General features: G+C 65.4%; 49 protein-coding genes and 1 riboswitch (2 of these 50 cut by a window edge). Of the genes, 15 read left to right on the plus strand and 34 right to left on the minus strand.

Annotated elements, in window-relative coordinates; translation table 11 throughout:
- The 22 genes from AC5P9C_RS08210 to AC5P9C_RS08315 form a co-directional block, all read right to left on the minus strand.
- Window positions 1–612: the 5' portion of an acyl-CoA reductase gene (locus tag AC5P9C_RS08210; RefSeq protein ID WP_495205135.1), read on the minus strand. It extends 597 nt beyond the left edge of the window; only the first 612 of its 1,209 coding nucleotides appear in the window; the start codon lies at window positions 610–612; the stop codon falls past the left edge of the window.
- A gap of 9 nt (window positions 613–621) precedes the next feature.
- On the minus strand, window positions 622–1,758 hold the full coding sequence (locus AC5P9C_RS08215; RefSeq protein ID WP_495205136.1) for a LuxE/PaaK family acyltransferase: 1,137 nt from the start codon (window positions 1,756–1,758) through the stop codon (window positions 622–624).
- Complete coding sequence (locus AC5P9C_RS08220) at window positions 1,703–3,094, minus strand: AMP-binding protein (protein ID WP_495205137.1); 1,392 nt, start codon at window positions 3,092–3,094, stop codon at window positions 1,703–1,705. Before AC5P9C_RS08220 ends, AC5P9C_RS08215 begins: the two co-directional genes overlap by 56 nt.
- A complete protein-coding gene (locus tag AC5P9C_RS08225; protein ID WP_495205138.1) occupies window positions 3,094–3,846 on the minus strand; it encodes an SDR family NAD(P)-dependent oxidoreductase in 753 nt (250 codons plus the stop codon). Before AC5P9C_RS08225 ends, AC5P9C_RS08220 begins: the two co-directional genes overlap by 1 nt.
- Window position 3,847: 1 nt before the next feature.
- A complete protein-coding gene (locus AC5P9C_RS08230; RefSeq protein WP_043398768.1) occupies window positions 3,848–4,090 on the minus strand; it encodes an acyl carrier protein in 243 nt (80 codons plus the stop codon).
- Complete coding sequence (locus AC5P9C_RS08235) at window positions 4,090–5,052, minus strand: glycosyltransferase family 2 protein (protein ID WP_495205139.1); 963 nt, start codon at window positions 5,050–5,052, stop codon at window positions 4,090–4,092. Before AC5P9C_RS08235 ends, AC5P9C_RS08230 begins: the two co-directional genes overlap by 1 nt.
- Window positions 5,049–6,179 (minus strand): DegT/DnrJ/EryC1/StrS family aminotransferase, encoded by a 1,131-nt coding sequence (locus AC5P9C_RS08240; RefSeq protein ID WP_495205140.1) that lies wholly within the window; start codon window positions 6,177–6,179, stop codon window positions 5,049–5,051. The genes AC5P9C_RS08235 and AC5P9C_RS08240 overlap by 4 nt, the downstream gene beginning before the upstream one ends.
- 4 nt (window positions 6,180–6,183) lie before the next feature.
- Complete coding sequence (locus AC5P9C_RS08245; protein ID WP_495205141.1) at window positions 6,184–6,612, minus strand: GtrA family protein; 429 nt, start codon at window positions 6,610–6,612, stop codon at window positions 6,184–6,186.
- Window positions 6,613–6,691: 79 nt separating this feature from the next.
- Entirely contained in the window at window positions 6,692–8,584 is a 1,893-nt protein-coding gene (locus AC5P9C_RS08250; protein WP_495205142.1) for a hypothetical protein, read from the minus strand.
- A gap of 226 nt (window positions 8,585–8,810) precedes the next feature.
- Window positions 8,811–9,608, minus strand: coding sequence for a methyltransferase domain-containing protein (locus AC5P9C_RS08255; protein WP_495205143.1), 798 nt, complete (start codon window positions 9,606–9,608; stop codon window positions 8,811–8,813).
- Window positions 9,609–9,771: 163 nt separating this feature from the next.
- Complete coding sequence (locus AC5P9C_RS08260) at window positions 9,772–10,365, minus strand: D-glycero-alpha-D-manno-heptose-1,7-bisphosphate 7-phosphatase (RefSeq protein ID WP_495205144.1); 594 nt, start codon at window positions 10,363–10,365, stop codon at window positions 9,772–9,774.
- The gene (locus AC5P9C_RS08265; protein ID WP_495205145.1) at window positions 10,362–11,057 is read right to left on the minus strand and encodes a sugar phosphate nucleotidyltransferase; all 696 of its coding nucleotides are present in this window, start codon (window positions 11,055–11,057) and stop codon (window positions 10,362–10,364) included. Before AC5P9C_RS08265 ends, AC5P9C_RS08260 begins: the two co-directional genes overlap by 4 nt.
- 1 nt (window position 11,058) lies before the next feature.
- Window positions 11,059–11,637, minus strand: a complete 579-nt coding sequence (locus AC5P9C_RS08270) for a D-sedoheptulose-7-phosphate isomerase (RefSeq protein WP_235642260.1) — start codon at window positions 11,635–11,637, stop codon at window positions 11,059–11,061.
- On the minus strand, window positions 11,634–12,662 hold the full coding sequence (locus AC5P9C_RS08275) for a GHMP family kinase ATP-binding protein (RefSeq protein ID WP_414615203.1): 1,029 nt from the start codon (window positions 12,660–12,662) through the stop codon (window positions 11,634–11,636). The genes AC5P9C_RS08270 and AC5P9C_RS08275 overlap by 4 nt, the downstream gene beginning before the upstream one ends.
- Window positions 12,659–16,156: a glycosyltransferase gene (locus AC5P9C_RS08280; RefSeq protein ID WP_495205146.1), complete on the minus strand. Its 3,498-nt coding sequence runs from the start codon at window positions 16,154–16,156 to the stop codon at window positions 12,659–12,661. Before AC5P9C_RS08280 ends, AC5P9C_RS08275 begins: the two co-directional genes overlap by 4 nt.
- Window positions 16,156–17,514, minus strand: coding sequence for an ABC transporter ATP-binding protein (locus tag AC5P9C_RS08285; RefSeq protein ID WP_164688237.1), 1,359 nt, complete (start codon window positions 17,512–17,514; stop codon window positions 16,156–16,158). Before AC5P9C_RS08285 ends, AC5P9C_RS08280 begins: the two co-directional genes overlap by 1 nt.
- Window positions 17,504–18,298 carry an ABC transporter permease gene (locus AC5P9C_RS08290; RefSeq protein WP_053497939.1) on the minus strand — a complete coding sequence of 265 codons (795 nt, stop codon included), beginning with the start codon at window positions 18,296–18,298 and terminating at the stop codon, window positions 17,504–17,506. The genes AC5P9C_RS08285 and AC5P9C_RS08290 overlap by 11 nt, the downstream gene beginning before the upstream one ends.
- A 2-nt stretch (window positions 18,299–18,300) precedes the next feature.
- Window positions 18,301–19,482 (minus strand): cystathionine gamma-synthase, encoded by a 1,182-nt coding sequence (locus AC5P9C_RS08295; RefSeq protein WP_164688236.1) that lies wholly within the window; start codon window positions 19,480–19,482, stop codon window positions 18,301–18,303.
- 123 nt (window positions 19,483–19,605) lie between these two features.
- Window positions 19,606–20,976, minus strand: a complete 1,371-nt coding sequence (locus tag AC5P9C_RS08300; protein ID WP_049416902.1) for a pyridoxal-phosphate dependent enzyme — start codon at window positions 20,974–20,976, stop codon at window positions 19,606–19,608.
- A gap of 300 nt (window positions 20,977–21,276) precedes the next feature.
- A complete protein-coding gene (locus tag AC5P9C_RS08305) occupies window positions 21,277–21,513 on the minus strand; it encodes an HP1242/YdcH family protein (protein WP_005407964.1) in 237 nt (78 codons plus the stop codon).
- 324 nt (window positions 21,514–21,837) lie between these two features.
- The gene (locus AC5P9C_RS08310) at window positions 21,838–22,722 is read right to left on the minus strand and encodes an OmpA family protein (RefSeq protein ID WP_103281987.1); all 885 of its coding nucleotides are present in this window, start codon (window positions 22,720–22,722) and stop codon (window positions 21,838–21,840) included.
- Window positions 22,719–23,084 carry a DUF4398 domain-containing protein gene (locus tag AC5P9C_RS08315; protein WP_019660954.1) on the minus strand — a complete coding sequence of 122 codons (366 nt, stop codon included), beginning with the start codon at window positions 23,082–23,084 and terminating at the stop codon, window positions 22,719–22,721. The genes AC5P9C_RS08310 and AC5P9C_RS08315 overlap by 4 nt, the downstream gene beginning before the upstream one ends.
- A gap of 121 nt (window positions 23,085–23,205) precedes the next feature.
- Here AC5P9C_RS08315 and AC5P9C_RS08320 point away from each other — a divergent pair, with 121 nt between their 5' ends.
- From AC5P9C_RS08320 to AC5P9C_RS08330, 3 genes are all read left to right on the plus strand, one after another.
- On the plus strand, window positions 23,206–24,333 hold the full coding sequence (locus AC5P9C_RS08320) for a PilT/PilU family type 4a pilus ATPase (protein WP_049416904.1): 1,128 nt from the start codon (window positions 23,206–23,208) through the stop codon (window positions 24,331–24,333).
- Between the two features lie 130 nt (window positions 24,334–24,463).
- Complete coding sequence (locus AC5P9C_RS08325; RefSeq protein ID WP_182068320.1) at window positions 24,464–25,747, plus strand: putative DNA modification/repair radical SAM protein; 1,284 nt, start codon at window positions 24,464–24,466, stop codon at window positions 25,745–25,747.
- Window positions 25,728–27,191 (plus strand): UdgX family uracil-DNA binding protein, encoded by a 1,464-nt coding sequence (locus tag AC5P9C_RS08330; RefSeq protein ID WP_414615332.1) that lies wholly within the window; start codon window positions 25,728–25,730, stop codon window positions 27,189–27,191. Before AC5P9C_RS08325 ends, AC5P9C_RS08330 begins: the two co-directional genes overlap by 20 nt.
- A 347-nt stretch (window positions 27,192–27,538) precedes the next feature.
- Here the strand turns inward: AC5P9C_RS08330 and AC5P9C_RS08335 are convergent, their stop codons facing one another.
- The 5 genes from AC5P9C_RS08335 to AC5P9C_RS08355 form a co-directional block, all read right to left on the minus strand.
- A complete protein-coding gene (locus AC5P9C_RS08335) occupies window positions 27,539–28,366 on the minus strand; it encodes a Fic family protein (RefSeq protein ID WP_414615331.1) in 828 nt (275 codons plus the stop codon).
- A gap of 9 nt (window positions 28,367–28,375) precedes the next feature.
- Window positions 28,376–29,206, minus strand: a complete 831-nt coding sequence (locus AC5P9C_RS08340; RefSeq protein WP_414615330.1) for a hypothetical protein — start codon at window positions 29,204–29,206, stop codon at window positions 28,376–28,378.
- Window positions 29,206–29,883 carry a hypothetical protein gene (locus AC5P9C_RS08345; RefSeq protein ID WP_414615329.1) on the minus strand — a complete coding sequence of 226 codons (678 nt, stop codon included), beginning with the start codon at window positions 29,881–29,883 and terminating at the stop codon, window positions 29,206–29,208. Before AC5P9C_RS08345 ends, AC5P9C_RS08340 begins: the two co-directional genes overlap by 1 nt.
- 319 nt (window positions 29,884–30,202) lie before the next feature.
- Entirely contained in the window at window positions 30,203–30,874 is a 672-nt protein-coding gene (maiA, locus tag AC5P9C_RS08350; RefSeq protein ID WP_414615328.1) for a maleylacetoacetate isomerase, read from the minus strand.
- A gap of 14 nt (window positions 30,875–30,888) precedes the next feature.
- Window positions 30,889–31,878, minus strand: coding sequence for a fumarylacetoacetate hydrolase family protein (locus AC5P9C_RS08355; RefSeq protein WP_343542555.1), 990 nt, complete (start codon window positions 31,876–31,878; stop codon window positions 30,889–30,891).
- 859 nt (window positions 31,879–32,737) lie between these two features.
- Between AC5P9C_RS08355 and AC5P9C_RS08360 the strand changes: the two genes are divergently transcribed.
- A complete protein-coding gene (locus tag AC5P9C_RS08360) occupies window positions 32,738–34,156 on the plus strand; it encodes a DEAD/DEAH box helicase (protein ID WP_057494090.1) in 1,419 nt (472 codons plus the stop codon).
- Window positions 34,157–34,356: 200 nt separating this feature from the next.
- On the opposite strand, the gene AC5P9C_RS08365 is transcribed toward AC5P9C_RS08360, so the two are convergent.
- Together AC5P9C_RS08365 and AC5P9C_RS08370 are read right to left on the minus strand one after the other, a co-directional pair.
- On the minus strand, window positions 34,357–36,951 hold the full coding sequence (locus AC5P9C_RS08365) for a M14 family zinc carboxypeptidase (RefSeq protein ID WP_343542558.1): 2,595 nt from the start codon (window positions 36,949–36,951) through the stop codon (window positions 34,357–34,359).
- Window positions 36,952–37,024: 73 nt separating this feature from the next.
- Complete coding sequence (locus tag AC5P9C_RS08370) at window positions 37,025–39,664, minus strand: TonB-dependent receptor plug domain-containing protein (protein ID WP_057494088.1); 2,640 nt, start codon at window positions 39,662–39,664, stop codon at window positions 37,025–37,027.
- Window positions 39,665–39,855: 191 nt separating this feature from the next.
- Here AC5P9C_RS08370 and queD point away from each other — a divergent pair, with 191 nt between their 5' ends.
- Both queD and AC5P9C_RS08380 read left to right on the plus strand, forming a co-directional pair.
- Window positions 39,856–40,218: a 6-carboxytetrahydropterin synthase QueD gene (gene queD / locus AC5P9C_RS08375; RefSeq protein ID WP_053462085.1), complete on the plus strand. Its 363-nt coding sequence runs from the start codon at window positions 39,856–39,858 to the stop codon at window positions 40,216–40,218.
- A 116-nt stretch (window positions 40,219–40,334) separates the two neighbouring features.
- Window positions 40,335–40,682 carry a phasin family protein gene (locus tag AC5P9C_RS08380; protein ID WP_049466358.1) on the plus strand — a complete coding sequence of 116 codons (348 nt, stop codon included), beginning with the start codon at window positions 40,335–40,337 and terminating at the stop codon, window positions 40,680–40,682.
- Window positions 40,683–41,677: 995 nt separating this feature from the next.
- Here the strand turns inward: AC5P9C_RS08380 and asnB are convergent.
- The gene (gene asnB, locus AC5P9C_RS08385; protein WP_103281980.1) at window positions 41,678–43,579 is read right to left on the minus strand and encodes an asparagine synthase (glutamine-hydrolyzing); all 1,902 of its coding nucleotides are present in this window, start codon (window positions 43,577–43,579) and stop codon (window positions 41,678–41,680) included.
- Window positions 43,580–43,928: 349 nt separating this feature from the next.
- Here asnB and AC5P9C_RS08390 point away from each other — a divergent pair, with 349 nt between their 5' ends.
- Together AC5P9C_RS08390 and AC5P9C_RS08395 are read left to right on the plus strand one after the other, a co-directional pair.
- A complete protein-coding gene (locus tag AC5P9C_RS08390) occupies window positions 43,929–44,618 on the plus strand; it encodes a winged helix-turn-helix domain-containing protein (protein WP_010484092.1) in 690 nt (229 codons plus the stop codon).
- Window positions 44,615–45,961, plus strand: a complete 1,347-nt coding sequence (locus AC5P9C_RS08395; RefSeq protein ID WP_074725513.1) for an ATP-binding protein — start codon at window positions 44,615–44,617, stop codon at window positions 45,959–45,961. Before AC5P9C_RS08390 ends, AC5P9C_RS08395 begins: the two co-directional genes overlap by 4 nt.
- On the opposite strand, the gene AC5P9C_RS08400 is transcribed toward AC5P9C_RS08395, so the two are convergent.
- Entirely contained in the window at window positions 45,958–47,427 is a 1,470-nt protein-coding gene (locus tag AC5P9C_RS08400; RefSeq protein WP_053506601.1) for a sensor histidine kinase, read from the minus strand. The genes AC5P9C_RS08395 and AC5P9C_RS08400 overlap by 4 nt on opposite strands.
- Complete coding sequence (locus AC5P9C_RS08405) at window positions 47,424–48,143, minus strand: response regulator transcription factor (protein ID WP_182068314.1); 720 nt, start codon at window positions 48,141–48,143, stop codon at window positions 47,424–47,426. Before AC5P9C_RS08405 ends, AC5P9C_RS08400 begins: the two co-directional genes overlap by 4 nt.
- 144 nt (window positions 48,144–48,287) lie before the next feature.
- Here AC5P9C_RS08405 and msrB point away from each other — a divergent pair, with 144 nt between their 5' ends.
- The 4 genes from msrB (at window position 48,288) to AC5P9C_RS08425 (ending at window position 53,043) form a co-directional block, all read left to right on the plus strand.
- Window positions 48,288–48,860 carry a peptide-methionine (R)-S-oxide reductase MsrB gene (msrB, locus tag AC5P9C_RS08410; protein WP_057494288.1) on the plus strand — a complete coding sequence of 191 codons (573 nt, stop codon included), beginning with the start codon at window positions 48,288–48,290 and terminating at the stop codon, window positions 48,858–48,860.
- 2 nt (window positions 48,861–48,862) lie between these two features.
- On the plus strand, window positions 48,863–50,632 hold the full coding sequence (locus AC5P9C_RS08415) for a cytochrome c biogenesis protein DipZ (protein ID WP_164688878.1): 1,770 nt from the start codon (window positions 48,863–48,865) through the stop codon (window positions 50,630–50,632).
- Between the two features lie 14 nt (window positions 50,633–50,646).
- Entirely contained in the window at window positions 50,647–51,384 is a 738-nt protein-coding gene (msrA, locus tag AC5P9C_RS08420; protein WP_049465073.1) for a peptide-methionine (S)-S-oxide reductase MsrA, read from the plus strand.
- A 210-nt stretch (window positions 51,385–51,594) separates the two neighbouring features.
- Window positions 51,595–53,043: an aminotransferase-like domain-containing protein gene (locus AC5P9C_RS08425; protein WP_495205147.1), complete on the plus strand. Its 1,449-nt coding sequence runs from the start codon at window positions 51,595–51,597 to the stop codon at window positions 53,041–53,043.
- 75 nt (window positions 53,044–53,118) lie between these two features.
- Here AC5P9C_RS08425 and bioD read toward each other — a convergent pair whose 3' ends face one another.
- Window positions 53,119–53,802: a dethiobiotin synthase gene (bioD, locus tag AC5P9C_RS08430; protein WP_414615186.1), complete on the minus strand. Its 684-nt coding sequence runs from the start codon at window positions 53,800–53,802 to the stop codon at window positions 53,119–53,121.
- A 68-nt stretch (window positions 53,803–53,870) separates the two neighbouring features.
- On the opposite strand from bioD, the gene AC5P9C_RS08435 reads away from it, so the two are divergent.
- Together AC5P9C_RS08435 and AC5P9C_RS08440 are read left to right on the plus strand one after the other, a co-directional pair.
- Window positions 53,871–54,353, plus strand: coding sequence for a GAF domain-containing protein (locus AC5P9C_RS08435; RefSeq protein ID WP_032959222.1), 483 nt, complete (start codon window positions 53,871–53,873; stop codon window positions 54,351–54,353).
- Window positions 54,350–54,712, plus strand: coding sequence for a TfoX/Sxy family protein (locus tag AC5P9C_RS08440; RefSeq protein ID WP_049465052.1), 363 nt, complete (start codon window positions 54,350–54,352; stop codon window positions 54,710–54,712). Before AC5P9C_RS08435 ends, AC5P9C_RS08440 begins: the two co-directional genes overlap by 4 nt.
- A gap of 90 nt (window positions 54,713–54,802) precedes the next feature.
- Here the strand turns inward: AC5P9C_RS08440 and AC5P9C_RS08445 are convergent, their stop codons facing one another.
- Window positions 54,803–55,381: a histidine phosphatase family protein gene (locus AC5P9C_RS08445; protein WP_049465051.1), complete on the minus strand. Its 579-nt coding sequence runs from the start codon at window positions 55,379–55,381 to the stop codon at window positions 54,803–54,805.
- A 142-nt stretch (window positions 55,382–55,523) separates the two neighbouring features.
- Window positions 55,524–55,747: riboswitch (cobalamin riboswitch) on the plus strand.
- Between the two features lie 115 nt (window positions 55,748–55,862).
- Here AC5P9C_RS08445 and btuB point away from each other — a divergent pair.
- Window positions 55,863–57,671, plus strand: the 5' portion of a protein-coding gene (btuB, locus tag AC5P9C_RS08450) for a TonB-dependent vitamin B12 receptor (protein WP_343542980.1). It continues 33 nt past the right edge of the window; the window shows 1,809 of its 1,842 coding nt (coding positions 1–1,809); its start codon is at window positions 55,863–55,865; its stop codon lies beyond the right edge, outside the window.

A 57,671-nucleotide genomic window follows, 5' to 3' on the forward strand; every position in this document is an offset into this window, starting at 1 on the left:
GAGACCGAGCGAGAACTTGTTTGCAAATGCAATCTCGGTCGCAGTCGGTGGCAAGGGCACCTGACGGATGGCTGCAACTGTCGCATCGCCGCCCCAGATAACACGGGTATCGCAGTGAGCGGACAACAATGCAGTGGTGCGGGCGTTAGCCGCGTAGCGCACCACCAGGCTGCGCCTGGCAATCTCGGCATGCTCGGGACGCGCGCTTACCCGGCCGATGGCAGCAACCAGCAGGTCGGTCTGCACCGATGCCTTCGTCGACAACCTGACGATGTTGCGATTGCCGCACAGGAGCGAAATGAACCACGAGTAGACAAAGATCGTGTCCACGTTGGAAGGCGCGAAATGCAGAACCGTTCCGCGTGCCACCGACAGGTGACCGTCGTGCCGGCGACCATGGGCCTCCTTCAATCGCACGATGCTCGAGCGCCGCATCCAGAACGCCAGCGCGCTCAGCTCGGGATAACTCCGTGCCTCCGGCATGCGGAACAGCTCTGCAGACAGAGCATCGACGAATGCCACCGAGGGCTCGGCGAACGCGGGAAGCGGCGGGGCCTCGGCCAGGACGTCCAGGTCCGGGGCCGTTGCGATAAGGGACTCGTAATTACTCATGGGCGTGTATCAAATGGGTGCGGTTGCGGCATCGGCAGCGTGGGTGTCGCTGCAACCACGCAGTTCCGCGCGCGCCACCCGGCCATGCACGCGGAACGTGCGGCCCAGGCGGCCACACGGACAGTCGTCCACGCCGGTCCACTCGCCGATGTCCTCGGTCAGCAGGCTATGGCCCGGGTAACTGGTAGGCAACACCGACAGCACCTGGATAAGACCTGGAACGTTCGCAGGAAGTGGTTCCCAGGTGCTCGGCGCACGGATCCTCACATCAGCAAAGGCAGGACAGTGCAGTCGGCCGTGCTCGCACTCGACGAAGATCGAACCAACCTGTTCGACCATACCGTAGAAATTGTGCACAGCGCCGATATTGAATCCCTCGGCCAGCGACCGCTTGAACTCTTCATTGCTTACCGCCTCATCTTGCAGTTTCTTCCAGCCACCACTGTGGATGAGTACGGCATCACTGAACCGCGGAACATCACTGCGCCCGTTCAATGCCTGGACAAAGTACTTCCAGACCATGAAGGTAAAGCCGAACAGGAACACGCGCTGGCCGGCATGCCGCTCCAGAAACGCATTCACTGCCTCGAGATTGATCGACATATCGTCGTTCAACGCATAGGTATGGTCACGCCCAAAGTTGGACAGGCCAAGAATGCCAGCGCCACGCGCGGAAAAATTGGCGCGATCCTTCACCACACCGAGGTGATCGATGATGAGCATCGGCAGGCGCGCCTTGCCGAGGAACTGCTGCATGATCAGCACCAGCGCGCGCGTCTGCGCAGCCGCCGTATCGCGATCAAGGATGATCCTAGAGACCGTCTGCGACGTCGTACCCGACGAGGTGAGGACCTTGAAGCGTTGATCGGCCGGTGTCGAGCTGAGCTCGAATTCCTTGAACAGGCGTACGGGCAGGAAAGGAATCTGGTCGACGCTTTGTTCCGAGCCGGGCGCATGCCCGTGGGCCTGCAGCACGCGCGCATAGGGCGCGCAGTGCTCTGCATGATGCACGGTCAAACTGCTCAGCAGTTGCATGAGCAGGACTTCCTTCTCGGCAGCCCCGATGCCATACACAGGCAGGTCGAAGTAATCACGTTGCACGGGCCGCCCCTTGGCCTGCCTCGGCCTGTTGAAGAAGATCTGCATACAGAATCTTGCCCGACGAGGACAGTGGAAGGGCGTCGACCGGCAGCACCCTCACCGCGATTGGATTCAGCTTGTAGCGCGCCGCGATGTCCTGCCTCAGGCGCTCGCAGGCATCATCCTCGGGCCGGACCAGGACCGCGACAACAAGGTCGTCGCGTCCGGTCATGACCACATCCCAGCCACCGGCTCGCAGCGTGGACTCCATCTCGTCCAGGCCGAAGCGGTTGCCGAATACCTTGATCATCCGCTTCAAGCGGCCAACCACGTAGTAGTACCCGTCGGCATCAAAACGCGCCAGGTCACCCGTCCTTAGCACACCCTGCTGAATGTCGCCCAACGCCAGATCGCCAGCACCCTCGGCGTACCCCAGCATCACATTCGCGCCGCGATAGAGCAGCTCGCCCACCTCACCGGCCCGCTCGATGACCTGCCCCTGCTCGTCCACCAACGACAGCATTCCGCCGGGAATGGCAACACCAACCGACCCGATCTTGCTGGCCAGCACGTCATGGGGGACATATGCAATCCGGGCCGTGGCCTCGGTCTGGCCGTACATCACGAAGAAACGCTGGCCGCGCTGCTCGGCTAAGTTGTGGAACCACTCGATGGTCGACTCGGCCAAGCGGCCTCCGGCCTGCGTCATGGTCTGCAGCGAAGGCAGCGACATGCGCTCGAAGCGGAACTGCTTCAGCATCTCGTAATGAGTCGGAACACCGGAGAGGCTCGTCGCCTCGTGCTGCCGGAAGAAATCCCAGAAAGTCCTGGAAACCACGGACTCGGCAGTCAGCAGCAACGTCGCACCGGCCGACAGGTGGCTGTTGACCACCGACAGACCGTAGGAGTAATGCATGGGCAGCGAGGTGATGGCACGCTGCGCGCCATCGATCGCAAGATACTCCTGGATCGCCCGGGCGTTGGCCTGCAGGTTTCCTGCAGAGAGACGCACCAGCTTCGACGATCCTGTACTGCCCGATGTCGGCAGCAGAACCGCCAGTTCAGCAGAAACAGCTGCCGCGCGCCTGCCGGTTGCATGCCACTGCCCGTCGGGATGGCGCACGTGGCTAATGCTGTAATGATCAATGACCTGCTCGCGCAGTGTGTCGTTCAACGAGGCATCCAGCAGCAATACGGGCTGCCCAGCACGCAGGGCGCCCAGATAGGCCAGCAGGTTGTCCAGCGTATTGGCGCATTCGAGGGCGATGACGCCCCAAGCCGGATCGACAGCAGCCCACGCGGCGTCCGCGCGCGCGGCCAGTTCGCGGTATGCCAGTGACTCTCCGCCGGGAAGGATCACGGCAATCTGGTCGCCGTGCTGCTCCAGTACGCGGGCGAACATCAGATCAGCATCCCACCGTCGACCCCGATCACCTGACCGGTCACGTAGGACGCCAGTTCCGATCCGAGGAAGACTGCCACGTTGGCCACTTCTGCCGGCGCACCCACCCGGTCCATGGCGATGGATGCAACGCGTTCGGCATATTTCTCCGAACCGATGGAGCGCGCCATATCCGTGTCGATGAATCCTGGCGCGATCGCATTGACGCGGATGTTGTTCGGCGCGAGCTCCTTGGAGAGCGACAGGGTGATGCCGACCACGGCCGCTTTGCTGCCACCGTAGACCGCCTGGCCAACGTTGCCGTTCACGCCAATGATGGATGCAAGATTGATGATCGAGCCACCACCGTTGCGTGCCATCAGTCGGCTCGCATACTGGGCACAGTACAGGACGCCATAGGTGTTGACCGAGAATACCTGCTGGATCTGCTCGGGCGTGACCATGCCGATAAGGGCATCCTGCAGGACGCCCGCGTTCGAAACGAGCACGTCCAGCCGGCGGTGCTGCTTGAACACGGACTGGAAGGCATCACGCACGGAAACCGGATCGGTTACGTCAAGCGGAACGGCCTCCAGCCGTGCCTCAGGCATGCTCGTGCGCACGCTGTCGAGTAGTGGCTGCAGAGCGGCGGTGTCCCGGGCAGTCGCCACAACGTGTGCGCCCTGCTGAAGGTAGGCACGAACCGTCGCCTCCCCGATGCCGCGGGATGCCCCCGTGATAAGGGCGACCTTTCCTTCCAGCAAACCGGCCATATCAGAACTCGACGCCGTGCTTCGCCAGGATTTCCTTGGCCTTGGCGACCGAGCTCATATCAATGATGTCATCAGTGTCGAACATGACATCGAACTCATTCTCAAGCTGAGAAACCAGTAGCATGTGGGCAATCGAATCCCATTCCGGAATGCTGTTGTAAAGCAGCCCATCGACCACGCGGGAAGCGTCGATGTTCAGGGCGGCCGAATAGACCGATACCAGTCGCTCGTCGTTGTTACTCATCAGTGTTGCTCCAGCTCATTCTTGGAAATGGCAGCCTTTTCAGCTGTATCTTCTCTGACGATATACATCGGCTTGGCACGGATCTCGTCGAGAATCCGCCACAGGTATTCGCCGATGACACCCAACATCAACATGATCATGCCGCCCACCACCAGGATCGCCACCATGATCGGCGCCCAGCCCGAGAACGGCGTTAGGTCGAACAGGCGCGAAACCGCGATCACGACGGCATAGCAAAGCCCCAACATGGCCGCCACGGTGCCGGACAAGGACATGAGACGGATCGGAAGGTAGGAGCCGTCGATGATGAAATCGAAGGCCAGTTTGAGCTTCTTGCTGAAGTTGTACTGCGACTTGCCGATCTCGCGCTTGCGCCTCACGTACGGAATGTAGGCGGTCGGGAAGCCGGCCCAGAGCACGTCCCCCTGGAAGAATCGATGGCGCCCCTTCATGCTCATGAAGAGCGTCAGTGCACGGCGGCTCATCAGGGTGAAATCGAACCCGCCCGCCGGCATGTTCGGGTTGGACATGCGCAGGATGCCGTAGACAATGCGGGAAAACATCGAGGAAGTGAAGTTGTCCTCGCGGTCCGCACGATGCGCGATGACCACTTCATTGCCCTGTTCCCACTTGCGGATCATCTCGGCTGTCAACTCGACCGGATCCTGCATGTCTGCGGACATATTGATGACCGCGTCGCCGCTGGCGGCGTCGAAGCCGGCCAACGTAGCTGACAGCTGGCCGAAGTTACGGGTGAAGGAGATTGATCGCACGCGCGGATCCTGCGCACTGACACGCAGCATCTCTGCATGGGAGCCATCCTTGGAGCCATCATTCACGAACACGATCTCATAGTCGTGTTCGGGCAGGGTGGTGGTGAACAGGTCGCGGATCGCAGCCCAGGTCAGCTCGATTGAACCTTCATTGTGATAGACCGGAATGACGTAGCTGATCGTGCTCACTGGACGACTCCGGCGGTCTCGGTGGAAATCACCCGTGCGAGCGAATCCACCACGGTGCCGATCTCCTCGTCAGTGATACCGGCGAAGAACGGCAGACCGAGGATGCGGTCGCCGATGGCAGCGGTAACATCCAGCGAGCCCGAGCGGTCGAAATGGGCCAGCACGCCATGCGCGTGCAACGGCGGGCAGTACCACCGCCGGGTATCGATACCCTGCTCCCGCAATGTGCCACCGATGGCCAGCGCGTCAACACCATCAGGCAGGAGTACCGGAAGCAGCGGATAGATACCATCGGGATCCTTTTCCTGCAGCCCCACGCTCGGGCACGCCTGCTGCAGCGTACGCAGGTAGCGGGCATGCAGCTCGCGCCGCTGCTCGACGATGTCGGGCCACTCGTCCAGTGCCGCCAACCCGACTGCAGCATGATACTCGCTGAGCTTGCCGTTGGTCCCCAATCCGATCAGCTCGCCGCGGGCAGCGTCGATGCCGAAGTTAGCCAACTGACGGATGCGCCGGATGCGCTCGGCATTAAACGACACGATCAATCCGCCCTCACCGCTGCCGATGGACTTCGTCGCGTGGAAGCTGAACACAACGTCCGTCGTGCGGCCAATCGGCTGGTTGCCGAAGGCACCTGCCGCGTCGATCAGCACCGGGATACCGGTCTTTGCGCTGAAGTCGTCCCAGGCGGTGACATCGTGCTGCTTGCCAAATGTACTGACCGGCATCACCAGGTCAAAGGTCTCACCCCGCGCCAGCGCCTCTTCGGCAATGGCCGGAGTCAGACACCAGCCGGAAGGGTCGATGTCGCTGAACAGAGGGGTCGCCCCCACCCTGACAATCGCCGTGGCGGTGGCGACGAAGGTGAGCGAAGGCAACAGCACCCGCGCACCCGCACGCAAGGCAAGCGCCTGGATGGCCAGCTCGAGGCCGACGGTGCAGTTGGAGACCGTCGTCAGATGGGCCGGCTCAAGCCCCTGGCCGAGTTCGGTGGCCAGGCGCTGCTCGAACTCGGCGTTCAAAGGGCCGTAATTGGTGTAAATCCGATTCTGGTCAATCTTTTGGAGATACGGATACAACTTGTCCGCAGACGGCATCCTCGGAATCAACAACGGAATACGACGCATCGGGTCACCGGGAAAAAGAGAAATACTTGTGAGCAAAATAGCTTGCGACAGTCGAAACCATCACGAACACTCCCTGGACGACGCGCGGGTCACCTTCAGAGAGCCTTATGCAGATCGGCAGTGCTACCACATTGATTGCGAAGATCGTGGAGTTGGCCAGCAGGAACCGGCCAAACTCGCCTACCCACGGCGCCCGTGAACGGAACACGAACACCCGCTGATTAACGAAAGCAATGGGAAGTGCGACCAGATAGGCGGCGACAAGAATGGCGACCGGGCCTGCCCAGGGATCCATGACTGCGAATGTCAGCAAGAAGCAGGCATAGCCGATCACGGTATTGCCCCCGCCCACGATCAGGAATCGCAGCTTCTCGGATTTGAGGAGGCGAACAACCTTCTCCTGCTCCACTTTCCACACCACTTGTGCTCCCAAGCCTCGGATCGGTTGTCGCGCCCGCCCAAGACGCAGGGCATTGGCTTTGTAATCTTAACATATCCCCCTTGGGAGCCGATCAAGGATTGGCCACGCCGATGTTGCGCAGCAGCACCTTACCCGAGTGGTCGTCAGGGAGCGTTGCATAGACATAGGCATGGGTCGCGCCGCTGGGGGCAATGGCCAACAGGGGATAAGAATGGGGCACGAGACCCACGTCCACCACTTCGATCTGGGTCGAAATGAACCCGCCGTCCGCGCCATGCCAGTTGATCTGCAGGCGCATCCTGCCGGGCTGCCCATCTGCAGACTGGGCGGTGTACAGGACAACGTGGCGGTCAAGTTCCCCAACCGCCTGCCGACGGGTCATTTCCGACAACCCGCGCAGTTCCAGTCCCTCGCTGCTTACCTGTTCATCCGGAATGCCCACCCATTCCGGCCACTCCCTGCCCTCACCCAGCTGATGGGTCGGAGCTGGCAACGCCGTAGGATCTATCAGACGCTTGGCCTGTTCAGCGGATATCACGCTAAATCCAGGACGGCCGCGCAGATTGGGCTCACCCACCACAAGACCATAGCTGAATTCCTTGACATTACCCTTGCTGAACTCGGCACGCGGATAGAGGCAATGCCCCTTCGGCAGGTTCAGGCGGCAATAGACTTTGCCATCTTCACCGAGCACCCAGCTGATGTCCGGCTCGGGCCCGGCTACAACTACACCGTCTCCAGCCTGGCGCAGGGTACTCAGCGAATCACTGATGGACACGGCCAGACGCGCGCCAGTGATGCTGGCAATCGACCACATACTGCCGAAGAACAGGTAGAACAACTGGGTGACGGCCAGTACCGACAGGATGATGATCTGCGCCCGGTGCCGATAGCCGGCAAAGACAAACAACAGCAGGAACGCCATGGCCGGGTACATCCATCGGGCCTCCTGTCGCGCTGAACCGGGCAGGCTCGCAATCGCAATCAGGCCGACAATGGCGGCCAGGAAGGCCAGCATCGGCATAAGATAGGTCGTCGAACGCCACTGCGGGCGCAGCCACGGCAGGCACCAGGCCAACAGGGAGACTGCGGCCAGCGGCACGAAGAGATAGAGGTAGCGGGGCGCCGCATGGTTGAACATGCCAACGAAGTACTGTGGGCCGTGATTGCCACCTAGGAAAAGGTTGACCAGGTAGGTGGCCGACACTTTCACTGTGTCCAGCGATACGTTGACAGTCTGTCCGGAGGTACCCATCGCCACCGGCTGGTTGGACAGCACTTTCACGGCAACGATGTACAGGCCGAGCGGAACAACAGCAGTGACCACGGCGAATACCAGGGGCCGGACGCCGACGGACCTGCGCATGGGCCACCAGCGCAGCACCGCCACGCCGGACAGGCCCAGCAGTGCCAATGCGTAACGCTCATGGGTGAACACCGCCATGATGAAGAGCAGCAGCGCCAGTGCCAGGCAGGAAGCGCGCTGGTGCTGCAGGAACACCAGTCCGGGCATGGACACGGCAACACCGGCCAGCAGGAACAGAAGACTGAGCGCCTCGACGGTTCCCGAAACGTAGTCGAAGTACAGCATGATGTTGAAACGACACGCTACCATCATCGCCGCAGCCAACAGGGCAGCGCTTCGGCGAGCATTGAAATGCACCCGCGCGATCCCGTAGACCAGCGCGGCACATCCTGCCAATGCCGCACAATTGACCAGCATGGTCATCCAGCGCGGAAGATCCTGGGATACGATGACCGCCCAGATGAAGTTCATGACGATGCGTGGCTTGTAGCTGTTCAGCCCGGTGAAAACCCCCAACAGGGCGTTGCCGCTGTGTTCCCCGAAGTTGAAGGAGAACATCTCATCGCCGAAGTAATAGGGATGATAGAAGTAGATGGACAGCGCGAACGTCATCGCTGCGATGGCCGCTAGGTCCACCAGGCGCACCACCGGCTTTACAGCCAGGATCTTGTTAAACATCGACACACTGCTCCATTGATTCAAACCGCCCCAAGGCCTCGCTTCCTGTACGCCGCGACCACGCTGCCCGCGATCCGGCAGGATCCGTGGTAACAGCAGGCACGTACATGGCCATTCCACCGCGATGCCATAAGCAACTGGACCGAGATAGTAGCAGTGCGACACACTTCGGGTCGCGCGTCCCGGGGCTGATCTTGAGATAGCGCCGCAGAAGGGGCCGAACGGACTAGATGTATGCCCTAGCGCTCTCCCGGGCCAAGATGTGCATGACCGTTCCCATGTCCTCATCGGTCAGAAGATCGACGTTGGCCTGCGGCGCCGACCAGATGCGATCAGCCAGCGGAACCTGCTGCCGTGGGTCGTCGGAAAGGACTTCGACCACGAAAGCCCAGCTCTTGCCCTGCAGCGGGAGCACGCGGAAGCCTAGAGGCTCGAACAGCCGGCGCGCAGCGCTTTCCGACCAGCAGGTGATATGCCCCCGGTGGAACGGGTCAAGGTAGCCTGGATCCTCGGTCCGTACATACTCGGTCAGTCCGGTGTTGAACAGAAACAGGGCCCCTGGAGCGGCGACCTTGCGTAGGGACCTCGCCAACGACCTCGCCATCGACGGGGTCAGATGTTCAACGACTTCCACGCAGATACCACATTCGAACGTCATCCCGATGTCGGCCAGATCGCCGCACCTGTAATTCGCGTGACTGGAGCGGTACGCCGGCTCGGGTGGAAACTTCTCTACGCCGTAGAAGCAATGCGAACTCTTCGGCAGGTAGCGCTGCACCGCATCGAGCAGAAAGCCCGGGCCCGTGCCGATATCGATGAAGCGCTGGACGGGAATGGAGCAGTAGAGCAACGCCTCCCCCAGCCTTGCCAACGACGACCCGAAAGACCGATCACGTGCCGACTGCAGCTCGGAGCGCCAGTAGTCCTCGTCGTATTCCCGGGGAGATTCGCCAGCATCGATCGATGCTATCAGCGCCGGATCGGCGAATATGAAATCGCAGATGCCACATTCAAGATACTGCACGCCATCAACCACCCTGAAGGCAGTGGCCGGCTCATTGCACAGCAGACAGTTACCCGTCGACGACACAGATCTGAAGCGCGCCACAGCCCTCTCCCGGAAGGATGGAGAGGGCATCCTAGCAGCACAGGATTGCTACGGCATCCTGCGGACTTTGGATAACCGGCTACAGTTTACGCTGCACCGCAGCGAGATCAGGCACCGTGATGACATGCTGCGGCGCAGCACCCTTGCCGAGGTCGCCTGCGATCAGGAACAGCTTCCCAATGCCTGCAGCCGCCCCCGCCTGCATATCCGAGATCTTGTCGCCAACGAATACCGCCTGCGCCGGATCAATCGAAAACTCCTCGATCGCCTTCAGCAGCATTCCAGGTTCGGGCTTTCGGCACAGGCATTCAATCTTGAATTCACCCTGGCCAGCCTGCGGATGATGCGGGCAGAACCACGTGCCCAGCAGCGGCGCGCCGGCCTGCCGCAACTGCTCGTGCTGCCAGTGCGTATAGTCGGTGAAGTCATCGACGCTGTAGAACCCACGTGCGATGCCGGCCTGGTTGGTCACCACCACAACCTGGTAGCCCAAACGCGCAGCATGGGCCAGCAGCGGCAGGATACCGGCGACCCACTCGGTACGCTCCGCGGTATGCACATAGCCGTGGTTGACGTTGATCACACCGTCCCGATCGAGGAACAGCACTGGGGTGCCAGGCCGCCGTGCGATCGGCCCGGCAACGAAGCCCGGCACGTTTGGCAGCACCGTCACTCGGCTGCTCCAAACAACGTCTGCGCCCGGTGGAAATCCTCCGGCACGCCGATGTCGATGAACGCAGCGGTCTCCACCAGCGCGCCGACCCGCCCAGCGGCAACGGCCGGTTCCAGCACCTGCTTTTCGAACGAGAAGGAGACTTCGTCCGGCAAGCTGTCCAGCACCCGGGCGCTGAGGAAGTAGCTGCCAGCGTTGATCAGGCCGGCACCACCTGGGCGCTTCTCATGGAAGCGCAGCACCCTGCCCTGCTCGACATCCACCGTGCCATAACGCGAGACATCATCCACCCGCGCAAGCGCGATCGACATCGGCAAGCCCTGTGCAGCCGCTTCCAGCGCAGCCGGCGTGTACTCGAGGTAGGTGTCGCCGTTGCAGACGTGCAGCCCCTCACCCTGCGCCAGCCGTGCCGCGGCGGCGATCGCGCCGCCGGTGCCAAGCGGGGTCTCTTCGCGCGAATACACCACGTCCATGCCGGCCCAGCGTACGCCGATGGTCTGCTCCACCACATCGCCCAGGTAGCCGGTCGCCAGGATCGCGCGACGCATGCCGGCGGCCGCATAGCGATCCAACAGATAGGCCAGGAACGGGCGTCCGGCCACCGGGGCCAGGGGCTTGGGCAGGTCGGGCACTTCGCTTCGCAGCCGGGTGCCGAAGCCGCCGGCCAGGATCAGGATCTCGTCGGCAGCCATGTCAGCGGGGAAACATCTCGCTTTCGATCAACGCGCACAGCAGGTGACCGATGAACTCGTGGCCTTCCTGGATGCGCGGCGTTTCGTTGGATGGCACGCGGAAACAGATATCGCAGCGATCCTTCATGTCGCCGCCATGTTCGCCAGTGAAGCCGATCACGCGCACGCCCTTGGCTTCGCAGGCTTCCAGCGCACGCATGATGTTCTTCGAACGGCCGGAGGTCGAAATCGCCACGAACACATCGCCTTCCTGGCCAAGTGCTTCGATCTGGCGAGCGAAAGTGTAGTCGTAGCCGTAGTCGTTGCCGATGGCGGTCAGGATCGAGGTGTCGGTGGTCAGCGCGATCGCCGGCAGGCCCGGACGGTCGTAGTAGAAACGGCTGACCAGTTCACCTGCCCAGTGCTGCGCATCAGCGGCACTGCCACCGTTACCGGCGAAGAGAATCTTGCGACCGGCCTTCAGCGCGTCCACGCACAGCGCCACTGCCTGCTCGATCTGCGACGCCAGCGCCGCATCGGCCGACATGCGCTGGAAGTTCTCGAGAGTCTTGCCGAACTCGGCCTTGATGAAGTCGTTCATCCGATTTTCCATGCCGTTGCACCTTGGTGGGTGAAGTGTGTATCAAAAACGGTGCCGCCAGCGCCCGCGAGCGCGCGCACCAGGTCGATCCGATGTGCCGGATCGCAGAGGAACATCATGAAGCCACCACCGCCGGCGCCGGAGACCTTGGTCGCGCGCGCGCCGTGGCGCATCGCCAGCGCTTCGATCTCATCGATCATCGGGTTGGAGATGCTGCTGGCGCTCAGCTTCTTGGCTTCCCAGCCAGACTGCATTACCTGCGCCAGCCGCTCGAAATCGCCACGCAACAGCGCTTCCTTCATCTGGCTTGCTTCGACCTTCAGCCGATGCATCGCATCGAGCGAACTGGCCTTGCCTTCCTTGATGTTGCGCGACTGCTCGTCGATGATCTTAGCCGATGCGCGCGACACGCCGGTGAAGTACAGCACCAGCCCTGCCTCAAGCTCGGACCAGATCCAGTCCTTGATCCGCAGCGGGTTCACGATCACCCGGTCGGCATCGTAGAACTCCATGAAATTGAAGCCACCGAAGGCGGCCGCGTATTGGTCTTGCTTGCCACCCGACAGTTGCAGGTCGACACGCTCGATCCGGTAGGCAAGCTGAGCGATTTCATATTCGCCCAATGGCAGCGCGAAATACTCCGCAAACGCAGTGACCAAGGCTACGACCATCGTCGAAGACGAACCCAGACCGGAGCCCGGAGGGGCATCGGAATGCGCGCGGACGCGGATCGCCGGGCGCTGATCCTCAAGATAGTCGCTGCAGATGCGCAGATAAACACCCTTCATCAACTGCAACGGTCCCGGATCGGCGACAACAGAATCCGGATCCAGACGCTCGCAAGCACTGGCGTCCTGCGCGTGGAATTCCACTTTCCCATCCGGTGAAGCGTCCAAGGTCGCGTAGGCGAACTTGTCGATGGTGACGTTCATGACGAATCCGCCGTATTGGTCGCAGAACGGCGATACATCAGTGCCGCCACCAGCAAGGCCAAGGCGCAGCGGCGCGCGCGATCGGACGATCATCCCTTCTTCTCCGTATCAAATGCTGATTCCAAGGCCTTTCCCAACGCCTCGCGCGAGAAGCGCGCGCGGCAGTATGCAGCGGCAGACTGTGACCGCTCGCGCCAGACGATGTCGTCGTCGAGCAGGGCCACCAGAGACGCCGCAAGCGAGGCCGGATCATTGGAGATGTCGGCGACAGCCTCCAAGCCGTTCAACCCCTGCGCTCCGACCTCCGTGGTGACCAAGGGAAGGCCCTGCTGCATCGCTTCAACAACCTTGCCCTTCACCCCTGCGCCAACGCGCAGAGGTACTACGGCGACACGAGCGGCGGCATAGCGCCGGACCAGCTCCTCGTCCGAAACGAAACCGGTTACTTCCACATGCGGTCCTGCAAGAGCGCGCACAGCATCAGTGGGATTCGATCCCACCAGGGAGACCTTCACGCCGGGATGCCGATCCCAGACGAGTGGCATGATCGATTCAACCAGCCACTGGGCGGCGTCAACGTTGGGACCGTGGGCGAAGCCGGCGACGAACAGAATGCCAGCACGCAATGCCGGCTCCGCCGTTTCGTTGAACTCGTCAAACGCATACGGCAGGATCGCTTGGACGTCAACGTCCGGAGCCAACTCTCGGACAGCATCTGCCTCCTCCTCCGAGGGATAGAGGACGCGATCGACCGCAGCCCAGATCCGGCGCTCCAGCTGCTCCATCTTTCGCGCGTCCGAGTCACTCGACCCAGCGCGCTGCGCTTCCATTTCCATGCGGCGGAAATGCAGATCGTGTCCGTAATAGACCGCGCGCACGTTCGGCATGCGCTGCACTGCGTCGATATAGTGCTCGGAAATGTGCGGTCGTGACAGCATCACCGTGCGCACATGCGGGTTCTCCTGCAGGTAGCGTGCAAAGCCACCCACCCATTGCCCGCCGTACATGACCTCCACACCACGAGCCTGCAGCGGCGGCGTGTAATCCGGGTCGTAGTAAAGATTGTCGGGCCAGAACTTGACGACGCATCCACGCGCAAGCAGCGCATCAATGAATGCGATCATCGTCCGCGAGCCGGCATCTCGATCGGGTTGCGGCACGTAATGATCCACGATCAGCACCGTCTCCTTTTTCCAGGCACGGTCTCGGGCGAGCACCACGTGCTCACCGTTGGGTTCGTGCAATGCCAGGTCGTCCTGCCAGCGCTCGCGGAGTTTCTTCTGATTGGCCACCTGGTAGGCCTTGATCCCGCTACCGGTATCGGTGCCGTGGGAAATGCCCTCGTAATGCACCACTTCCGAGGTCGGGCAGTAGTAGAGCTGGTAGCCGGCCTTGCGCACGCGGAATGCCAGGTCCGAATCCTCGCAGTACGCCGGCACGAACTCAGGATCGAAACCACCCAGTTCACGCAGCAGAGCACTGGGAATGAGCAGGCTTGCACCGCTGCAGTAATCCGCTGGGCGCAGATAGTTGTATTGGCTTGCCGCCGGGTTATCGAGGCGGCCGTAGTTCCAGGCCGAGCCATCGCGCCAGATGATGCCACCTGCTTCCTGCAGACGGCCGTCGGGGTAGACCAGTTTGGAACCGACCATGCCGCAGTCCGGCATACGCTGGAATACGTCCAGCATCTGATCCATCCAGCCCGGACGTACTTCGGTGTCGTTGTTAAGGAAATAGGTATATCGGCCGCGCGCCAGTTCCAATGCCTGGTTGCAGGACAGCAGGAAGCCGAGATTCTTCGGGTTGTGGTGGAAGCGCAGGCCCGGCACCGGCACCAGCTTCTCGATCTCCTGATCGCCGGAAGCATCCTCCAGGACAAGCACCTCGTAGGTCGCCCGCGGCGGATTGTCAGCGATCGAACGCAGGCATGCCAGCGTGTGCGGCAGATTCCCATAGGTCGGAATCACGATGCTCACGTCAGGTGACTCGAACACTGGGAAAGACAACGCCTTGAGGATCTCGTCGGCATCTTCAATCACGGCCGGGAGCGCCAAGTCTTCCGGGGGCTGGACCTGCACCCTGTCATGTCGAAGCAGCCAGTTGCGTACCGGGCGCGCCAATGGAGCAAGCGCCGGATGGCGAGCGAGACCGCTCGCCCGCAGCGTGTTCATGATGGCAGGAACGTCACCGCGCACAAGACGCGAAACAAAGCGAAGTGGCCGAGTGATTCTCCACGACTTGGATTCAAGCACTTTTGCGAGGGATTCGTTCAGGCTGACCAGCTGCTGGTCGTAGTCCGCAATGACACGCTGGATCTCCAAAGATGAGGGCGCGCCCTGCGTAGAAGCTCCAATCAGACCAGCGCGAAGTTGCAGTTCACGACTTCGGGAGGATCGCACCGCCATCGCTTCATGTGCCTCCTCCAGTAGCCTGTGCAGTTCCGCAGCCTTCACCTCTGCCTGATGACGGACATCCGAGAGACGTTCAATCGCCTCATCCTTCTCCTTCTCCAACGCACTCAGCTGCTCCTCAAGCTCAACCTGCCGCTGCTCGAACTCGACCTGCCGCTTCTCAAACTCGACCTGCTGCTCGACCAATCGCTGGTTCTCACTGCTGAGCTGTTCGATCTGCGAGCGCAGCAAACCATGTTGGTTACGCCCCCCAGTCTCCTGGACAATCTGATCCAGTTCGAGCGCCCAACGCGTGCGGTCGTCGAACTCCCCTTCCAGACGTTGGTAATCTGCACGTGATTTCTGCAGCTCCCCTTCAAGCGAACGGGCCCATGCGATGACCTCTTCGCGCTCACCGTCCAATCCTTGCGCCCAGCGTGCAATGTCATGCTGGCGGGCGTAGAGGTCTTCAGCCTCGGTGTAAAGGATGGATGCGGGAAGTTCCGGCAGCAACGAGGCATCGGCGGCGGCCACCACAACGAAGTACACCGCATCCGGGATATTGGCTGCACGCAGTTCAACAGCCTCCCCGGTGTCCGTCAGCGCCTGATAGCTGTCTTGGCGGGAAACGCCATCTAGCGGGGTGATGGTCGAGCAGACCGCCATCCGATGGCCGCTCAGGCGCGATGCGGGAAAGTGCCGGGACACCAGTGACTGGAATTCTGCGAGATAGAGCTCCTTGACGTGGAAATCGTTGTGATATCCCGCACGATCAGAGTAGACCTCCTTGTTCGGGGAAGACATCACAAGAATGCCGTCTGGGCGCAGTACGCGGCGGATTTCCGCCATCATCTCTTCCTGCTCGAGCAGGTGTTCGATGGTTTCGAAGGAAACAACCACGTCCACGCTGTCATCGCCAAGCGGAATCGATGCAGCCGAGCCTTCCATATAGCTGAGGTTACTGCCATTCGCGTAACGTGCAGATGCATGGCTGATGGCTTCAGCGGATATATCAACACCAATCACCGACCGCGCGCGCGACGCAAGCATAGCGCTGCCGTACCCCTCACCGCTGGCGACATCCAGCACGTCTTTTCCACTGACCAGAGGCAGGCACCAAGCATAACGGTGGAGATGCTCCTGCCTGATCACGCCCTGTTCGGTAGGCACGAAACGCTCACCGGTAAACTCGATCATCACGACTCCTTGGAAACTTCAATGGCCAGCATCGGCAGTCCGACCAGGCCAAAGCGCATCGTTTCATCCATCGCGCGGAACTCGAGCGCATCATGGATCCAGTGCTGCTGGGTATGGTCATGCTGATCGCCTGAAGCAACGGCAGCGTCGACCATGTAAGAACCGGAGGGCATGATTGGCATGCGGAACAGGAATGAGCCAACCACCACATCACCCGGCTGACCTCCAACCGGCGCCTCCTTGCAGGCGAAATAGCTGTTGTCGCCGAACAGCCGCTGCCCCAGCCGGTCCTTGACGTAGAAGCCAATGATCAGGCTGTCCAGCGCCTGCTCCAGGGATACGCGGATCTGGAGCCGGACCAACTCGCCTCCCTCTAGCATCAGCAGGGGATTGCCGTCCGAATCAAGCATTCGCACGTCGATGATCCGTGCACCCTGAGCACCGAATTCCTGCCCCACATTTTCAGGATCGAACTCGAACAGTGCGATGCGGTTACGCACACCCTCTTCAAGCAGCGCCTGTTGGCGGAAGTCCGCCGCGCTTGCGTCAGCGCGGCGCGGCGCCTTGCGCGTCACCACGACCTCTTCATTGCCCACTTCACGCCGCCCCACCACGTGCTGCTCGGTCATGTAGGCTTCGACCACCTCCTGCGAGGTGCCGGACAGGCGCATGCGGCCGTTCTGCAACCACACGGCGTTCTCGCACAGGTTGGTGACGGCAGCCGCATCATGGCTGACAAACAACAGCGTGCCGGTCTTCTGGAACTCCCGCAGGAAGCGCATGCACTTCTGGGAGAAAAAGGCATCACCGACTGCCAGTGCTTCGTCAATGATCAAGATGTCAGCGTCAACATGGGCGATCACCGCAAAGGCCAGACGCACCGACATGCCGCTGGAGTAGCTGCGCACCGGCTGATCAATGAACTCACCGATGTCGGCGAAGGCCAGGATGCTCTCCAGGCGCTGGTCGATCTGCGCACGGGTGAGGCCAAGGATGGTGGCGTTGAGATAGACGTTCTCGCGGCCGGTGAACTCGGGGTTGAAGCCACTGCCCAGTTCGAGCAGCGCGGCCACGCGCCCCTTCACGGTGATGTTGCCCTCGGTGGGATTGAGGGTGCCGGCGATCATCTGGAGGAGGGTCGATTTGCCCGAGCCGTTGCGGCCGACAATGCCCACTGTCTGGCCACGACGGATCGAGAAGCTCACGTCACGCAGCGCCCAGAAATCCTTGTAGAAGGACTTGCGCTTGCCAGCCAGCGCCTGCCACAAGCGGTGCGAAGGACGTTCGTACATGTGGTACGACTTGCCGACCCCTTTGACCTCGATGACGGTCTCGGCCACGGCGACTTCAGAGGACATCGGCAAACCCCACGCGCAGCTTGTTGAACAGGCGATGGCCAATGACGGCCACCACGCAGGCGATGAGGGTGTACAGACCCAGCCCAGCCCAATCTGGCAGGCGGCCCCAGATCACCACTTCGCGCACCTGGTTGATGATGAAGGTCAGCGGATTGAGTTCGAACACGATGCGGTAGCTGGCCGGCACCGACTCAACCGGAATGATCGCCGAGGACAGGAACAGCATCGCAGCTGCGATGACGCCGGCGATCTGCCCGATGTCGCGCAGGTACACACCCAGTGCCGAGGTAATCCAACCAATGCCGACCGTCAGGATCACCAGCGGCAACACCACAACCGGCAACAGCACCGCGGTGGGATGGATGCTGCCCTTGACGCACAGGTACAGCAGCAGCAGCACGACCATGTTCATCAGCAGATGGAACAACGCCGACAGCGTCATGCTCCACACCAGGATATCCAGCGGGAACACCACGCGCTTGACGTAGCTGGTGTTGCTGACGATCAACTGCGGCGCACGGGTAAAGCACTCAGCGAAGAAGCCATGCACGGTAAGGCCCGCGAACAGGATCAACGCGAAATCGGTGGTGGACCCGGTCGATCCGGGCCAGCGTCCCTTCATGATGAAGCCAAAGGCCATGGTGTAGACCAGCAGCATCAGGAACGGGCTGATCAGCGACCACAGCAGTCCGAAGCTGGCACCGCGATAACGCCCAAGGACTTCACGCTGGGTCAGTTCGAAGGTAAGCGAACGATGCTTCCCGAAGACCGAGAGAATGCTCATGCTCAGCGGTTCCCGCCCAGCGCCCTTTCCAGATCCACCTGCAGATCCCCCAGCTCCTCCACACCCACGCTCAGCCGCACCAGCGCATCACTGATCCCCAGCTGCTCCCGACGCGCCACGGGAATCGAAGCATGCGTCATCACCGCCGGATGGTTCACCAGGCTTTCCACGCCGCCCAGCGACTCGGCCAGGGTGAACAGCTCGGTCTTCTCGCAGAAGCGCTTGGCCGCCTCGAACCCGCCCTTCAGCACGATCGAGACGATGCCACCGAAGCCGGCCATCTGCTTGCCGGCCAGCTCATGCTGCGGGTGCGAGGGCAGGCCCGGGTAGATCACTTTTTCCACAGCCGGGTGCTTTTCCAGCCACTGCGCCAGCGCCAGCGCGTTGGCGCAGTGTGCCTTCATCCGCAGCGGCAGGGTCTTCAGGCCGCGCAGGGCCAGGAAGCTGTCGAACGGCCCCTGCACACCACCTACCGAGTTCTGCAGGAACGCCATCTGCTCGGCCAGGTCGGCATCATCGCCGACCACGACCATGCCGCCGACCATGTCCGAGTGACCGTTGAGGTACTTGGTGGCCGAATGCAGGACCAGGTCCGCGCCCAGCTCCAGCGGGCGCTGCAGCATCGGCGAGGCAAAGGTGTTGTCGACCACCACGATCAGGCCGTGGCGCTTGGCAATGGCGGCCACCGCAGCGATGTCGACGATCTTCAGCATCGGGTTGGTCGGGGTCTCGATCCACACCATCTTCGTCTTCGGCGTGATGGCAGCTTCAAATGCCGCCAGATCGGTCAGGTCGACGAAGCTGAAGTCCAGCCCGGCGGTGCGGCGGCGCACGCGCTCGAACAGGCGGAAGCTGCCGCCGTAGATATCGTCCATCGCCACCACGTGGCTGCCGGCGTCCAGCAGCTCGATCACGGTCGAGCTGGCCGCCATGCCGGAAGCAAAGGCGAAGCCGCGGGTACCGCCTTCCAGCGAGGCCACGCAGCGCTCATAGGCGAAGCGGGTCGGGTTGTGGGTACGCGAGTACTCGAAGCCCTGGTGCTCGCCCGGGCTGGACTGGGCATAGGTCGAGGTGGCGTAGATCGGCGGCATCACCGCACCGGTGCTGGGATCGGGCGACTGGCCACCGTGGATGGCCAGCGTGGCCAGGGCCAGCGCGCGGTCGGGCGAAGAGGAGTTGGACATGTCGTTTCCTGAATGGCGCCGACGTGCGGCGCCGTCAAAGGATCGGGAGTCTATCAGCGCAGCCTTAACAAGCTTTGACGCAAATAAACCGGAATTCAGTGGCGATCTGCAGCGATCCGCGGCTTACTGCACGCGACGGCGCAGATAGTTCAGCAGGTCGATGCGGGTGATCAGGCCGAGGAAGGCGTCACCGTCCATCACGATCGCCACCTGGCCGCGGTCGAACACCGGCAGCAGGGCCTCGATCGGCGACTTCACGTCCAGCCGGTCCAGCTTGCTGACCATCGCGGTGGCCACGGTGTCGCGGAAGCGCGCTTCGTCGCCGTAGACATGCAGCAGCACGTCGCTTTCGTCGACGATGCCGACCAGCTGGTCACCGTCCATCACCGGCAGCTGCGACACGTCGTACAGCTTCATGCGCTGGTAGGCGGTGGTCAGCAGGTCGTTCGGACCGATCACCACGGTGTCGCGCTGGCCGTACGGGCGCAGGATCAGGTCGCGCAGGTCGCCGTGCTGCGGGCGCTGCAGGAAGCCGTTGTCCAGCATCCAGTAGTCGTTGTACATCTTCGACAGGTACTTGTTGCCGGTATCGCAGACCAGCACCAGCACCTTCTTCGGGGTGGTCTGCTCCTTGCAGTACTTCAGTGCCGCGGCCAGCAGGGTGCCGGTGGACGAACCGCCGAGGATGCCTTCCTTGCCCAGCAGCTCGCGCGCGGTATGGAAGCTCTCGGCATCGCTGATCGCATAAGCCTTCTTGACGCGGCTGAAGTCGGAAATCGACGGCAGGAAGTCCTCGCCGATGCCTTCCACCAGCCAGCTGCCCGACTTGTCGTTGAGCACGCCATCGTTGATGTATTCAGCAAGGATCGAGCCGACCGGATCGGCCAGCACCAGCTCGGTCTTCGGCGACAGCCTGGCGAACGCGCGCGACAGGCCGGTCATGGTGCCGGAGCTGCCGCAGCCGAACACGATGGCGTCGAGGTCGCCGCCCATCTGCTCGAGGATCTCCGGGCCGGTGCCGAACTCATGCGCGGCCGGGTTGTCCGGGTTGCCGAACTGGTTGATGAAGTAGGCACCCGGGGTCTGCTCGGCGATGGTCTTGGCCAGGTCCTGGTAGTACTCCGGGTGGCCCTTGGCGACGTCCGAACGGGTCAGGCGCACTTCGGCGCCCATCGCCTTCAGGTTGAAGATCTTTTCCCGGCTCATCTTGTCGGGAACAACCAGGATGAGCTTGTACCCCTTCTGCTGGGCCACCAGTGCCAGGCCCAGGCCGGTGTTGCCGGCGGTACCCTCGACCAGGGTCGCGCCCGGCTTCAGGTCACCCCGCTGCTCCGCCGCCTCGATCATCGACAGGCCGATGCGATCCTTGATCGATCCGCCCGGATTGGCGCTCTCCAGCTTCAGGTAGAGCTCGCAGACACCGGTGTCCAGGCGCTGGGCCTTGACGATCGGGGTCTGGCCGATGAGTTCGAGGACGGAAGAATGGATGGGCATTCGGAGGACTTTCGATTCGCGCCACGCAGGGCCGGACCGATGATTATCCGACGGATGGCGCTGAATGTCAGGTCGGCGCGGAGATGCCGCCCGCCGGCCCCGTAAAGGGATGCGGGCGGCCCCGGATCGACGAGGAGACCGGTACCGCCCGCATCGGTGAGTGGTGCCTGGAGACCAAGGCACCACCGCCTGTGGTGCCTTGGCGCGGCCGCCTCATCGGCGGTGCCGCGATGCCGGGGCAGAAGCGCCCGGCGGGCCATCGATGGCCGGGTCACGCCGTTCCGGGCGCGACGGAGTGCGTCAAAGCGTGGGGGACGTCGTTGGGAGCGGTGTTTCGTACATTCGCAGAAGACGTTGCTTGGCCAGCAGCTTCTCACGCTTCATGCGACCCAGGGTGACATCATCGATCGGGAGTACACCCAACTCCGCGTCCATGCACTTCTTGTTCAACTTGCGGTGCTGGTCATGGAGTGCCCTGAACTCCGGATCACGCGCGCGACGGGCGTCGATCTCGCTCTGGGGCTGATCTTCAAACATGATGGACCTCCTTCGACAGATACACGAACGCCCCGGCCGCAAGGCACGGGGCGTTGTTCATGGAGGAGTGCCGGTCGATGGCCACCTGGACGCCTGCAACGACCTGCGGCACTGGCCTGCGCACGTCGATCTGCTGCGGTTCGCGCCCTGCTTGCATCGGCCCGGCCCTCCCATCGTCCGGTCCGCGGCATTGCGTCCCGGACGATTGACCCTACGCCTGCTCAGGGCGGGGTACAAGACCCCTGCGACAAAAAGACCGAACCCCGCCGGGGCGGGGTTCAGGCTGAATGCTCATTGCAACGAAAAACAAACAATATCAATGCATTACGGCGCGATGATGACCTCGGCCGAGCGCGCCCGGGTGGACGGAGCCTTCTTGCCGCTGACCTGGATGCGGTTACTGGCGACACCGGCCGCGACCAGGGCGTCGCGCAACGCTTCGGCACGCTTCTGGCCCACGCCGTTGGCACTGTCGTAGGCCTCGATGCGCAGGCGGCCTTTCTTGCCGATGTTCAGGTACTCGGCGAGCGCCTTGGCCTGGTTGCGGGCGCCGCCAGACAGGCTGGACGCACCTGCAGCGAACGCGTCGCCCCCGAAGGTGAAGACCTCACCGCGCGCATCGAACTTCGAACCCGGCAGCTTCTGGCCCGACACCAGCTCGGCCTCCTCGCGGGCCAGCTTGGCGGCGTTCTGCTGGGCGGCGCTGAGGCGCTGCTGCTGCTTGCCGGCCACGCTGGTCAGGGCGTTTTCGGCGTCCTGGCGGGCCAGGGTTTCGGCCTCGGCGGCCTGGCGCAGGCGTTCAGCTTCCTCGGCCTGCATCTGCGCCTGCATGCGCAGCTGTTCGGCTTCCTGGCGGGCACGGGCGGCATCGCGGCGGCTGGCCTCGATCAGCAGGTCGCTGCGGGTGCGCTCCAGGCGGTCGACCTCGCGGGCGGCCAGCGCAGTGCGCACTGCGGTCTCGGCAATCTCCACCCGGCGCTCGGCCAGGTAGGTGGCCAGCTCCTGGTCACGGCGCTTGGCCTTGTCCAGGGTCGCGATGGCCTGCTGCGCCTGCATGCGCTCGAAGGCGCCCAGCTCAGCGGTATCCGGGTTGGCCTGGATGGCCATCAGGCGCTGGCTCAGCTGCGCCACCATCGGGTTGTCGGCGGCCACGGCCAGGGTCGGCAGCGCCAGCAGCGCGGCCAGGGTTGCGGCGGTCATCGGCTTCACCGGCGGTCCTCCCCGGTCGACAGCTGGCGTTGCAGCTGGTTGACCTCGTTGCGGCGCAGCTGCAGCTGCGCGCTGACGGTGGCTTCCTCGCTGCGGACGCGGGCCAGGTCGGCATCGGCGGCGGCGCGCAGGGCCATTGCCGGCGCATTCTTGCGCTCGCGGCGGTCGCCTGCGGCGCGCTGGGCCTGCTCCAGCCCCTGCCGGGCCAGCCCGATCAGGTCCGGGGCGTACTGGTCGGCATCGGCCTGGGTGGCCTTGTCGACCGCCTGCCGGGCCTGCGCCAGTTCCAGGGCGGCGTCCTGCGCCCAGGCGGGGGCAGACAGTGCGAATGCAAACGCCATCACATACAGGCCATGGCGCATTCGTGCGAAGCTAAGTCGTTTCATTGGGGAGGCCGTACCGGTTGTCGGTTCGCGGCCATTGTCGTCAAGCCGACACCGTGCTGGCAACGGGCGTCGGCCGTTTCGTTGGGGAAAATTCGCAATGGATATCGGCTACTTCCTGAAGCTGATGACCGAAAAGAACGCTTCGGACATGTTTTTGACCACCGGGGCACCGGTCTACATCAAGATCGAGGGGAAGCTCTATCCGCTGGGCAACACCGGCCTGCCGCCAGGCATGGTGAAGAAGATTGCCTACTCGCTGATGGACGAGGGCCAGGTGCCGCAGTTCGAGCGCGAGCTCGAGCTCAACATGGCCATCGCCCTGCCCGACGCCGGGCGCTTCCGCGTCAACGTGTTCAAGCAGCGGGGTGAGGTCGGCATGGTCATCCGCGCCATCCGCAGCCGGATCCCGAGCATCGAGGAGCTGAACCTTCCGCAGGTGCTGAAGGACGTCATCATGACCCCGCGCGGGCTGGTGCTGGTGGTGGGGTCCACCGGCTCCGGCAAGTCCACCTCGCTGGCGTCAATGATCGACCACCGCAACAGCACCACCACCGGTCACATCCTCACCATCGAGGACCCGATCGAGTACCTGCACAAGCACAAGATGTCGATCGTCAACCAGCGCGAGGTCGGCCTGGACACCCATGCCTTCCACAACGCGCTGAAGAACGCGATGCGCGAAGCGCCGGACGTGATCCTGATCGGCGAGATCCTGGATGCGGAAACGATGGAGGCGGCGATCGCCTTCGCCGAGACCGGCCACCTGTGCCTGGCGACCCTGCACTCCAACAACGCCGACCAGACCATCGAGCGCATCCTCAACTTCTTCCCGGAAAGCGCGCACAAGAACGTGCTGATGAACCTGGCGCTGAACCTGCGCGCAGTGATCAGCCAGCGCCTGGTGAAGAACAAGGAGGGCCGACGCCTGCCGGCCACCGAGGTGCTGATCAACACGCCGATGATCCGCGACCTGCTGCGCCGCGGCCAGGTGCACGAAATCAAGGCCGCGATGGAAGCCTCGCTGGAAGAAGGCATGGAGAGCTTCGACCAGTGCCTGTTCCGGCTGGCCAAGGCCGGCACCATCGAGCAGGAGGAAGCGCTGCGGGCGGCCGACTCGCGCGATGGCCTGGCCCTGAAGTTCCGCCTGTCCGAAGGCAGCAGCGGCGAGCACGACCCGTACGCGGACTTCTCGGCAGGCGCACCCAGCATCACCCACGGCTTCTGATCCCACGAAAAAGGGGACGGAGGGGATTAAGTCGTTTGTGCACTTGCGACTTAATCCCCTCCGTCCCCTTTTTCTGAAGAATTCAGGGGCGGTCTCATCCAATGAGACCCGTCATCCGTAGGTTTCCTCAATGGAAACCATCCGCAAGCTGGCCATTCTGGCCGATGCCGCCAAGTACGATGCCTCCTGCGCCTCCAGCGGCTCGGGCAAGCGCGATTCGCGCGCCAGTGGCGGTATCGGCAGCACCGAGGGCATGGGCATCTGCCACAGCTACACGCCCGATGGCCGCTGCGTGTCGTTGCTGAAGATCCTGCTGACCAACTTCTGCATTTACGACTGCGCCTATTGCGTGAACCGGGTCTCCAGCAACGTGGCCCGCGCGCGTTTCAGCGTGGACGAGGTGGTCACGCTCACCCTGGACTTCTACAAGCGCAACTACATCGAGGGCCTGTTCCTGTCCAGCGGCATCATCCGCAATGCGGACTACACCATGGAACAGATGGTGGAAGTGGCCCGGCAGTTGCGCGAAGAACACCGCTACGCCGGCTACATCCACCTCAAGACCATTCCCGAGGCCTCGCCGGAACTGCTGGCCAGTGCCGGGCGCTATGCCGACCGCCTGTCCATCAACGTGGAACTGCCCACCGAAGCCGGCCTGAGCGCCTTGGCGCCGGAGAAGACGGTGCATTCGATCCGTGGCGCGATGGGCGAACTGCGCTGGCGCATCGAGGAAGCCAAGGAAGCTCGCAAGGCCCCTGCAGCGGTGGCACCGACGGGCAGCCGCAGCGCTGGCCCGCGCCCTCCCCGTTTCGCACCGGCCGGGCAGAGCACCCAGATGATCGTCGGCGCGGACGGGGCAAACGATCAGCAGATCCTGGCCAGCGCCGACAGCCTGTACGGCAACTACCGCATGCGCCGGGTCTACTACTCCGCGTTCAGCCCGATTCCGGACGCCAGCCGGCAGCTGCCACTGCAGCCGCCACCGCTGCAGCGCGAACATCGCCTTTACCAGGCTGACTGGCTGCTGCGCTTCTACGGCTACGGCGTGGATGAGATTACCGATACCACCCAGGACGGCATGCTCGACCTGGATATCGACCCCAAGATGGCCTGGGCGATCCGCCATCCCGAGCGCTTTCCGGTCGATCTGAACCGGGCACCGAAGGAAATGCTGCTGCGCGTGCCCGGCCTTGGCGTGCGCAACGTCAAGCGCGTGCTGATGGCACGCCGCCACGGGCGGCTGCGCGTGGCCGACATCGCGCGCCTGAAAGCACCGATGAGCAAGCTGCTGCCGTTCGTGCTGCTGGCCGACCATCACCCGCGCAAAGCACTGGACGATCCGGCGGCGCTGCGCGCGCAGCTGGCTCCGCCTCCGCGCCAGGGTTCGCTGTTCGATGCCCCGTCTGCATCCTGACGCGCAGCGCTGGTCGCTGCGGGTGGATCCGCCGTGGTCGCTGCAGGCCTGGCGCGATGCTGCGCGCGAAGCGTTGCTGCGCGGCGTGGCCCCGCCTCAACTGGACTGGCTGGAAGGGAGCGACGCCTCGCTGCTGGATGCGCCGGCCGTGCAGCAGGCGCCGATACTTGCCGATGCCGGAGCACCCAACGTTCCACGTGACTTCCTGGAACTGGCGGCCACCTGCCTGTGCCATCGCGATCCCCAGCGCCTGGCCTTGCTGTATCGCCTGCTGTGGCGCATCGCCCATGGCGAGCGATCAGTGCTGAGCAACCCCGCCGACGCCGATGTCCTGCGCGCGACGGCCCTTGCCCAAGCCGTCCGCCGTGACACGCACAAGATGAAGGCATTCGTGCGCTTCCGCGAGGTGCCTGGCCAGCCTGATGCGTTCATCGCCTGGTTCGAGCCACAGCACCACATCGTCGACCGGGTCGCGCCGTTCTTCGCGCGTCGTTTCACCGGCATGCGCTGGGCCATCCTCACTCCTTCGCGCAGCGTCGCCTGGGATGGGCAGGCGCTTGCCTTCGGCCCCGGTGCACGGCGCGAGGATGCCCCGGCCGAGGATGCACGCGAGTCGCTGTGGCAGACCTACTACGCCAGCATCTTCAATCCGGCGCGACTCAACACTCGGATGATGATGCAGGAGATGCCGGCCAAGTACTGGCGCCATCTGCCTGAAGCACAGTTGCTGCCGCGCCTGGTGCGCGATGCAGCCGACCGCGTGCAGGAGATGCATGACCGGCCGGCGCAGGCACCTGCGCGGCGGGTGCCGGCGCGGGTGCTGCCGGCCGCGGCCGTGGATGGAAGCCTGGCGGCGCTGCGCGCGCAGGCCAGCACCTGCCAGCAGTGCCCGCTGTGGGAGCCGGCCACGCAGACCGTGTTCGGCCAAGGCCCGGCCGATGCGCGGGTGATGGTGGTGGGCGAGCAGCCCGGTGATGTGGAGGACCTGAGCGGTCGCCCGTTCGCCGGCCCGGCCGGACAACTGCTGGACCGTGCGCTGGCCGAGCTGGGCATCGACCGGGCAACGCTGTACCTAACCAACGCGGTGAAGCACTTCCACCACGAGCGGCGTGGCAAGGTGCGCCTGCACAAACGGCCAGAAAGCCGCCACGTGCATGCCTGCCGGCCCTGGCTGCTGGGCGAGATCGCGCGGGTGCGGCCGCAGCTGATCGTGTGCCTGGGGGCGACCGCCGCCGTGGCCGTGTTCGGGCGGGACTTCAGCCTGGCCCGTGATCGCGGGCGCTGGCACACGCTGGACGATGGCACCCGCGGCTATGCCACGGTGCACCCGGCGTGGGTGCTGCGGCAGGGCGATGACGCGCGCCGCGAGGCCGGCTATCGGCTGTTCCGCGAGGACCTGCGGCAGATGCTGGTGAATGCGCAGGCCGGCTGCGCGCGCGGGTAACTCCAGGGTCACACGCTTGGTCAAGTATCACGGCTTGCCCTCGTCGTTGCCGCGTGGCAGCGCTGTGCGGTACGCCGGCCTCGTCATGGATTGGACCTGCAATTCCGTATATCAGTGAGATCGATCCCGATCTGCTACGACCAGAAGTTCTATTCCGGTGCACAGGAATGGAAGCGACCTCTGGCTGACAGGCCTGTCCCTCATAGCATGGCGACAGACTAGGCGAAAGTCGCGATTTCCTTACGCTCGAGGCGAAAGGGACCAGCGAGGAGCAATAGACTGAAAGCCTCACGCAGGGCAACAGGTCCCAGATTCCGGAAACAGGGACGCAAAGATCCCTGGGTGCGCTACCCTCTTACGCAGACGCTAATTAACCGATGCAAATCCCGCGAAGCTGTGTCTACCTGCTGCGCATCACCTGCCGTCAATGCCCGCTCAAGCGAGGCAATCGCACGTCCTGCCAGATCAACAGCAAAACTAGCAGCCTCCTTGCCACACGCGGACAACATCGAGAGATCTCCTTCCCGTGCGCAGCGAGCCGCAATATGAAACGCCTGCCCACGGTCCCGGTGCAGGCATACAAGCGTCAGTATCTCTATCGGATCGGCCAAAGCTTGCAGACTATCTGCAGCAAACAACAATCGCGCCAATCGCCCGTTTCCATCACGCAACATGTGAATGGTAAGCAGTACCAAATAGCTCGCCAAGCGGACGTCACGGGACGCAAGGTCCATGGTCGGCGACGAGCGCAGTTGGAACCAAGACTTCAGGGCCACTTGCGCGCGATCCTTCTGCGGAGGAAGGAATCCCGAACTGAACATATTCTCAGTCCTGACAACCACGCCCCCCGTCCTTACCGACCCGCGGTGTCCAGATATCGGACTGGCACGCTTGCACAGAGCTTCAATCGAAGTTGCGCTACTGATTGAACTCAGCTTGAGCGCCAGCGCGCTGCCGTCATACCGTTGCTGAAGCGAATTTACTGATCGGTAGTAGCTGTCATAAGACTGCAGAGAATCATGCAGAATGAGACCCAGGAGCCAATGCGACAGGACCGAAGGACTGTCTAGCTGGACTAATGCCGCAGGCCTCGCAATCGTTGCTGATTGCGAGGCCTGCTCAAACAACGACGCTACCCACACCGGACTTGCAGAAAACCGGATGTCAGGGTTCATCTCTTGAAATCACCTGCGGCTATAGACGTCGATCTGTTCGTCAGCTGAGTCTGAATTCCCCAGCTTTGTGACATCACTCCACAGATCCGCATTGGGTCGGGGATCTGGACCGGCCGCACTCACGCCCATGAGCTGTGCATTCATACCCAGCTGCCGCAGAAACTCAGTCGTGTACTGCTGCACGGCAGCGGGATTGGCGACCGATCCGGTTGGCAAGTTCCTATCAAGGAGATACTCCGCCCGGTGATCTCCCAGAATTTTGGCGACTTCGACCTTCGCTCGCAGCATGTCCTGCACCGTCTGAGCATCCATTCCCCTCTTAGTAAGCATTGCGTACTCGGCTGCGGCAGCCTCCTCGTATGCATAGAAGGCTCCCTGCGTGGCGGCATTTTTCAAGGCCGGCATCGCCCCTGGAACTTGACCTCGCCGGATGAGAGCAATGCCGTACAGCATCTTCGATTTCGGATCAGCTGATCGCTCAAGTTCCTTCAGGTCAATCCTATCCAGAGCGTCCAGTTCCGCCTGAGTGGGATAGTAATGCTTCTCAAGCCAAGCCAGCTCTGCCTTGGACAGTGCAACCAGCCGCGGGTCACTGGCCGCAAGCTGCGACGCGGGTACTTGGACAGAATCAATCCTTCCTTCAGCAAGGGAGCTTGCTCCAATGCTCTCCATCGTCCGCCCCCCCGCTTTGACCAAGCCGGATAACGAATCGGAGCCCGCATCGGTGCCCGAAATTGGCTCAGCCGATCCCGTTCGGAACCACACAGCCGCCCCTATCGCCACCCCGACAGCGACAACCACAGCACCGATGACCGCAAATTTTCTATTAAACAAGGACATTACCAGCAAATCTCCTGATACTCCGCAGACCACTTTCGGCACCAAGCCTCATCCTGGGCAGCATTGAATGCAGGACCAGAAGTCCAAGGCTGTATGTACTCCCACTGAAGGAACTTGGAATACGCCCATGCTTGCCCCTGTACATAGGGCATGAAAAATCCCTTGTTGGGCTCAGGGATATTGGCCAAGCCGACGGCGACCATATCCTCGTTCAACTGCGCATCACACGCAGCCTTGTCTTTTCCGACGGTCCCATAGCAGACATCGTGGGCATTACAGGCGTCAGTAAATATACCGCCATAGCCCGCAGCCACCCCAGCTGAAACCGGACTGACAAGAAAATCAGGCACCGGCATTCCCCCTACGGCTCCGCAACCGTTGACCAACAGGACAGGAGGATTATAAACATTACACCCATAGTCCGAATCCATGATGGTCGGAAAATCAGTACACCACATGGTGATCCGCTCGCGCTCCGGATCGCCCGAGTTACCGTCATTTCCCCAACCACCTCCGCCCCCCCCGCCGAAACCGGGAAGGAAGAAGACAGGGGGCCTTACCTCACATCCATTGGTAGTGCAGAAACTACCGGAGGCGAGGGCTGCGTCTACGACTAGGCCACCTCCTGTAGCAATCAGGCACGAAATCAATCCCTTAAGAGCCTTGGAACCTTCCATAACTACTCCTTGTCAAAAATTCCCATACTCCCGGCATGGACACCCTTGCTTCACCGAAGCATTGGTCCACTCCTCCTCTAGAAGACACGCAGACGATAGCCTTCCTCGACCACCAACGAACTGCACCTAGCGGACACAACAATATCCTCGGGCAAGGCAGAATCGAGAAATCCAACTCCGATCACACTTTTTCATGTGGCGCAGGTTGGAGACTTCCACTCTAGCCGAATGGACGCGACAGACTGACTGTTCCGGACAACGAAGACTATTAGCGACAAAGCGCAGACTGTCCAACTCCTGATCAATGCCAGGGAATGACTCACATCACCGCATCAACCTGGTTCTCCGGGCGCGCGCGATCAAAGGCGTCCACGCCCTGGCAGGCGGCCTCGATGCGGCGCAAGGTCGGGTACGGTGCCAGGTCCAGGCCGAAGCGGTGGGCGTTGTACAGCTGCGGCAAAAGGCAGATGTCGGCCAGGCCGGGGCGGTCGCCATGACAGAAGGCGCCGGTGTCACGGCTGTTGGCCAACAGCGCTTCCATCGCCGCAAAGCCCTCGGCGATCCAGTGCAGCGTCCACTGCGTGCGTGCATCGGCCGGCAGCTGCAGACTACGTTCCAGGTACTGCATCACCCGCAGGTTGTTGATCGGGTGGATGTCGCAGGCCACCAGCTGGGCCAGTGCCCGCACCCGCGCGCGGCCGGCGGCGTCGGCCGGCAGCAGCGGTACCTGCGGAAAGCGCTCGTCCAGGTATTCGAGGATCGCCAGCGACTGGGTCAGCACATGTCCCTCATGCAGCAGGGTCGGTACCTGCTGCTGCGGGTTGAGCGCCCGATAGGCATCCCGGTGCTGCTCGCCACCGTCGCGCACCAGATGCACCGGCCGGGCCTCCCAGGCCAGGCCCTTCAGCTCCAGGCCGATGCGCACGCGGTAGGCGGCGCTGGATCGCCAGTAGGTGTACAGCACGATGCCGTCGTCGACCGGGATCTCCATCGCCGCCTCCATGCTCAGGGCCTGGCCACCTGTTCGATGCGCTGCTCGATCGCACCGAAGATGCTGTTGCCCGCGGCATCGAGCATCTCGATGCGGACCACGTCGCCGAAGGACATGAACGGCGTGCTCGGCTTGCCATCGCGCAGGGTCTCCACCACGCGCTGCTCGGCGAAGCACGAGGCGCCCTTGCTGGTGTCCTCGTTGGCGATGGTGCCGGAGCCGACGATGGTGCCGGCGCCCAGCGGACGGGTCTTGGCCGCATGCGAAACCAGCTGGGCGAAATTGAACTGCATGTCCACGCCCGCTTCCGGCGCACCGAACCACTGGCCGTTGATGTGGGTCAGCAGCGGCAGGTGCACCTTGCTGTCCTGCCACGCTGCGCCCAGCTCATCAGGGGTGACGAACACCGGCGACAGCGCCGAGCGCGGCTTGGACTGCAGGAAGCCGAAGCCCTTGGCCAGCTCGCCCGGGATCAGGTTGCGCAGCGAGACATCGTTGACCAGGCCGATCAACTGGATGTGGCCGGCGGCCTGTTCCGGGGTCGCCGCCATCGGCACGTCGTCGGTGATCACCACGATCTCCGCTTCCAGGTCGATACCGTAGTCCTCGCTGACCACCTTGACCGCGTCACGCGGGCCGTAGAAGCCGGCGCCGGTGGCCTGGTACATCAGCGGATCGGTGTAGAAGCTCTCCGGCACCTCGGCGCCACGGGCACGGCGCACGCGCTCGACGTGCGGCAGGTAGGCGCTGCCGTCGACGAACTCATAGGCGCGCGGCATCGGCGCAGCCAGCGCCTGCGGGTCGAGGTCGAACACGCCATCGGCATCGCCGGCATTGAGCGATTCGTACAGGGCGTTCAGGCGCGGCGCGATGTGGCTCCAGTCCTCCAAAGCCTGCTGCAGGGTGGCGGCAATGCCGGTGGCGCGCACGCCGTGGCGCAGGTCGCGCGAGACAACGATCAGGGTGCCGTCGCGGCCGCCTTCCTTCAAGGAACCAAGCTTCATGGTGGGTGTCCGGAGTCGTGGGCAAACAAGTTTCAAGTGTAATCAAATCTGCGGCGGCGCCAAGCTGCAGCGCGGCATCGGCCCACCCTACCGTAGGTGGGGGTTCGGCAGGGCTTGCAGCCCTGCACCTGCTTCAAGCCAAGGCAACGGCCGATGCAACAGCAACAGCGGACATTCCGTGGAATGGCGAGGCACTGTGGGTTTGCGGGGACGCCGTAAACCCATCCGTGGGGGCTTGGTCGCGGCATCCATGCCGCTCACACCCCGCAAACCCACAGTACCCCGCCTTCGACAGTAGGCCGGTGGCCAGTAGACGCACGCCATGCGTGGATGAAACCTGTCAGATATCGAATGAAATTCCGCGGTCAGATCCGACAGATCGCAGGAAACTGTCGAAGGCGGGGTGGGTCCGGTGGCAGGGGCGTGAGCCGCATGGATGCGGCGACCGAGCTTACATGGACGTACTTGCAGCGTCCCCTGCCACCGGACCCACCTCGCCATCCCACAGGAAATCAGCTTTTGCCGTTGCCGTTGCCCTGGCCTCTGCAGGTGCAGGGCGCAGCCCTGCAGAGACCCCTACCTGAACAGGCCTTTTTGCGTGAAGTCTCAAACATCGTTTAGACTTGCAGGGTCTGCAGCGGCCGTCCGTTTCCCTCCGGGACCGCCGGCGACCAGGGTCCGCCCTCTTCGCCCGCCCCCACTCCGACGCCGTTCGTCACGCATTCCAGCCTGCGCTTCGTGCCGGCTGCACCCAATTCTCGCAGCGCGGTTCACGGGAACGCTCCGAGTCAGCCGATCAGTTTGATCTGCCCCCGCCTGTCCGTTCGGTCAGGCGTTTCTTGTACCTGGAGCAATCTCAATGTCTTTTGAATCGCTGGGCCTGGCGCCCTTCCTGCTGCGTGCGCTTGCCGAGCAGGGTTACGAAAACCCGACCCCGATCCAGCAGCAGGCGATCCCGCTGGCGCTGGCCGGTCGCGACCTGCTGGCCGGCGCACAGACCGGCACCGGCAAGACCGCCGCTTTCGGCCTGCCGCTGCTGCAGCACCTGGGCACCGCCTCGCAGGAAGTGCGCAGCGGCCCGCGCAAGCCGCGCGCGCTGATCCTGGCCCCGACCCGCGAACTGGCCACCCAGGTGCATGACAGCCTGCGCGGCTACAGCAAGTACCTGCGCATCCCCAGCGCCTGCATCTATGGCGGCGTCGGCATGGGCAACCAGCTGGATATCCTGCGCCGTGGCGTGGACCTGCTGGTGGCCTGCCCGGGCCGCCTGATCGACCACCTGGAGCGTCGCAGCGTCGACCTGTCCGGCATCGAACTGCTGGTGCTGGACGAAGCCGACCGCATGCTCGACATGGGCTTCCTGCCGTCGATCAAGCGCATCCTGGCCAAGCTGCCGAAGCAGAACCGCCAGACCCTGCTGTTCTCGGCCACCTTCGAGGACAACATCCGCCAGCTGGCGCTGGAGTTCATGCGCAACCCGGAGCAGATCCAGGTAACGCCGAAGAACACCGTGGCCGAAACCATCACCCACCGCGTGCATCCGGTCGATGCCGGCCGCAAGCGCGACCTGCTGCTGCACCTGCTGGCGCAGGACAGCCGCGAGCAGACCCTGGTGTTCGCCCGCACCAAGCACGGCAGTGACAAGCTGGCCACCTTCCTGGAAAAGTCGGGCATCAAGACGGCGGCCATCCACGGCAACAAGAGCCAGGGCCAGCGCCTGCGTGCGCTGGGCGACTTCAAGGCCGGCCGCGTGACGGTGCTGGTGGCGACCGACATCGCCGCGCGTGGCATCGACATCAACGAGCTGCCGAAGGTGATCAACTTCGACCTGCCGATGGTGGCCGAGGACTACGTGCACCGCATCGGCCGTACCGGCCGCAATGGCGCGACCGGCCAGGCGATCTCGCTGGTGGCGCAGGATGAGGTGAAGCTGCTGCGCGCGATCGTGCGCCTGCTGGGCCGCGACATGGATATCCGCGATGTGCCGGGCTTCGAGCTGCAGACGCCGATCCGCTGGGGCAACAGTGCACCGGGCAAGGCCGAGCACGATACCGGCGAGCGCGCACCGCGCAAGAGCCACGCGCGCCGTCCGCACGGCGATGCGCCGCGCCATGCACATGCCGGGCCGAAGAAGGCCGGTGGCGGCCGTCGCGAAGGCGGTGGCAACGGCCAGCAGCGTGCAGGCGCGGGCGCCGGCCAGGGCCAGCGCCGCGGCGGTGGTGGTAACGGTGGCGGCCGTGGCCGCGGCCAGGGTGGCGGCGGCGGTCGCGCCGGCTGATCCCGACTGACAGGGAGGGTGCTTCCCGCTGCGCGGGGGCTATCGAGGGACGGCGCTGACGCGCCGTCCTTTTTTTTGCCGGCTACCGTGGGTGAAAGCACGCGGATGGTTTGGCTTGGGGCGGCGCAGGGCGCAGTGGGTGCAAAACACGCGCAGCCCGCCCGGCCTCCCCCACACGTGTCAACAAGGCGCGCAGCCCCTCAACCCCGCGCCTTGCTCGGATTCACCAGATTCCCGAAGAAGATCGCGTTGATCAGCAGGCGATCCGTGCCATGCCAGTACTTGCGATGCGCCGGGTCATCGGCAAACAGCACCACGTTGCCCTGCCCCTGCGCCGATACCAGCAACCACGCACTGCCTGCCACACGCGTGCGGTTGCGCTCGGACAGATAGCCGTTCACCCGTGGGGGCGTGTCGATGCGCACCACCGTCGAGAACGGATTCGTACTCGGCTGCAACGTCACCGTGTTTTCCTTGTTGACCGCCAGTTGCCGGCGCGGCACGCCGAACGCCAGCGGATGGCTGGTATCCACATCGGCGCTGAGGATGTTGCCGCTGACCCGTTCGATCGCGGCGATGTCACGCTGGTCACCGAACGCGCGGCGGCTTGCATCAGCCGCGTCTTCTTCCTTGCCAAGCGTCTCGCCATCGGCCAGCTTCTGCTCGATCGCCCACTTCGAGGCACTGCCGTAGGTCACCAGTGAACCACCGGCCTGGACCCAGCGCTTCAGGGCAGCCACCGCCGTGGCATCGATGCCTGTGTAGGTGCCACCGGACAGCACGATCGTGGTGTAGCGATCCAGCGGCACCTTGCCCAGCTGCTGGGGGTCCAGCTTGCTGGCCGGCAGACGCAGCTGCTGGTCGAGCAGGAACCACGCCGATCCGATCTCGGTGGCGGCCACGCCCTCGCCCATCACCAGCGCGACCGCAGGCTTGCGCAGCGCTTTCACGCCGTCACTGCCGAGGTCGATGCCCTCGCGGCTGCGTCCGCTGGACAATGCATGCACCTGCACGCCGGCAGCGCGCGCGGCGGAGGTCACCGCCTCAAGCAACGCCGCGCCCTGCAGTGCCTGTCCGGCCACCGGAATCACCAGGCTGCCGGCGGCGAAGCTGACGTCTCCCTGCGCGGTCGCGGTGGTGAACGGCTGGAACGCGGCGCGTGCGTTCACCCCCTTGTCCTGCAATGCGGCCAGCACGCGCCCGGCGTTGTAGTCGCGCCAGTCGATCGCATAGGCGAATCCGGCCTGGCCACCCAGCACCGCGCCCTGCTCCGCCGGCAGCGCGGTCACGCGTGCGCCACCGTCGACGCGGCTGCGGCTGCCGGCGAAGGCCACGCCGTAGGCCGGTGCGATTGCATAGCTGGTGCTGCCGTAGAACACATCCCCCTTGATCGGCGGCGTCTCGGCAAAGATCGAATGCACCAGGCGGAACTGCGCCTGTTGCACCGGCACCACGTAAGCGCTGCCGGCCTCGAAGCGCTGGCCATCGACAGTGACGGCACGATCCAGCGCGCGCACGTCGATGCGATGCAGCAACAACAGTTCCAGCAGGCGGCGGGTCAGGGCCGGATCATGCGCATCACCGAACACGAAGCTCTTCACCGGCTGCTGTGCGGCCTGCTTCAGCGCGCTCTGGAAGAACTGCTTCTGCAGGTCGAACAGGCCGCTGCGCTCGGCCACCGCGCCGCGCACGGTGCCCAGCCCGGTGGCGACCTGGTTGCGGATGGTGAACGGGAAGGTCAGCAGGCCGTTCACCGATTCCTGCACGCGGCCACGCGAGCTGGCCTGTTCGACGGTCACGCCGACGGCGCCATGGAAGTCCGGGTAGGTAGAGCCGTACACCGGCGAGAAGTTGTCGAAGTTCTCGCCGGTGTAATACAGCGAACCCAGCGCATCCAATGCCTGCGCGTGGTACCTGGCCAGGTTCTTGTTGAATTCATACGAGGCCGCCGGGATCAGCGGGCTGTGCATGCTCTTCGGCGAGGGCTCAAAATAGTAGGTGCTGTCCTTGCCCATCTCGTGGAAGTCGATCTGCACGTTCGGGTACCACTGGTGGAATACCTCCACCTTCGGCCGCGAGTCCTGCTGGGTCAGCGCCAGCCAGTCGCGGTTGAGATCGGTGAAGTAGTGGTTGGTGCGGCCCTGCGGGAACGGCTCGACGTGCTCCTTGTCAGCCGGGTCGGCAGAGGCTGGATCGGAGGCCCAGGCGTTGTGCCAGTTGGCGGCGCGATCGCGACCGTCCGGATTCTGCGCCGGGTCGAACAGCACCACCGCCTGCTGCAGCCATTGCTGGGTCTCGGCACTGCGGTTGGCCACCAGGTAGTAGGCGGTCAGCATCGCCGCCTCGGCGCTGGAGGTCTCGTTGCCATGCACGCTGTAACCCAGCCACACCACCACCGGGCTGTCCCCTGCAGCGCTGCGCGGCTGCGCCGGGTCGGCCAGGGTCGCGTGCTGCTGGCGCAGCTGTTCCAGGCGTGCGTGGTTGCTGGCGGCGGTCACCGTGGCGATCAACAGCGGGCGACCTTCATAGCTGCGGCCGATCTCGCGCACGCTGATCTTGTCCGAGCGCTTGGCCAGTTCCTGGAAGTACGCCACCAGTTGGTCGTGCCGGGTGTAACGGCTGCCGATCGGATAGCCGAGGAACTGCTCCGGCGTGGGAATGGCCGTATCAAATGCCGCTGCCTCGGTGGCCTGCGGGAAGAAGTAGGCGCTCTGTGCCTGCGCCGGCGGTGGCGAGGACAGTGCGGTGGCGGCGGCGATCAGCAACGGAAGAACGGCACGACGATGCAAGGACACGGTGACTCCCCAGGACACAACGGCAGACGGTCGCGCGGCCGGCTCCCTGAAGAGACCGGCCGCGGCGGATGGATCAGAAGCGGTAATCGAAGCCCAGCGTGAAGTAGCGGCCGCGCAGGTCGTACTGGCTGAAGTCGTAGGGCGCGCGGATGCCCGGGAACGAGGCGTCGTACGGCGGCGTCTTGTCGGCCAGGTTCTGCACCTTGGCGTACAGCGTCAGCTTGTCGATGCCGGTGTAGCCCAGGTACAGGTCGTACTGGCTGTAGCTGCCGACGCGCTGCTGCACGGCCTTGGCGGCGGTGCTGGCCTCCTGCCGGTAGCTGCTGGTGTAGTACCAGGTCACCGCGGCGTTGAAGTCGCCGTACTTCCAGTCCAGCGTGGTGGTGGCCTTGTCCTTGGGCAGCGTTGCGCCTAGGTTGCTGCCGGCGTAGTCGACCAGCGGGCCGCCGACCACGGTCGGGCGACGGTAGTCGCGCACGTGCGTGTAGGCCGAGGACACGGTGAAGTCGCCGAGTGCAGCGGTCGGGATGCGCTGGCGCAGCTCGACATCGATGCCCGAGGTCTTCAGTTCGCTCAGGTTCTGGTAGCGGTTGTAGACCGCCTGCAGCTTGCCGCGCTCGTCGCGCTGCACGGCGCCGGCCACGTTGTCGTTGACCAGGGTCTGGGTGTTGTTGGTGCCGACCAGGTTGTCCAGCTGGATCCGGTAGTAGTCCACGCTGAGGTTGGTGTTGGCCCACGGCGACAGCACCACGCCGAAGTTCACGCTCTTGGTTCGCTCCGGCTTCAGTGCGTTGTTGCCGACGGTGAAGAAGGTCGGGCTCTGGCGCGAGCCCGGCACGTCGGGATCACGCGGATCGACCACGCTGCCATAGGCGATGCTGGTGCTGTTGGAGTTCTCCGACAGCGACGGCGCGCGGAAGCCCTTCGACGCCGAGGCGCGCACCAGCAGGACATCCAGCGGCTGCCAGCGCAGGCCGATCTTCGGCGAGAACGCATCGCCGAAATCGTCGTAGTGGTCGGCGCGCGCGGCGGCCGACAGCTCCAGCGTCGAGGCCAGCGGCACATTCACTTCGGCGTAGGCGGCAGTGACCTGGCGCTGGCCATGCACCTCGGCGATGGCCGGGCGCACCTGCAGGCCGGCATCGATCTGCCACGGGTTGTTGGAATCGAGCTTCTCGCGGCGCCATTCGGCACCGGCCGCGAAGCCGATCTCACCCGCCCAGGTGTGGCCCAGGCTGCCGGAGATCTTCGCGTCGACGCCCTGCAGTTTGGATTCGGCCGGGCGCAGCGTGGCGATATTGATCGAATCACGCACCGACTGCGGCGTGGCCGCCGGGTTCAACAGGTTGTAGCTGCCCGTGGCCAGCGCATCGGCCAGCGCCCAGCGATTGGCAAAGCCGCCGGACACGCTCTCTCGCTCGCTGCTGCGTGCACCGAACGCGGCCACTTCCCAGTCCCAGTTTGCGGCGGTGCCGCGCAGGCCGAACACACCGCGGTAGGCCGTGGAGCGGTTGGTCTTGATGGTGCCACCGAGGTCGAAGAAGGTGTATTCGATCGGAATCGCGCGGCCGTACGGGTTGTACGGGTTGTTGGCCGGCAGCAGCGACGACACCGGCTCGGCCAGGCCGCTGTTGGCGTTCAACGCGAAGCGGCCGCTTTCCAGGGTAAAGAACGGGCTGCTGCCGAACCAGGCGGCGCTCTTGATCTGGCTGTACAGCACTTCGCCAAAGGCCTCGACGTTGTCGTTCAGGCGGAAGGTGCCGTTGGCATAGGCCTGGTAGCGCTTGGTCGAGGGAATCAGCGTGGTGAACGGCGCCTGGTTGAAGCCGCAGGTATCACCGGACAGGCCATCGATCGGCGCGCTAGCAACGCGGGTGGTGCCGGCCGGGCAGTTGCCGTTGGCATCGAGCATCGGCACCGACACGCCGTTGACCAGGTAGCGCGCGCCCTTGGCCGACCAGCCGTTCCAGCGGCCACCGGGCTTGTCGGTGTAGATGCCGCTCTTGGTCAGATTGCGTTCGTCCTGGTCCAGGCGCTCGCGGTTGTAGCCCTGCAGGCTGAAGAGGATGTTGTAGCCGTCGGTGTCCAGATCACCGAGGCCACCGACGAACTTCAGGTTCTGCTCGTGCAGGCCGCCCTGGTCGGCGCCGCCGAAGCTGCCGCCGATCTCGGCGCCTTCGAAGTTCTGCCGGGTGATGATGTTGACCACGCCGGCCACGGCGTCGGAACCGTACACCGCGGAGGCGCCGTCCTTGAGCACTTCGATGCGCTCGACCGCGACCAGCGGCAGCGCGTTGAGATCGACGAAGGTGTCGGACAGGCCACCGGCCGGGAAACCGTAGTTGGCCAGGCGACGGCCGTTGAGCAGCACCAGCGTGTTCTTCTGCGACAGGCCACGCAGGCCGATGCCGGCCGAGCCGGACGCCCAGCCGTTGTTGGTGGTTTCGTTGGCAGCGTTGCCGGTGTTGGCCGAGATCGAGCGCAGCACGTCGGCCACGGTGGCCTTGCCGGTCTGTTCCAGCTGCTGGCGGCCGATCACCTGCACCGGGTTGGAGGCCTCGGTGTCGGTGCGCTTGATGTTGGAACCGGTGACGCGCACGGCGGCCAGGGTATTGGCGTCGCCAACGGCGTCGGCGGAGGTTTCGGCGGCGGCGGACAAAGGCGCGGCCAGAGCGACGGCCAGGGCCGCCACGAGCAGGGTGTGCTTGGGCATGACGATGTGGGGGAGGTGGTAAGGGCGACGAAGTTCCGCAGTAGTCCATGCCTGGCCGGGTCCGGCCAATAACATCTCTTCATACGGATATAAGAGAAACTATCATCTCTTCATCCGGATGAAAAGAATTTATTCATGAAAGACCGGGGCACACCCGGGCTGCCCGGCAGCCCGCGGCGTACAATCGCGCCATGGAAATCTTCAAAGTCTTCATGCTCGAGGCGGCGCACCGCCTCCCCAACGTGCCGCCGGGGCACAAGTGCGCGCGCCTGCACGGCCACTCGTTCCGGGTGGAACTGAAGGTCGAGGGCGAACCGGGTGCGCAGACCGGCTGGATCATGGACTTCGGCGACGTGAAGGCGGCTTTCCAGCCGATCTACGACCGCCTGGACCATCACTACCTCAACGACATCCCCGGCCTGGAGAACCCGACCAGCGAGAACCTGGCGGTGTGGATCTGGAACGAACTCAAACCCAGCCTGCCGGCGCTGAGCGAGATCACCGTGCACGAAACCTGCACGTCCGGCTGTCGCTACCGCGGGCCCACCCGCTGATCAACTCACTGATCTGAAAGGGTTTTCAAAGGCGCCTCGGGCGCCTTTGTAATTTTTGTTGCATTGCCGCATCAACGGCGTATGCTGCATTGCATCAAGCCACTCCCTGATGCCCCATGGCCGCCGCCTTCAGCGATCGCTTCAGTGATGCCACCCGCCAGCTCGCCGCCGCCGCAACGCGGGCGAACCGGTTGGCGTTGGAGAACGCAGAAAGCGTGTTCGGCGTGCAGCTGAAGGTGATGGAGCGCAACCTGACCGCGACCGGCGGCTGGCTCGGCGAACTGGCCCGCGGCGAGGATGCGGCCGGGACGCTCTCCAGGGGTGCACAGCTGTGGCAGGACAACCTGCAGCGACTGGGACAGGCACAGCAGGACGTAGTCGGTCTCGGCCTGCAGGCCAGCAAGGCCTGGTCCGAACTGGTGCAGGGCTACAACGAATCAACGGCGGACGCGAACAACCACTGACGCGACGCAACGCTCATTGCGTGGGTCCCTCCCCCCACGCAATCCGGACCCGGCAGATCCCTCCCTCTGCCGGGTCTTTTTTTGCCTGGCGTTTGGGTATCGAAGTGCGTCTTCGCCCGACGTCTCTGCGGCTGAAGGGCCCCGCCGGAGCAGGCAGGGGTTTGGGCAAATGTCCCCCGGCGCCGGCCGTTGGCCGTCACCTCCTCCTTTACTTTGCCCAGACCCCTGCCCGCCCCGACGAGGCTCGGCGTGCGGTGAGGAGAGCGCAGCACGCGCGGCCGCCCTTCAAGGAAGCGCCGACGAACTCCGAACGCCGGGCGGATGCCCTTGCGTACGAAGTAAAGGGGGAGGTGACGGCCAACGGCCGGCGCCGGAGGACATTCGTACGCAAGGGCCTCCGTCCGGCGCCGCGCAGAATGCATCCGCCACACGCGTGTCTTCGTCCGACGTCTCTGCGGCTGAAGGGCCCCGCCGGGACAGGCAGGGGCCTGGGCAAATGTCCCCCGGCGCCGGCCGTTGGCCGTCACCTCCTCCTTTACTTTGACCAGACCCCTGCCCGCCCCGACGAGGCTCGGCGTGCGGTGAGGAGAGCGCAGCACGCGCGGCCGCCTTTCAAGGAAACGCCGACGAACTCCGAACGCCGGGCGGATGCCCTTGCGTACGAAGTAAAGGGGGAGGTGACGGCCAACGGCCGGCGCCGGAGGACATTCGTACGCAAGGGCATCCGTCCGGCGCCGCGCAGAATGCATCCGCCACACGCGTGTCTTCACCCGACGTCTCTGCGGCTGAAGGGTCCCGACCAGGCTCGGTGTGCGGTGAGGAGAGCGCAGCACGCGCAGCCGCCTTTCAAGGAAGCGCCGACGAACTCCGAACGCAGGGCGGAGGCCCTTGCGTACGAAGTAAAGGGGGAGGTGACGGCCAACGGCCGGCGCCGGAGGACATTCGTACGCAAGGGCATCCGCCCGGCGCCACGCAGAACAATCCGCGAAGGAGCCTCAGTGCCCGCGACCACCATGCCAATGCTGGTGCCACGCCTGGAACATCAACACGTTCCACAGGTGCGTGTGCCACTTGCGCTCGCCGCGCAGGAACGCCTCCCAGATGCCGCGCACGCGCACCGCATCGAAGCAGCCCTGGTTGCGCAGCAGCTGCGGGTCCAGCAGTGCCTCCGCCCAGTCACGCAACGGCCCCGCCAGCCAGCGCGCCATCGGTGGGCCGAAGCCGCGCTTGGGGCGGTACACCAGCGGTTCCGGCAGATAGCGCGCCAGCAGGTGCTTGAGGATCCGCTTGTGTTCCCCATCGTGGTACTTCAGGTGCTGCGGCAGGCGCCACGCCAGGCGCACCACCTCCATGTCCAGTAGTGGCGCACGGGTCTCGACACCCGCCGCCATGCCCGCACGGTCGACCTTGGCCAGGATGCCCTCGGCCAGGTCCATGCGGAAATCCAGCAGCTGGATGCGCGCCTCGGCCGGCAGCGCCGTGTCCTGCTGCTGGAAGATCGTCAGCGGCTCACGCGCACCCAGCACGACCTGGGCCGGCTGTCGCCAGCGGGTCACCCGCTGCAGGTAATGCCCCTCCACATCGTTGGCAGCGACCTCGGCCACCAGCGCACGCCAGCCACCGAGGCGACCGCGCTCGGCGTTCAAGCGATTGCCGCTGCGCCGCGCCAGGTCGCGTACCCAGTCCGGCAGGCCGCCGCACAGGCGCGCATTGCGCAGCGCGCGGCCATAGCTGGGGTGGCCGAAGAACAGCTCATCGCCACCGTCACCGGTCAGCGCGACCGGCTTGCGCGCCCCCAGCAGTTCACTGGCCAGCAACGTCGGCAGCTGTGAAGCGTCGGCGAAGGGTTCGCACCAGACCTGCGGCAGGCGCTGCAGCAGGTCCAGGCCCTGGCGCGCATCCATGCGGTGCAGGTGGTGCTGCACCCCCAGGTGACGCGCGACCTGCGACGCCCAGTCGCTCTCGTCATGCCCCGGATCGTCGAAGCCGACGGTCCACGCCTCGATCGGCAGGGTCGACTGGGCCTGCATCATTGCCGTCACCAGCGAGGAATCGGTGCCGCCGGACAGGAACGCGCCGCAGGCCAGTGGCGAGTGCATGCGCGCCGCGATCGCCTTCTGCAGTGCTGCTTCCAGCTGGTCGGTGGCCTGTTCCAGGCTCGGCGCCGGCTGCAGCGGCTGCTGCAGCGCGCTCTGCATCGCGTCGCGCGCGCACCAGTAACGCGCGCCACCCTGCGCGGCATGGCTGGAGCGACCTGCGGCGTGGTCACTGAGATCGATGCGCAGCATCGCGCCGGCCACCAGCTTGTGGATGCCGCGGTAGATGGTATGCGGTGCCGGCACGTAGTCATGGCGCAGCAACAGGCTCAGCGCGTCCTGATCGATGCTCGGCGCGAAACCGGCGAAGGCCTGCAGCGCCTTCAACTCCGAGGCGAACAGGAACTGGCCCTGGTACCAGCCGTAATACAGCGGCCGCTCGCCCACCGGATCACGGGCCAGCCACAGCACGCGCGCCTCCCGGTCCCAGACGCTGAAGCCGAAGGCACCCTCGATGCGCGACAGCGCCCGCTGCACACCCCATTCGACGATCGCCTGCAGCAGCAGCCGCGCATCGCTGCAACTACGTGGCAGGTCGCGCAACTGCGCCTGCAGGTCACCGCGGTTGTACAGGCGGCCGTCCAGGCACAGCACGTAGCGACCGCAGTCCGAGCTGAGCGGCTGCAACGGCGTATCGGCCGGCGCCCGGCAGTGGCCCAGCGCGAGGCCGGCCTCGGCGTCGGTCCAGTAGCCGATGCGGCCACGGCCACGCTGCTGCAGGGCACGCAGCATCGGTGCCAGCTGCTGCAGCAGCTGCTCGTCCTCGGCGGGCGGCAGCCAGGCCCCGACCACGCCGCTCATCGGGCGCCTCGGCAGTGGCAGCGGCGGGGTGGGTTGAACAGGCAGCGGGCGGCGGGCGACATGAGGACGGCACGCGGAGCGGAGGAGACTCCATCCTCGGCCGCAGGCCCCGCTGCGTCAGTCGCTTTGCTGTCAGCGATCGTCACCAGCCGTATCACGAAGGTAACGTTTTGTAACAGCGGCAGGCTATGCTGGGCGGCAAGTCGTTGCCGGGACTGAGAACCGGCCGGAGCGCCAGCAACCCCGGCTGAATGGCGCCCGCCCCCGGGACCCGGGCGGCCCGACGGCTGGGATAGCATCGCCGCGCTCGTGCCGTGGCGGTACGTTTGCGTCCACGGAGGCCTTGGAAATGCTGGATATCGTACTGGTCGAAGACGATGCCCGCCTGGGAACGATGGTCAGTGACTACCTGCAGCGGCATGGCTACCAGGTCGCCCATGAACGCAGCGGCGAGCGCGCAGTGGCCCGGATCCTGGCGGAAAAGCCGGCGCTGGTGCTGCTCGATGTCGGCCTGCCCGACCAGGATGGTTTCGAAGTGTGTCGGCAGATCCGGCCCCACTATGACGGCATCATCTGCGTGCTGACCGCCCGCACCGACAACATCGACCAGGTGCTGGGCCTGGAACTGGGAGCCGACGATTACATCGGCAAACCGATCGAGCCGCGGGTGCTGCTGGCCCGGTTGCGTGCCCACCTGCGCCGGCACCGCCGGGTCGAGCCGCGTGACGGCAGCCTGCGCTTCGGCGAACTGAACATCGACCCTTCCACCCGCAACGTGCACCTACAGGGCGGCCTGCTGGAGCTGACCACGGCCGAGTTCGACCTGCTGTTCCTGCTGGCCAGCAACGCCGGCCAGATCCTCGACCGCGATGCGCTGCTGCGCGGCCTGCGCGGGATCGCCTTCGACGGCCTGGACCGCTCGATCGATGCCCGCATCTCGCGCCTGCGCCGCAAGCTGGGCGACAACCCCGAGCAACCGGAACGGATCAAGACCGTCCGCGGCCGCGGCTACCTGTTCAGCCGCTCGGCATGGGGATGACGCGCACGCCGTCGGCGATGCGCGGCCACGCCTTCCACTTCCTGCGCTACGGCATCGGCTTCCTGCTCGCCCACCTGTTGCTGATCGTGCTGGGCCTGTGGGCCTGGGATGCCCTGCTGGAAGACCGCACCGAAGCCGGCCTGCAGGCCGAGATGCGCGGCACGCACGCGCTGCTGCAGCATCGCTTCGCCGAAACCCCGCGTGAGCAATGGCCGGCGCTGGCCCGCGAACTCGACGCTGATTTCGCCTATGCCCTGCGCCTGGTGCCGCTGGCCGAGGCGGCGAAGGCGCTGCCGGCCAGCCAGCGCCCTCCGTTCAACAACGGCCGCGTGCAGATCGACCTGGAGCACATGCGCAGCCTGCAGCGCATCGGTGACAGCGACTACGCGGTGATGCTGGGGCCGCTGGACGAAGCACTGCCCGATGAGGGGTGGCAGGACAGCGAAGTGTCCGGCGTGGCGATCCTGCTGCTGATCCTGATGGTGGCGGTGGCACTGCCGATGTACGTGATGGTCTACCGGCTGTGGCGCGACGTCTCGCAGCTGGCCCAGGCGGCGCGGCGCATGCGCGACGGCCAGCTGGACACGCGTGCGCCGCGCGCCGGCACCGCACTGGTGCGGCCGCTGGCCAATGCCTTCAACCACATGGCCGAGCAGCTGCAGCAACTGCTGGAAAGCCAGCGGGTGCTGGCCCAGGCGGTGGCGCACGAGGTGCGCACGCCGCTGGCACGGATGCGTTTCGGCCTGGCCGAGCTGGAAGACAGCGCACTTGACGACGTGCAGCGCGATGCGCTGGGCGGGCTGCGCACCGACGTTGACCGGCTGCAGCACCTGACCGATGCAGGCGTCGAGTACGCCGCACTGGGCCGCTGCCATCAGCTGACCCGGCAGCGCCTGCAGCTGGCGGCACTGGTGCGTGGCGTGGTCGCCCAGTTCGCACCGTTGCCGATGCCGGTGCAGCAGGCGCTGTCGCCGGTGGGTCTGGTCAACGTCAACCGGCACATGCTGGAACTGGCGCTGCGCAACCTGCTCGGCAATGCCCTGCGGTACGCGCGGCGGCAGATCCGCATTGCCAGCACCGTCAACGACGGCTGGCTGTGCGTACAGGTGGAGGACGACGGCCCCGGCATCGCACCGGAGCTCCGCGGCCAGGTGCTGCAACCCTACGTGCGGCTGGACCCGGGCAGTCCCGGGTTCGGCCTGGGCCTGGCACTGGTGCAGGTGGTGGCCGACAAGCACGGTGGCCACGTCGAGGTGACCGATTCGGAGCTGGGTGGGGCCTGCATCCGCCTGCACCTGCCATTGGAGAGCGGCGGCAGCGCAGAGGGCGAAGCGGCCTGCTAGGCCGCCGGTTCCGCCCGCGGCAAGGCAAACACGAACAGCGCGCCGCGCGCACTGTCACGCAGTTCGATGCGCCGGCCATGCAGCTGCACGATGCGCTGCACGATCAACAGGCCCAATCCGCCGTTCTCGCCGCGCCGGGCACCCAGCGCGGCCGGTGCCTGGAACAGCTGCGTGCGCAGTGCCGGGGCCACCCCGGGACCGTCATCGGCCACGCTCACCTCCACGCTGTCATCGGTTGCGCGCAGGCGCACCTCGATCTGCCCGCCCTCGGGTGCATGCCGCAGCGCGTTGTCGAGCAGGTTGGTCAGCACCCGCTCGACCAGGCCAAGGTCGGCGCGCACCGGCGGCAGGCCGGGCGGGAATGCCGCGTGCAGTTGCTGGCCACGCGCCTGCGCCGCCAGTTCGAACTTCTGCAGCACGTCCTGCAGCAGCTCCGGCAGTGCGAACACCTCCCACTCCAGCCGCACTTCGCCATGCTCCAGCCGCGCCAGCTCGAACAGCGCGCGCGCCAGCCGGCCGACCTTGGCACTCTGTGCCAGGGCGATGCCGAGATAACGGCGCCGCTCGTCCGGCGACAGCGTGGCATCCTTCAATGCCAGCGTTTCCAGGTAGCCGTGCAGCGATGACAACGGCGTGCGCAGGTCGTGCGAGATGTTGGCCACCAGCTCGCGGCGCTGCAGGTCCTGCTGGCGCAGCTGCTGCCACTGCTCGCCCAACCGCTGCGCCATCTGCGCATGCGCATGTTCGAGGATCACCAGTTCATCGCGCTCACCCGGGCGCAGCGGCTCCGCCGGCGGCAGTGGCGTGGGTGCATCGATGTCGAAGGCCTGGATGCGCCGGGTCAGCCGCCGCAGCGGGCGTGTCACCCAGTAGAACGCCACCAGCCCGGCCAGCAGGCCGAGGCCACCAACGAGTGCCACCGACCACAGCGTGGTGTTCCACTGGCTGCCGGCGGCGAGGTCGTCGGCCAGCATCTGCCGGTGCTCGCCCACCAGCACCACGTACACATAACCAGCCTGGCGGCCCTGAACGATCAACGGTGCAGCACTGAACACCTTGCGGCCATCAGCGCTGCGCGGGTCATCGCCGAGGATCGGCAACGGTGCTCCCGCCAGCAGGCGGCGCAGCGGCGCCACGTCCACCCGGGTGCGCACCAGGTGCCCACTGGGCGCATCGTGGCCAAGGATGCGGCCCTGGTCGTCCAGCAGGTAGACCTCGACACTGGGGTTGACCGCCATCAGCTGGCCGAACAGCGCGCGCACCGCGGCATCGCGCATGCCGCTGGTATCCATCAGCTCGCTGCGCTGCGCGATATGTTCGGCCAGGCCCAGCGACAGCCGCTGCACGACTTCCTGCTCGTGGCGGGTGTTGGCCCGCATCTGCAGCGCCAGCAGCGCCATGCAGCACGCCAGCATCAGCGCAGCGGTCACCACCGCCAGCTTCTGCCACAGGTTCGGCTTGATCATGCGGCCGCCCCGGCCGGGTCGACCAGCTTGTAGCCACGGCCCCACACCGTCAGCAACCGCCGCGGGTTGGCCGGGTCGGGCTCGATCTTGCTGCGCAGGCGATTGATATGGGTGTTGACCGTGTGCTCGTAGCCGTCGTGCTGGTAGCCCCAGACCTGGTTGAGCAGCTCCATGCGCGCGAACACCTGGTCCGGGTGACGGGCGAAGAACAGCAGCAGGTCGAATTCGCGCGGGGTCAGCTCCAGCGAGTTGCCATCCACCGAGGCGGTGCGCGCGACCGGGTCCAGCTGCAACCCGCCCAGCTCGATCGCACCGGCATCGATGCGCGCGCTCTGTGCCATCGCCTCGGCGCGGCGCAACAGCGCACGCACCCGCGCCACCAGCTCCGGCATCGAGAACGGCTTGGCCAGATAATCGTCCGCGCCCAGCTCCAGGCCGACGATGCGCTGCGTTTCGCTGCCCCGCGCGCTGATGATGATGATCGGCACGTAACGCGCCATCGCGCGTGCACGCTGGCAGACCTGCAGGCCATCCACGCCGGGCAGCATCACGTCCAGCACCAGTGCGTCCCACGGGCCGTCCTGCTCCAGCAGGCGCAGGCCGGCGTCGCCGCTGGCGGCATGGGCGACCTCGTAGCCTTCATCGCCCAGGTGCATGCGCAGCAGGTCGGCGATGTGGGCATCGTCTTCAACGATCAGCACGCGTTTGGTCGACATCGGCAACTCGGGGCCAGCGGGGAGGCTGGCTGCATTGTGGCGCGGGACGGCCGCCGATACCTCACGAAAAATTGAATCCTGCGTGAGGATTCGTTGACCCGGGCGGGCGCAGCATGGCCCCGTCGCCCCTTCCCGGAGTCCGCCATGTCCCTGTCCCGCCGCCATCTGCTGGGCCTGGGCGGTGTTGCCACCGCCGCCGGCCTGCTCGGCCTGGGGGCCTGCAGCCGCGCCGCCACGGCCGCCGCCGAAGCGCGTCCGTCGCGACAGTTCGAGATCATGCACAGCGATGCCGAGTGGCGCCAACGCCTGACCCCGGCGCAGTACGCGGTGCTGCGCCAGCAGGCGACCGAGCGCCCCTACAGCAGCCCGCTCAACAAGGAGCACCGGCAGGGCACCTTCGCCTGCGCCGGCTGCGCGCTGCCGCTGTTCTCCTCGTCCACCAAATTCGAGAGCGGCACCGGCTGGCCCAGCTTCTGGGCACCGCTGCACAACGCCATCGGCGAAGACCGCGACGTGACCTTCGGGATGCTGAGGGTGGAGGTGCACTGCCGCCGCTGCGGTGGCCACCTCGGCCACGTGTTCAACGACGGCCCGCGCCCGACCGGGCTGCGCTACTGCATGAACGGTGCGGCGATGGTGTTCGTTCCCGGCGCCACGGATGGCACCGCCGACGGCTGGCGGGTGCCGGTCGGTTCTTCTCCTGTTTCCGGAGCCTGACCATGCTGCTGTTGCTGCTTGCCTACCTGGGGGGCGCGCTGACCCTGCTCAGCCCGTGCATCCTGCCGGTGCTGCCGTTCGTGTTCGCGCGTGCCGACCGACCGTTCCTGCGCAGCACGCTGCCGCTGCTGCTGGGCATGGCGCTCACCTTCACCGTGGTTGCCAGCCTGGCCGCGGTCGGCAGCCAGTGGGTGGCGCAGGCCAACCAGGTCGGACGCTGGATCGCCCTGCTGCTGATGGCGCTGTTCGCGCTGGCCCTGCTGTGGCCGCGACTGGCCGACCACCTGCTGGCACCGTTCCAGCGCGTGGGCGCCCGCCTGAGCGCGCGTGCCGATGCCGCCGACGCGGCGGGACGGGGCGGTGCGTGGACATCGCTGCTGATCGGCATCGCCACCGGCCTGCTGTGGGCGCCCTGCGCGGGGCCGATCCTTGGCCTGGTGCTGACCGGTGCCGCCCTGCATGGCGCCAGCGTGGGGACCAGCACCCTGCTGCTGGCGTATGCGCTGGGCGCGATCACTGCGCTGGCGCTGGCGGTGTGGGTCGGCGGCCGCGTGTTCCGTGCGCTGCAGGCGCGGCTTGGCCTCGGCGATGCGCTGCGCAAGGGGCTGGGCGTGGCCGCCCTGCTGGCGGTGGTGGCGATCGGCCTGGGCTGGGATACCGGCCTGCTGACCCGTCTTTCCACGGTCAGCACCGCCCGCATCGAGCAGGGCCTGCTGGATGCGGTACCCGGCGCGCAGCCGTCGGCACCGCCGATGATGATGATGGCCGGGGCCAACGCCGCTGCCGATGCACCGCTGCCGGTGGAAGGCACCCTGCCCGCGCTGGACGGTGCCACCGGCTGGCTCAACAGCCCCCCGCTGGCAGCCCAGCAGCTGCGCGGCAAGGTCGTGCTGATCGATTTCTGGACCTACTCCTGCATCAACTGCCTGCGCGCGATGCCGTTCGTGCACGAATGGGAGCGCCGCTACCGCGACCACGGCCTGGTGGTGATCGGCGTGCACACGCCGGAGTTCGCCTTCGAGCGTGACCCGCGCAACGTGATGAAGGCGGTGCAGCAGCTGAAGGTCGAGTACCCGGTGGCGCTGGACAACCAGTACACGATCTGGCGCGCGTTCAACAACCGCTACTGGCCGGCGCAGTACTTCGTCGACGCACAGGGCAACATCCGCGGCCACCAGTTCGGTGAAGGCAACTACGCGCGCTCGGAACAGATGATCCGTCGCCTGCTGGCCGACGCCGGGCAGACGAACCTGCCGCCGCCCGCCGATCCCGCTGCCGCCGAGCTGAAGGGCGTGGCCGCGCAGGCCGACATGAGCAACCTGCGCTCGCCGGAAACCTACCTGGGCCACGCCCGTGCCGAGCAGTTCGCCTCGCCCGGCGGGCAGCGCAGCGACGCCGCGTTCGACTACACGCTGCCGGCCAGCCTGGCGTTGAACCAGTGGGGACTGTCCGGGCGCTGGACCATCACCGACGAGGCCGCACAGCTGCAGCAGGCTGGCGGCCGCATCGCCTTCCAGTTCCATGCCCGCGACCTGCACCTGGTGCTGGCACCGGGCCAGGAAGGAACGCCGGTGCGCTTCCGCGTCTGGCTGGATGGCAAGCCGCTGCCCGCCGCCGACGCCGGCAGTGATGTCGGTGCCGATGGCAGTGGCGTGGTCGACGAGCACCGCCTGTACCAGCTGGTGCGCCAGCGCGGCACGGTCGGCCCGCACCGCTTCGAGATCGAGTTCCTCGATGCGGGCGTGCAGGCCTATGCCTTCACCTTCGGTTGAACCGGGAGGACATGATGAAACTCTCCTTTGAACAGGGCATCGCCGCCGGTGTGGCCGGCCTGGTGGCCACGGCCTTGATTGCCGGCGTGCTGCTGGTCGACCACGGCGCGGCTGCGGCACCGGTCGAAGCCAGCGCGCAGATCCAGGCACTGCCGGCCCCCACCGGCGATGCGGCGTTCCGCGATGACGCGACCCACGCCAGCGTGGTGTTCGCCGGTGGTTGCTTCTGGGGCGTGCAGGGCGTGTTCCAGCACGTCAAGGGCGTGAGCAACGCGGTCTCCGGCTATATCGGTGGCAGTGCGGCCAATGCGCGTTATGAGCACGTCAGCGGTGGCCAGACCGGCCATGCCGAAGCAGTGAAGATCGACTACGACCCGCGCCAGGTCAGCTACGGGCAGCTGATGCAGGTGTTCTTCTCGGTCGCGCACGACCCGACCCAGCTCAACCGCCAGGGGCCCGACCACGGCAGCCAGTACCGCTCGGCGATCTTCAGCGATGACGCCCGCCAGCAGGCCGCCAGCCGCGCCTACATCACCCAGCTCGGCCAGGCCGGCAGCTACCGCGCACCGATCGTCACCCAGCTGGTCAGCGGCCAGCGCTTCTACCCGGCCGAGAGTTACCACCAGAACTACATGACCAACTACCCGCAGGCGGCCTACATCCGCTACTACGACGCACCGAAGCTGGCGGCCCTGGCCAAGCAGTTCCCGGCGCTGTACCGGCGCGAGGCGGTGCTGGTGCCGATGCGGTAACGACCTGGGTAGCGCCTTCTGCTGGCCGGCAACCGCACTGTTCCGGATCCCGGGATGGCCGGCCAGCGGCCGGCACTACCCAAAAAAAGACGCACGGCCATCCAGCCGTGCGCTTGGAAAATACCGGCCACGCCCCGATCAGGCCCGGCCGACGACAACATGCTAGGCTCGCCATCATCACGGGTACAGCACCAGATGGCGGGATCTTCGATGGATACAGATGACCAGGCCACGATGATTCCTCCCCGCTACCAGCGGCTGTCCGATGAACTGGCCGAGGCCATCCATGGCGGACGTCTTCCGGTCGGCAGCCGCCTGCCCTCGCTGCGGCAGATGGCCTCGCAGCGCAGGCTCAGCCTGAACACCGTGATTGCCGCCTACCGCCAGCTGGAAGATGCCGGTCTGGTGATTCCGCGGCCCAAGGCCGGCTTCGAGGTGGCGCCGCGGTTATCGGTACCGGAACGGTCACTGCGCGATGTGCCCTCGGCCCCGACCGCACCGCTGCAGCAGGTACTCATGGCGCGGGTGCTGGAGGCACAGCGCCGCCCGGGCGTGGTCGACCTGGCCTTCGCCGGCCCGCGCGGTCGGCAGTTCTACCCGGGCGCGCAGGTGGCCCGTCACACCGCGCAGGTGCTGCGCCATGGCCAGCAGACGGTGGAGACCTACGCGCGCCCGAACGGCTCGCCACGCCTGCTGGCGCAGATCGTGCGGCGTGGCCCGCGCATGGGGCTGCATACCCACAGCGAGCGCCTGCTGTTGACCCATGGTGCGATGGAGGCCCTGCAGCTGGCCCTGCGCGCGGTGACCGAACCGGGCGACGCGGTGGGCATCGAGGCGCCCTCCTACTTCAACCTGTACCCGTTGCTGGCCAACCTCGGCCTGCAGGCCATCGAGCTGCCCACCCATCCGCAGCACGGCCTGGAGGTCGATGCGCTGGAGGCGATGCTGGAGCACACGCCGCTGGCCGCACTGGTGGTGATGCCCACCGTGCACAATCCGCTGGGCTGTACCATGCCGACCGCCGCCAAGCAGCGCCTGGCCGAGCTGGTCAATGCACGCCAGCTGCCGCTGATCGAGGATGCGGTGTATGCCGAGCTGCAGTTCTGCGAGCCACCGGCTCCGTTGCTGAAAGCCTTCGATCGCGACGGCTGGGTGATGGTCGTGGGAGGCTTTTCCAAGACGCTGGCGCCGGATTACCGCATCGGCTGGCTGGATGGCGGCCGCTTCGCCGAACGCATCGCGCTGCTGAAATTCCAGTCCACCGGCGGCGAGCCACAACTGCTCGGCGATGCGGTCGCGGCGTATCTGGAGGCGGGCAGCTACGAGCATCACCTGCACCGCATGCGCCGGCTGTACCGCGAACAGGTGGGACGGCTGCGCCAGCTGGTGGCCGAACACTTCCCGGCCGGGACCCGCGCGACCGAACCGCAGGGCGGCTTCCTGCTCTGGCTGGAACTGCCGGGCGTGGACACGCGCGAGCTGTTCGAGCGAGCGCTGCAGGAGGACATCGTGTTCATGCCCGGCCAGGTGTACTCGCGCGGTGCGCGCTATCGCCACTGCCTGCGCCTGTCGTGCTGCCAGACGCTGGATGCGCGCTTCACCGGTGCGGTGGAGCGGCTGGGTGCGATCCCACGGGAGCTGGCGGCTGCAGCACGGTAGTGCCGGCCGCTGGCCGGCACCATCGGGATCACCGGGTGGATGCAGTTGCCGGCCAGCGGCCGGCACTACCCAGGATCAATCGAGCAGGTGCGCGCTCAGCGCTTCGCCGTCCGCCCCCGGCAGATGGGGCAGCCGTCCCCAGCACGGCATCGGCAGCCGCTGCCGCAGCGTGGCGATGTTCTCGTCCTGGCGCTGCATGGCCGGATCGATGTGGTTGCCGATCCAGCCCAGGCACTCCACGCCACTGGCCTGCAGCGACTGCGCGGTCAGGCGCGCATGGTTGACGCAGCCCAGCCGCATGCCCACCACCAGCAGCACCGGCAACTGCAGTGCACGTACCAGGTCGAGCTGGTCCAGCGTGGCCGAGACCGGTGCCAGCCACCCACCGACGCCCTCCACCACCACGATGTCGGCCTGCGCGCGCAGTCGCGCGAACGCGGCCACGATCCGCGTCAGTTCCACCTGCACGCCGTCCTCGGCAGCGGCCAGCTCCGGTGCCAGCGGCTGCCGCAGCGCGTACGGGTTCAGATCGGCATAGTCCGGCACCGGCCGGCTGGCCGCCTGCAGGGCCAACGCGTCCTCGTTGCGCAGGCCCTGCCCCAGGTCTTCGCTGCCACTGGCCACCGGCTTCATGCCCACCGCGCGCAGGCCGCGCCGCCGCAGCGCATGCAGCAGCGCGGTGCTGGCCGCGGTCTTGCCGATTTCGGTGTCGGTGCCGGTGATGAACAGGGCGGGCGGCAGCGTAGCGGGCAACGGCATCGATGGGCTCCAACAGGGCAACAGAGCGTGCATTATCGCCGGCCCGGCGCGCTTGCTAGACTGCGGGCATGTTCGCCAATGCCTCGCTCACCGGCAGCAAGCCGGAACAATACGCCCAGCTGCTGGAACAGGCCCGTGGCCTGGTCTACGCCGAGTCCGACCGCATCGCCAACGCGGCCAACCTCTCCGCACTGGTCTACCACGCCCTGCCCGACCTGAACTGGGTGGGCTTCTACCTTTACGACGGCAAGGAACTGGTGGTCGGCCCGTTCCAAGGCCTGCCGGCCTGCGTGCGCATCCCGCTGGACAAGGGCGTGTGCGGTGCCGCCGCCAGCCAGCGCGTGACCCAGCGCGTGGACGACGTCGATGCCTTCCCCGGCCACATCGCCTGCGATTCGGCCTCGCGCTCGGAACTGGTGGTACCGCTGCTGCGCGGTGATGAACTGATCGGCGTGTTCGACATCGACAGCCCGAAGATCGGCCGCTTCGACGCCGATGACCAGGCCGGCCTGGAAGCCATCGCCCGGGTATTCGTCGAGGCGCTGGGATGAGCGCACCCAAGCTGCGCAACATCGGCCCCAAGAGCGCGGCCTGGCTGCGCCAGGTCGGCCTGCGCAGCCGCGAGGATCTGGTCGCGATCGGTGCGGTGGGCGCCTTCGTCAAGGTCAAGCGCGCCGGCTTCAAGCCCAGCCTGAACCTGCTGTACTCGCTGGAAGGCGCGTTGCTGGACTGCCACTGGCAGGAACTCAGCGAGCCGCAGCGTGAGGCGCTGGTGCAGGATTACGAAGCACGCATCGCCGCGCATCCGCTGAAGGCGGCCGGCCCCGCCTCGGGCCCGGTGCACGAACAACGCTTCGATGCCGACGATGACGCTGAAGACAGCGTTGCCGAGGATGCAGACGAGGATTGACGGCCTGGTAGTGCCGGCCGCTGGCCGGCAACTGCATGATCTTCGCAGCGTTCCCGAGGCTGCCGGCCAGCGGCCGGCACTACCGAGGGGTTACGGCTGCTGCAGTTCCAGCAGCTCGCCTGCCAGCCCGGCTTCGCCACGTTCCAGCCATACCCGCAGGCGCGTGCCGTGGTCGATGCGCAGCGCCCAGCACAGCGACATCGGCAGGCCGCAGACCTGCGACAGCACCATGCGCAGCGGGCCACCATGGCTAACCACCAGCGTCGGCACCGGATCATCCTCGTCCAGCAGGCGGTCGAGCGCGCGCGCGATGCGCCGCTCGAAGTGGCCCCAGCTTTCGCCGTTCGGCGGTGGGAACGCATGCGGATCGGCGTGGAAGGCAGCGAGTGCATCCTCCGGCAGGTCGAACAGCGACTGCCCGTCCCAATCGCCGAAATCCAGCTCTTCCCATTCCTCGTCTGCTTCCACGTCCAGCCCGCGCGGGGTGGCCAGGGCCATCGCCGTGTGCAGCGAGCGCAGCCGCGGCGAACTGATCACCCGCTCCCAGGGCTGCGCGGCGTAGGCATCGACCAGTTCCTGCGGCAGGCGGGCCAGCTGCGGTGGATCGCTGCGGCCATCGAGGAACTCATCGCGACCGTTGCCGGCATGGCGGACCAGGTCGAGGATCATGCGCGCGTCCTGTACAGGCAACGCGGGAACAGCGGAAAACAGGCGGACATCGGCAACGGCACCACGGGATCAAGGGGCCATTCTAAAGGCATGGCAAAGGCAGTCGAGCAAGCGCGGCGCTACGGGCCGCCTGCGATGCCGTAGACTGCGCGCACTTCCAGGTGACCTGCGGCCACGGCCGGCAGGTTGAAACGGGAAGCCGGTGACGCGTGATTCCACGCCATGCCGGCGCTGCCCCCGCAACGGTAAGCACGTCAGTTCCAGGCAACAACGCCACTGTGCCCTGTGCATGGGAAGGCGCCTGGACGGTGGCCCCCCGGCCACCCGGCGGCAAGCCCGGAGACCGGCCCGGAAGCCTCAGGTCGCGATGCGGTGGGCATGGCGCTGGATGACCGCAGCCTGCGCTGCGGCGTCGGCGCATGCCTGCCTTCGCGGCTCCTCCCCTTCGCCACGCGGGCGTGCGTGGCACCTGGAGTTCCCCATGAAGCTGCAGTCCCGAATGCTGTCCCTGGCCGTGCTGGCCGCCCTGCCCGCGCTGGTCCAGGCCGCCGATGACACCACCGCGCTCGACCAGATCCTGGTCACCGCCACCCGCACCCCGATCGCCCTGCAGGACAGCATCGCGCCGGCGCAGGTGATCGACCGCGCCCAGATCGAATCCAGCCAGGCCACTTCACTGCAGGAACTGCTGCGCGGCCGCGCCGGCATCAACCTGACCAATGCCGGCGGGCTGGGCAAGCAGAGCTCGCTGTTCCTGCGCGGCACCAACTCGGGCCACACCGTGGTGCTGGTCGATGGCGTGCGCATCAACAGCGCCGACCTCGGCCTGGCGATGTACCAGGACCTGCCGCTGGCGCAGATCGAGCGCGTGGAGATCGTGCGTGGCCCGCAGTCCAGCCTGTACGGTGCCGACGCCATCGGCGGCGTGATCCAGATCTTCACCCGCCGCACCCCGGGCGATTTCGCGCCGCACTTCCAGCTCGGCGGTGGCAGCAACGGCCTGCGCGAGGCCAGCGGCGGCATCGGCGGCGGTACCGAGCGCGGCTGGTTCGGCGCCGACATCGCCTACCAGCATTCTGATGGCATCGATGCCTGCCGCGGCTCGGCAACGCTGTTCACCGGTTGCTTTGCCGACGAACATGACCGCGACGGCTACCGCAACCTGTCCAAGAGCCTGCGCGGCGGCTACACCTTCAACGACCAGTGGAGCGTGGAAGGCAGCGCACTGCGTGCCGACGGCAAGAACCACTACGACGGCTACTACAACTACTCGGAAACCCGTCAGCAGGTGCTGGCCGGCAAGGTGCGCTACACCCCGTCCGAGCGCCTGGCATTGACCGCCAATGTCGGCCGCAGCGACAACGAGTCGGACAACGTCGGCGACTTCGGTGCGCGTGGCAGTGCGCAGACCCACCGCGACAGCGCCTCGCTGCAGGGTGACATCGGCTTGGCCGAGGGCCAGCTGCTGAGCACCGGTGTGGACTGGAGCCAGGACAACCTGGATGGCAGCAGTGCCGGCTATCTGGTCGACAGCCGTCGCAACACCGGCGTGTTCGTGCAGTACCAGGGCCGCTTTGGTCGCCACCAGCTACAGGCCAGTGCGCGCAACGACGACAACCAGCAGTTCGGCAACCATGCCACCGGCAGTGTCGGCTGGGCGATGGAACTGGGACACGGCCTGCGCGTCAATGCCAGCTACGGCACCGCGTTCAAGGCGCCGACCTTCAGCGACCTGTACGACCCGTGGAGCGGCGTGCCGACGTTGAAGCCGGAGAAGTCCAAGAGTGCCAACCTGGGGGTTTCGCAGCAGGGCCAGGGCTGGCATTGGGGCCTGGATGTGTACGAGACCCGCATCGATGACCTGATCACCTACGATGCGTCGACGTTCAGGATGCAGCAGGTGGAGAAGGCGCGCATCCGCGGCGCCGAACTGACCGGTGGCATGCTGCTGGCCGGCTTCGACCTCAACGCGCAGCTGAGCTACACCGACCCGCGCAACCGCACCCGCGGCAGCAGCCAGTTCGACAAATGGCTGCCGCGTCGTGCACAGCAGACTGCGCGCCTGGACATCGATCGCCGCTTCGGGGACTTCCGTGCCGGCCTCACCGTGCAGGGTGCGGGCAAGCGCTATGACGACGCCTCGAATGCGGTGAAGGTGGGCGGCTACGGTACGCTGGATGTTCGCGCCGAATACGCATTGACGCCGTCGTGGTCGCTGCTGGCGCGCGCTGCCAACGTGTTCGACCGCCGCTATGAAACAGTGGCGTGGTTCAACCAGCCCGGTCGCGAG

Source organism: Stenotrophomonas sp. YJH_SMC_10, assembly GCF_059371555.1.

Bases quoted from the DNA above. Each gene is read 5' to 3' on its own strand.
- AC5P9C_RS08215 (WP_495205136.1), bottom strand. From the start codon at position 1,758: ATGCAGATCTTCTTCAACAGGCCGAGGCAGGCCAAGGGGCGGCCCGTG.
- AC5P9C_RS08220 (WP_495205137.1), bottom strand. From the start codon at position 3,094: ATGTTCGCCCGCGTACTGGAGCAGCACGGCGACCAGATTGCCGTGATC.
- AC5P9C_RS08225 (WP_495205138.1), bottom strand. From the start codon at position 3,846: ATGGCCGGTTTGCTGGAAGGAAAGGTCGCCCTTATCACGGGGGCATCC.
- AC5P9C_RS08230 (WP_043398768.1), bottom strand. From the start codon at position 4,090: ATGAGTAACAACGACGAGCGACTGGTATCGGTCTATTCGGCCGCCCTG.
- AC5P9C_RS08240 (WP_495205140.1), bottom strand. From the start codon at position 6,179: ATGCGTCGTATTCCGTTGTTGATTCCGAGGATGCCGTCTGCGGACAAG.
- AC5P9C_RS08250 (WP_495205142.1), bottom strand. From the start codon at position 8,584: ATGTTTAACAAGATCCTGGCTGTAAAGCCGGTGGTGCGCCTGGTGGAC.
- AC5P9C_RS08265 (WP_495205145.1), bottom strand. From the start codon at position 11,057: ATGGCTGCCGACGAGATCCTGATCCTGGCCGGCGGCTTCGGCACCCGG.
- AC5P9C_RS08270 (WP_235642260.1), bottom strand. From the start codon at position 11,637: ATGAACGACTTCATCAAGGCCGAGTTCGGCAAGACTCTCGAGAACTTC.
- AC5P9C_RS08275 (WP_414615203.1), bottom strand. From the start codon at position 12,662: ATGATCGTCCGATCGCGCGCGCCGCTGCGCCTTGGCCTTGCTGGTGGC.
- AC5P9C_RS08280 (WP_495205146.1), bottom strand. From the start codon at position 16,156: ATGATCGAGTTTACCGGTGAGCGTTTCGTGCCTACCGAACAGGGCGTG.
- AC5P9C_RS08285 (WP_164688237.1), bottom strand. From the start codon at position 17,514: ATGTCCTCTGAAGTCGCCGTGGCCGAGACCGTCATCGAGGTCAAAGGG.
- AC5P9C_RS08290 (WP_053497939.1), bottom strand. From the start codon at position 18,298: ATGAGCATTCTCTCGGTCTTCGGGAAGCATCGTTCGCTTACCTTCGAA.
- AC5P9C_RS08295 (WP_164688236.1), bottom strand. From the start codon at position 19,482: ATGTCCAACTCCTCTTCGCCCGACCGCGCGCTGGCCCTGGCCACGCTG.
- AC5P9C_RS08300 (WP_049416902.1), bottom strand. From the start codon at position 20,976: ATGCCCATCCATTCTTCCGTCCTCGAACTCATCGGCCAGACCCCGATC.
- AC5P9C_RS08305 (WP_005407964.1), bottom strand. From the start codon at position 21,513: ATGTTTGAAGATCAGCCCCAGAGCGAGATCGACGCCCGTCGCGCGCGT.
- AC5P9C_RS08315 (WP_019660954.1), bottom strand. From the start codon at position 23,084: ATGCGCCATGGCCTGTATGTGATGGCGTTTGCATTCGCACTGTCTGCC.
- AC5P9C_RS08320 (WP_049416904.1), top strand. From the start codon at position 23,206: ATGGATATCGGCTACTTCCTGAAGCTGATGACCGAAAAGAACGCTTCG.
- AC5P9C_RS08325 (WP_182068320.1), top strand. From the start codon at position 24,464: ATGGAAACCATCCGCAAGCTGGCCATTCTGGCCGATGCCGCCAAGTAC.
- AC5P9C_RS08330 (WP_414615332.1), top strand. From the start codon at position 25,728: ATGCCCCGTCTGCATCCTGACGCGCAGCGCTGGTCGCTGCGGGTGGAT.
- AC5P9C_RS08335 (WP_414615331.1), bottom strand. From the start codon at position 28,366: ATGAACCCTGACATCCGGTTTTCTGCAAGTCCGGTGTGGGTAGCGTCG.
- AC5P9C_RS08340 (WP_414615330.1), bottom strand. From the start codon at position 29,206: ATGTCCTTGTTTAATAGAAAATTTGCGGTCATCGGTGCTGTGGTTGTC.
- AC5P9C_RS08345 (WP_414615329.1), bottom strand. From the start codon at position 29,883: ATGGAAGGTTCCAAGGCTCTTAAGGGATTGATTTCGTGCCTGATTGCT.
- maiA (WP_414615328.1), bottom strand. From the start codon at position 30,874: ATGGAGATCCCGGTCGACGACGGCATCGTGCTGTACACCTACTGGCGA.
- AC5P9C_RS08355 (WP_343542555.1), bottom strand. From the start codon at position 31,878: ATGAAGCTTGGTTCCTTGAAGGAAGGCGGCCGCGACGGCACCCTGATC.
- AC5P9C_RS08360 (WP_057494090.1), top strand. From the start codon at position 32,738: ATGTCTTTTGAATCGCTGGGCCTGGCGCCCTTCCTGCTGCGTGCGCTT.
- AC5P9C_RS08370 (WP_057494088.1), bottom strand. From the start codon at position 39,664: ATGCCCAAGCACACCCTGCTCGTGGCGGCCCTGGCCGTCGCTCTGGCC.
- queD (WP_053462085.1), top strand. From the start codon at position 39,856: ATGGAAATCTTCAAAGTCTTCATGCTCGAGGCGGCGCACCGCCTCCCC.
- AC5P9C_RS08380 (WP_049466358.1), top strand. From the start codon at position 40,335: ATGGCCGCCGCCTTCAGCGATCGCTTCAGTGATGCCACCCGCCAGCTC.
- asnB (WP_103281980.1), bottom strand. From the start codon at position 43,579: ATGAGCGGCGTGGTCGGGGCCTGGCTGCCGCCCGCCGAGGACGAGCAG.
- AC5P9C_RS08390 (WP_010484092.1), top strand. From the start codon at position 43,929: ATGCTGGATATCGTACTGGTCGAAGACGATGCCCGCCTGGGAACGATG.
- AC5P9C_RS08395 (WP_074725513.1), top strand. From the start codon at position 44,615: ATGACGCGCACGCCGTCGGCGATGCGCGGCCACGCCTTCCACTTCCTG.
- AC5P9C_RS08400 (WP_053506601.1), bottom strand. From the start codon at position 47,427: ATGATCAAGCCGAACCTGTGGCAGAAGCTGGCGGTGGTGACCGCTGCG.
- AC5P9C_RS08405 (WP_182068314.1), bottom strand. From the start codon at position 48,143: ATGTCGACCAAACGCGTGCTGATCGTTGAAGACGATGCCCACATCGCC.
- msrB (WP_057494288.1), top strand. From the start codon at position 48,288: ATGTCCCTGTCCCGCCGCCATCTGCTGGGCCTGGGCGGTGTTGCCACC.
- AC5P9C_RS08415 (WP_164688878.1), top strand. From the start codon at position 48,863: ATGCTGCTGTTGCTGCTTGCCTACCTGGGGGGCGCGCTGACCCTGCTC.
- msrA (WP_049465073.1), top strand. From the start codon at position 50,647: ATGAAACTCTCCTTTGAACAGGGCATCGCCGCCGGTGTGGCCGGCCTG.
- AC5P9C_RS08425 (WP_495205147.1), top strand. From the start codon at position 51,595: ATGGATACAGATGACCAGGCCACGATGATTCCTCCCCGCTACCAGCGG.
- bioD (WP_414615186.1), bottom strand. From the start codon at position 53,802: ATGCCGTTGCCCGCTACGCTGCCGCCCGCCCTGTTCATCACCGGCACC.
- AC5P9C_RS08435 (WP_032959222.1), top strand. From the start codon at position 53,871: ATGTTCGCCAATGCCTCGCTCACCGGCAGCAAGCCGGAACAATACGCC.
- AC5P9C_RS08440 (WP_049465052.1), top strand. From the start codon at position 54,350: ATGAGCGCACCCAAGCTGCGCAACATCGGCCCCAAGAGCGCGGCCTGG.
- AC5P9C_RS08445 (WP_049465051.1), bottom strand. From the start codon at position 55,381: ATGATCCTCGACCTGGTCCGCCATGCCGGCAACGGTCGCGATGAGTTC.